The organism is Maribacter dokdonensis DSW-8 (genome assembly GCF_001447995.1).
GTDB classification, from domain to species: domain Bacteria; phylum Bacteroidota; class Bacteroidia; order Flavobacteriales; family Flavobacteriaceae; genus Maribacter; species Maribacter dokdonensis.
In genome coordinates, this window is sequence record NZ_LDPE01000009.1 from 1 (window position 1) to 57,671 (window position 57,671).

At 37.5% G+C, this 57,671-nt stretch carries 51 protein-coding genes and 1 tRNA gene (1 of these 52 running past the window's edge); 27 read left to right on the top strand and 25 right to left on the bottom strand.

Annotation, left to right across the window (positions count from 1 at the left end):
• Positions 1-212 precede the first annotated feature (212 nt).
• Positions 213-1,181, top strand: coding sequence for an IS110 family transposase (locus tag I600_RS18275; protein WP_058105098.1), 969 nt, complete (start codon positions 213-215; stop codon positions 1,179-1,181).
• A gap of 127 nt (positions 1,182-1,308) precedes the next feature.
• On the opposite strand, the gene I600_RS18280 is transcribed toward I600_RS18275, so the two are convergent.
• A complete protein-coding gene (locus I600_RS18280; RefSeq protein WP_058106017.1) occupies positions 1,309-1,917 on the bottom strand; it encodes a hypothetical protein in 609 nt (202 codons plus the stop codon).
• Positions 1,918-2,084: 167 nt separating this feature from the next.
• On the opposite strand from I600_RS18280, the gene I600_RS18285 reads away from it, so the two are divergent.
• Positions 2,085-2,447 (top strand): hypothetical protein, encoded by a 363-nt coding sequence (locus I600_RS18285; protein ID WP_058106018.1) that lies wholly within the window; start codon positions 2,085-2,087, stop codon positions 2,445-2,447.
• A gap of 616 nt (positions 2,448-3,063) precedes the next feature.
• Here I600_RS18285 and yihA read toward each other — a convergent pair.
• On the bottom strand, positions 3,064-3,681 hold the full coding sequence (yihA, locus tag I600_RS18290) for a ribosome biogenesis GTP-binding protein YihA/YsxC (RefSeq protein ID WP_058106019.1): 618 nt from the start codon (positions 3,679-3,681) through the stop codon (positions 3,064-3,066).
• Positions 3,682-3,692: 11 nt separating this feature from the next.
• The gene (locus I600_RS18295; protein WP_058106020.1) at positions 3,693-4,457 is read right to left on the bottom strand and encodes an alpha/beta fold hydrolase; all 765 of its coding nucleotides are present in this window, start codon (positions 4,455-4,457) and stop codon (positions 3,693-3,695) included.
• Between the two features lie 262 nt (positions 4,458-4,719).
• Here I600_RS18295 and I600_RS18300 point away from each other — a divergent pair, with 262 nt between their 5' ends.
• From I600_RS18300 to I600_RS18370, 15 genes are all read left to right on the top strand, one after another.
• Positions 4,720-5,193 carry a division/cell wall cluster transcriptional repressor MraZ gene (locus I600_RS18300; RefSeq protein ID WP_058106021.1) on the top strand — a complete coding sequence of 158 codons (474 nt, stop codon included), beginning with the start codon at positions 4,720-4,722 and terminating at the stop codon, positions 5,191-5,193.
• Complete coding sequence (gene rsmH, locus I600_RS18305) at positions 5,183-6,085, top strand: 16S rRNA (cytosine(1402)-N(4))-methyltransferase RsmH (RefSeq protein ID WP_058106022.1); 903 nt, start codon at positions 5,183-5,185, stop codon at positions 6,083-6,085. Before I600_RS18300 ends, rsmH begins: the two co-directional genes overlap by 11 nt.
• Positions 6,072-6,413: an FtsL-like putative cell division protein gene (locus I600_RS18310; protein ID WP_252736298.1), complete on the top strand. Its 342-nt coding sequence runs from the start codon at positions 6,072-6,074 to the stop codon at positions 6,411-6,413. Before rsmH ends, I600_RS18310 begins: the two co-directional genes overlap by 14 nt.
• The gene (locus I600_RS18315; RefSeq protein ID WP_058106023.1) at positions 6,413-8,419 is read left to right on the top strand and encodes a penicillin-binding protein; all 2,007 of its coding nucleotides are present in this window, start codon (positions 6,413-6,415) and stop codon (positions 8,417-8,419) included. Before I600_RS18310 ends, I600_RS18315 begins: the two co-directional genes overlap by 1 nt.
• Positions 8,416-9,879, top strand: a complete 1,464-nt coding sequence (locus I600_RS18320; protein WP_058106024.1) for a UDP-N-acetylmuramoyl-L-alanyl-D-glutamate--2,6-diaminopimelate ligase — start codon at positions 8,416-8,418, stop codon at positions 9,877-9,879. The genes I600_RS18315 and I600_RS18320 overlap by 4 nt, the downstream gene beginning before the upstream one ends.
• 30 nt (positions 9,880-9,909) lie before the next feature.
• Positions 9,910-11,130, top strand: a complete 1,221-nt coding sequence (mraY, locus tag I600_RS18325; protein ID WP_058106025.1) for a phospho-N-acetylmuramoyl-pentapeptide-transferase — start codon at positions 9,910-9,912, stop codon at positions 11,128-11,130.
• On the top strand, positions 11,130-12,464 hold the full coding sequence (gene murD / locus I600_RS18330; protein WP_058106026.1) for a UDP-N-acetylmuramoyl-L-alanine--D-glutamate ligase: 1,335 nt from the start codon (positions 11,130-11,132) through the stop codon (positions 12,462-12,464). Before mraY ends, murD begins: the two co-directional genes overlap by 1 nt.
• Position 12,465: 1 nt before the next feature.
• Positions 12,466-13,674: an FtsW/RodA/SpoVE family cell cycle protein gene (locus I600_RS18335; RefSeq protein ID WP_058106027.1), complete on the top strand. Its 1,209-nt coding sequence runs from the start codon at positions 12,466-12,468 to the stop codon at positions 13,672-13,674.
• Entirely contained in the window at positions 13,661-14,749 is a 1,089-nt protein-coding gene (gene murG, locus I600_RS18340; RefSeq protein WP_058106028.1) for an undecaprenyldiphospho-muramoylpentapeptide beta-N-acetylglucosaminyltransferase, read from the top strand. The genes I600_RS18335 and murG overlap by 14 nt, the downstream gene beginning before the upstream one ends.
• Position 14,750: 1 nt before the next feature.
• Entirely contained in the window at positions 14,751-16,106 is a 1,356-nt protein-coding gene (murC, locus tag I600_RS18345) for a UDP-N-acetylmuramate--L-alanine ligase (protein ID WP_058106029.1), read from the top strand.
• Positions 16,096-16,815, top strand: coding sequence for a cell division protein FtsQ/DivIB (locus tag I600_RS18350; RefSeq protein WP_058106030.1), 720 nt, complete (start codon positions 16,096-16,098; stop codon positions 16,813-16,815). The genes murC and I600_RS18350 overlap by 11 nt, the downstream gene beginning before the upstream one ends.
• 5 nt (positions 16,816-16,820) lie before the next feature.
• Complete coding sequence (gene ftsA / locus I600_RS18355) at positions 16,821-18,155, top strand: cell division protein FtsA (protein WP_058106031.1); 1,335 nt, start codon at positions 16,821-16,823, stop codon at positions 18,153-18,155.
• A gap of 41 nt (positions 18,156-18,196) precedes the next feature.
• Positions 18,197-20,110 carry a cell division protein FtsZ gene (gene ftsZ, locus I600_RS18360; RefSeq protein ID WP_058106032.1) on the top strand — a complete coding sequence of 638 codons (1,914 nt, stop codon included), beginning with the start codon at positions 18,197-18,199 and terminating at the stop codon, positions 20,108-20,110.
• Between the two features lie 89 nt (positions 20,111-20,199).
• Positions 20,200-20,643: a GatB/YqeY domain-containing protein gene (locus tag I600_RS18365; protein WP_058106033.1), complete on the top strand. Its 444-nt coding sequence runs from the start codon at positions 20,200-20,202 to the stop codon at positions 20,641-20,643.
• Between the two features lie 47 nt (positions 20,644-20,690).
• Positions 20,691-20,764 (top strand) — tRNA-Arg (locus I600_RS18370).
• A gap of 58 nt (positions 20,765-20,822) precedes the next feature.
• Here I600_RS18370 and I600_RS18375 read toward each other — a convergent pair.
• The 13 genes from I600_RS18375 to tamL all read right to left on the bottom strand — a co-directional run bounded on the left by I600_RS18375 (position 20,823) and on the right by tamL (position 38,029).
• Entirely contained in the window at positions 20,823-21,428 is a 606-nt protein-coding gene (locus I600_RS18375) for a hypothetical protein (protein ID WP_058106034.1), read from the bottom strand.
• Between the two features lie 90 nt (positions 21,429-21,518).
• A complete protein-coding gene (locus I600_RS18380; protein WP_058106035.1) occupies positions 21,519-22,496 on the bottom strand; it encodes a YpdA family putative bacillithiol disulfide reductase in 978 nt (325 codons plus the stop codon).
• A complete protein-coding gene (gene rpe / locus I600_RS18385; protein WP_058106036.1) occupies positions 22,493-23,143 on the bottom strand; it encodes a ribulose-phosphate 3-epimerase in 651 nt (216 codons plus the stop codon). The genes I600_RS18380 and rpe overlap by 4 nt, the downstream gene beginning before the upstream one ends.
• Before the next feature lie 82 nt (positions 23,144-23,225).
• Positions 23,226-26,342, bottom strand: coding sequence for a WD40/YVTN/BNR-like repeat-containing protein (locus I600_RS18390; protein WP_058106037.1), 3,117 nt, complete (start codon positions 26,340-26,342; stop codon positions 23,226-23,228).
• A gap of 246 nt (positions 26,343-26,588) precedes the next feature.
• Positions 26,589-27,041 carry a tRNA (cytidine(34)-2'-O)-methyltransferase gene (locus tag I600_RS18395; protein ID WP_058106038.1) on the bottom strand — a complete coding sequence of 151 codons (453 nt, stop codon included), beginning with the start codon at positions 27,039-27,041 and terminating at the stop codon, positions 26,589-26,591.
• Entirely contained in the window at positions 27,041-27,265 is a 225-nt protein-coding gene (locus I600_RS18400; RefSeq protein ID WP_058106039.1) for a VF530 family protein, read from the bottom strand. Before I600_RS18400 ends, I600_RS18395 begins: the two co-directional genes overlap by 1 nt.
• A 27-nt stretch (positions 27,266-27,292) precedes the next feature.
• Positions 27,293-29,275, bottom strand: a complete 1,983-nt coding sequence (gene pulA / locus I600_RS18405) for a type I pullulanase (protein WP_167342580.1) — start codon at positions 29,273-29,275, stop codon at positions 27,293-27,295.
• A gap of 251 nt (positions 29,276-29,526) precedes the next feature.
• Positions 29,527-30,390 carry a sigma-70 family RNA polymerase sigma factor gene (locus tag I600_RS18410; RefSeq protein WP_058106041.1) on the bottom strand — a complete coding sequence of 288 codons (864 nt, stop codon included), beginning with the start codon at positions 30,388-30,390 and terminating at the stop codon, positions 29,527-29,529.
• Between the two features lie 159 nt (positions 30,391-30,549).
• Entirely contained in the window at positions 30,550-32,766 is a 2,217-nt protein-coding gene (locus I600_RS18415) for a polyribonucleotide nucleotidyltransferase (RefSeq protein WP_058106042.1), read from the bottom strand.
• A 211-nt stretch (positions 32,767-32,977) separates the two neighbouring features.
• Positions 32,978-33,247: a 30S ribosomal protein S15 gene (rpsO, locus tag I600_RS18420; protein WP_058106043.1), complete on the bottom strand. Its 270-nt coding sequence runs from the start codon at positions 33,245-33,247 to the stop codon at positions 32,978-32,980.
• Between the two features lie 184 nt (positions 33,248-33,431).
• Positions 33,432-34,307, bottom strand: coding sequence for an acetyl-CoA carboxylase, carboxyltransferase subunit beta (gene accD, locus I600_RS18425; protein ID WP_058106076.1), 876 nt, complete (start codon positions 34,305-34,307; stop codon positions 33,432-33,434).
• A 29-nt stretch (positions 34,308-34,336) separates the two neighbouring features.
• Entirely contained in the window at positions 34,337-35,404 is a 1,068-nt protein-coding gene (gene fbaA / locus I600_RS18430) for a class II fructose-bisphosphate aldolase (protein WP_058106044.1), read from the bottom strand.
• Between the two features lie 60 nt (positions 35,405-35,464).
• The gene (gene tamL / locus I600_RS18435) at positions 35,465-38,029 is read right to left on the bottom strand and encodes a translocation and assembly module lipoprotein TamL (protein WP_232231306.1); all 2,565 of its coding nucleotides are present in this window, start codon (positions 38,027-38,029) and stop codon (positions 35,465-35,467) included.
• Positions 38,030-38,101: 72 nt separating this feature from the next.
• Here tamL and I600_RS18440 point away from each other — a divergent pair, with 72 nt between their 5' ends.
• Entirely contained in the window at positions 38,102-38,803 is a 702-nt protein-coding gene (locus I600_RS18440; RefSeq protein ID WP_317038739.1) for a TrmH family RNA methyltransferase, read from the top strand.
• 89 nt (positions 38,804-38,892) lie between these two features.
• On the opposite strand, the gene porT is transcribed toward I600_RS18440, so the two are convergent.
• Together porT and ubiE are read right to left on the bottom strand one after the other, a co-directional pair.
• Entirely contained in the window at positions 38,893-39,585 is a 693-nt protein-coding gene (porT, locus tag I600_RS18445; RefSeq protein ID WP_058106047.1) for a type IX secretion/gliding motility protein PorT/SprT, read from the bottom strand.
• Between the two features lie 54 nt (positions 39,586-39,639).
• Positions 39,640-40,377 carry a bifunctional demethylmenaquinone methyltransferase/2-methoxy-6-polyprenyl-1,4-benzoquinol methylase UbiE gene (gene ubiE, locus I600_RS18450; protein ID WP_058106048.1) on the bottom strand — a complete coding sequence of 246 codons (738 nt, stop codon included), beginning with the start codon at positions 40,375-40,377 and terminating at the stop codon, positions 39,640-39,642.
• Positions 40,378-40,605: 228 nt separating this feature from the next.
• On the opposite strand from ubiE, the gene trkA reads away from it, so the two are divergent.
• Both trkA and I600_RS18460 read left to right on the top strand, forming a co-directional pair.
• Positions 40,606-41,955 (top strand): Trk system potassium transporter TrkA, encoded by a 1,350-nt coding sequence (gene trkA, locus I600_RS18455; protein ID WP_058106049.1) that lies wholly within the window; start codon positions 40,606-40,608, stop codon positions 41,953-41,955.
• Between the two features lies 1 nt (position 41,956).
• Complete coding sequence (locus I600_RS18460) at positions 41,957-43,450, top strand: TrkH family potassium uptake protein (RefSeq protein WP_058106050.1); 1,494 nt, start codon at positions 41,957-41,959, stop codon at positions 43,448-43,450.
• A 68-nt stretch (positions 43,451-43,518) separates the two neighbouring features.
• Here the strand turns inward: I600_RS18460 and I600_RS18465 are convergent, their stop codons facing one another.
• Both I600_RS18465 and I600_RS18470 read right to left on the bottom strand, forming a co-directional pair.
• Positions 43,519-44,709 (bottom strand): pyridoxal phosphate-dependent aminotransferase, encoded by a 1,191-nt coding sequence (locus tag I600_RS18465; protein WP_058106051.1) that lies wholly within the window; start codon positions 44,707-44,709, stop codon positions 43,519-43,521.
• Between the two features lie 15 nt (positions 44,710-44,724).
• Positions 44,725-45,825 carry a fatty acid desaturase family protein gene (locus I600_RS18470; RefSeq protein ID WP_058106052.1) on the bottom strand — a complete coding sequence of 367 codons (1,101 nt, stop codon included), beginning with the start codon at positions 45,823-45,825 and terminating at the stop codon, positions 44,725-44,727.
• 120 nt (positions 45,826-45,945) lie between these two features.
• On the opposite strand from I600_RS18470, the gene rsmG reads away from it, so the two are divergent.
• Positions 45,946-46,581, top strand: coding sequence for a 16S rRNA (guanine(527)-N(7))-methyltransferase RsmG (rsmG, locus tag I600_RS18475; RefSeq protein WP_058106053.1), 636 nt, complete (start codon positions 45,946-45,948; stop codon positions 46,579-46,581).
• A 299-nt stretch (positions 46,582-46,880) separates the two neighbouring features.
• On the opposite strand, the gene I600_RS18480 is transcribed toward rsmG, so the two are convergent.
• From I600_RS18480 to I600_RS18500, 5 genes are all read right to left on the bottom strand, one after another.
• A complete protein-coding gene (locus I600_RS18480; RefSeq protein WP_058106054.1) occupies positions 46,881-47,390 on the bottom strand; it encodes a DinB family protein in 510 nt (169 codons plus the stop codon).
• Between the two features lie 114 nt (positions 47,391-47,504).
• Entirely contained in the window at positions 47,505-49,133 is a 1,629-nt protein-coding gene (gene pruA, locus I600_RS18485; protein WP_058106055.1) for an L-glutamate gamma-semialdehyde dehydrogenase, read from the bottom strand.
• An 81-nt stretch (positions 49,134-49,214) separates the two neighbouring features.
• The gene (apaG, locus tag I600_RS18490; protein WP_058106077.1) at positions 49,215-49,601 is read right to left on the bottom strand and encodes a Co2+/Mg2+ efflux protein ApaG; all 387 of its coding nucleotides are present in this window, start codon (positions 49,599-49,601) and stop codon (positions 49,215-49,217) included.
• A 5-nt stretch (positions 49,602-49,606) separates the two neighbouring features.
• On the bottom strand, positions 49,607-50,731 hold the full coding sequence (locus tag I600_RS18495; RefSeq protein ID WP_058106056.1) for a DUF3667 domain-containing protein: 1,125 nt from the start codon (positions 50,729-50,731) through the stop codon (positions 49,607-49,609).
• Between the two features lie 26 nt (positions 50,732-50,757).
• A complete protein-coding gene (locus I600_RS18500) occupies positions 50,758-51,999 on the bottom strand; it encodes a type IX secretion system plug protein (RefSeq protein WP_058106057.1) in 1,242 nt (413 codons plus the stop codon).
• Between the two features lie 153 nt (positions 52,000-52,152).
• On the opposite strand from I600_RS18500, the gene I600_RS18505 reads away from it, so the two are divergent.
• The 6 genes in view from I600_RS18505 to nqrF are tightly spaced (at most 20 nt apart) and all read left to right on the top strand, a layout consistent with a single transcriptional unit that may run on beyond the window.
• On the top strand, positions 52,153-53,502 hold the full coding sequence (locus I600_RS18505; protein WP_058106058.1) for a Na(+)-translocating NADH-quinone reductase subunit A: 1,350 nt from the start codon (positions 52,153-52,155) through the stop codon (positions 53,500-53,502).
• Positions 53,503-53,505: 3 nt separating this feature from the next.
• Positions 53,506-54,789, top strand: coding sequence for an NADH:ubiquinone reductase (Na(+)-transporting) subunit B (locus tag I600_RS18510; RefSeq protein WP_058106059.1), 1,284 nt, complete (start codon positions 53,506-53,508; stop codon positions 54,787-54,789).
• Between the two features lie 2 nt (positions 54,790-54,791).
• Entirely contained in the window at positions 54,792-55,544 is a 753-nt protein-coding gene (locus I600_RS18515) for a Na(+)-translocating NADH-quinone reductase subunit C (RefSeq protein WP_058106060.1), read from the top strand.
• Between the two features lies 1 nt (position 55,545).
• Positions 55,546-56,193: an NADH:ubiquinone reductase (Na(+)-transporting) subunit D gene (locus tag I600_RS18520; RefSeq protein ID WP_036156129.1), complete on the top strand. Its 648-nt coding sequence runs from the start codon at positions 55,546-55,548 to the stop codon at positions 56,191-56,193.
• A gap of 20 nt (positions 56,194-56,213) precedes the next feature.
• Positions 56,214-56,978, top strand: a complete 765-nt coding sequence (gene nqrE, locus I600_RS18525; protein ID WP_058106061.1) for an NADH:ubiquinone reductase (Na(+)-transporting) subunit E — start codon at positions 56,214-56,216, stop codon at positions 56,976-56,978.
• Positions 56,979-56,980: 2 nt separating this feature from the next.
• Positions 56,981-57,671: the 5' portion of an NADH:ubiquinone reductase (Na(+)-transporting) subunit F gene (gene nqrF, locus I600_RS18530; RefSeq protein ID WP_058106062.1), read on the top strand. Its footprint extends 617 nt past the window's final position; 691 of the gene's 1,308 nt are visible here — the first part of the coding sequence; its start codon is at positions 56,981-56,983; the stop codon falls past the right edge of the window.

Sequence of the window (57,671 nt, forward strand, 5' to 3'; positions counted from 1 at the left end):
CTTAAGTTTGATTCTCAGTAAATTGTTGATATAACTAGAAAGAACAAAAGAGAGAATTAAGGTTACTATATACGGTGAAGCTTTAGACTTCGACAACATTGATAATCCTCTCTCTTTTACTACTTAGATCACGTTCAGTTCTGTGAGACCTTAGATCTCGTTTTCAAGTTGTTGTGAGCAGAAGTAGCCGGTTCTTTCGTAAAACATATCTTATGAATAAATATAAAGAAACTTTTGGAGTCGACATCAGTAAAGATGTCTTTGATGTACATGGTAGTAACAAAGGTCACGACCAGTATAAGAACGATGAAACTGGATTTAAGAAATTCCTTAAGGAACTGCCCAAATGTTCATTGGTCGTTATGGAAGCTACCGGTTATTATCATTATAGACTTGCCCAGTTTCTTTACAAAAATGGGGTAATAGTTTCAGTAGTAAACCCATTATCCGTAAAACGTTTCATTCAAATGAAACTGGCTAAAGTAAAAACGGATAAGAGCGATGCCAAGGCTATATGTGAATATGCACTGGTCAACGAGGTACCTATTTACAATGCCTTGACGGATATCCAGAGCGAATGCTTACAGTTGTTCCGGTTATTGGATATCTATTTAAAACAACGTACCGCGACCAAGAACAAGATACACGGAGAAGCTGTTCTGGGCATACCTTCAAAGTTTGTTTATCGTTCCTTGATACGTAATAAGAAACTGCTCAATAAAGAGGTAGCCGCTATCGAATCAAAGATTCTGTCATTGGTAAAAGAGGACCAACAGGAGCAATTGACTTTATTGATGTCAATACCCGGTATAGGTCAAAAGACTGCATTGTTCCTAATAGTGGTCACCGATGGGTTCAATAAGTTCGAAAATGCGGCACAGCTTTGTAGCTATGTAGGTATAACCCCAACGATACGGGAATCGGGGAGCAGTGTGAGAGGTCGTGCGCGAATAAGTAAGGTCGGCAATAGAAAACTTCGCAACCTATTATTTCTATGTTCTTTTAACGCTTGTAAGCACAATAGGGCATGCAGAGAGGTTTATGAGCGGATCGTGAACAGGGGAAAGAGCAAGAAACTGGCACTGATAGCCGTTGCCAACAAACTTTTAAAGCAGTCTTTTGCCATTGCAAAATCTGGCAGGCCATATGATGAAACTTACGTTTCAATATTGCCTAGATAAATAGAAGCTAGATCGAATAAAAAAAGCTCAAAGAATCAAGTTATTGAATCTATGAGCCTGAAATAATATTGTCTCGGATTAAAGAAGAATTTGTTTGTTTTTTATCTCAGTTCTTTGTTGTAGCCAGTTATTTTATATATTTTTCTATCATTTTTTTATTCGACAAATTTATTAGTTCAGAACGATTCCAGTCCATCATTACTAAATTCCATTTTTCTCCAATTTCCGAAAAAACTTTGATTACGTTTTCGTTATTCAGTCCAGAAAGGTTGGTAATCCATATGTTATTTACTAATTCATTATCAAAGTCAAAGTAAACTGCTGAATAGTCTTTCCCATATCCGATAGTATTTTCACTTTTTACTCTGTAGTCACTTCCGTATCCAGTTGTTATTTCAGTATGTTTTTCAGTTCCAAGTTTCGCTAATAAATTTTCAAGTTCAGATTTGTCTATTTGTTTAGTCTTTAAACTGACTTTGTTTTCTTCTCTGACATAAATATCTGAATATCCATTTTCGGCTGTAAAGTCATTTATATTATCCGCTTGTTTTAATAAATCCGATAAATTTTCTTTTGGCACAATTTCTATTTGGCAGAAATCATCTTCGTGATAGAAAATTGTTCCTTCAGCACGATATTCTTTTTTGGTCAATTCGCTTTTCGGGTTTTCAGTATTCCTTTTTGAAAAGTAAAGAAAAGCAAAAAGTGCCAAAATTATTCCTATTGTAATTACCATTCGGATTTTCATTTTTCTAATTGGCTACAACTATTGTATATGTGTAATTGCACTCCTAATATACCACTAAAGAATAGACGTACAATTTAGAATTCATTCTCCATTACCGAAAAACATAGCTGTGTAATTATGATGTATGGTTTGGGTATTTTTACGACCAAATGATCATGTCAAAGAAAATTTTGTTTATCTATAATGCCAATAGTGATACCGGTAGTAAAATGTTGGACTTTGCCCATAAAATCGTTAGTCCCACAACCTATAACTGTAACCTGTACTCACTGACCCACGGGAATTTAACCGAGAAAAAGCAATGGAAAACGTTTAGGGAAGGTTTATTGGCAGAAGGCTACGAACTAGAGTTCTTTCATAAAGATGAATTCCAAGAAAGCTATAAAAGCAAATTTGGACATGCATTTACCTATCCTATTATATTAGTAGAGACAGCACATGATCTAGAGGTGCTCGTCACAACAGAACAACTAAATGCTTTTGAGGGAGTGGAAGAGTTGATCGCTTCTCTTGGTTAATGGTTGTTCGTTGTTGGTTGTTGGTCTCACTCGGTCGAAGAGCGTAGCCGAAGTGATATTGCAATTACTTAAGAAGATAGGGTCAGTTGGTACTGAAGTATTTTAGTTGATAAATACCACTGTCAGTTCGAGTGGATTTAGAGGTACGAGGAATTTGTATCGAGAACAGGTTTGGAACACGCTATGGTTCTCGATACAATTTTCTTACTTCCGCTTTACTTCAGTAAAAAAATCACTCGAACTGACATTTCGTTTTTTAGGTCACTGAGCGTAGCCGAAGTGACATGTCGGTTGCGAGATGGTTGCCGTGTTCCAAACAAACAGATAGCCGCGCTTTGCTCGCTATGACGTTAATAAAGTAGTACTTAGTATTAAGTCGTAAGTAATAAGTATTAGGTAAAAAGTACAAAGTATTAAGTAGTGCGTGTGAACTCTTGTATATTAAATATGAAGCAAACAGCCCAGAGTACGAAGTACTAAAAAATAGCACGAAGAGCTAAATACTTAATACAAAAAACGCGCAGCGTTAAGAAAACTGCCAACTGAATACTAGAATAAGTACTTAATACAAAAAAAACGCGCAGCGTTAAAAAAACGAACAACCAACAACGAACAACTACTTCCTCGTTGCCTCAAAAAACTTGTCGTTAATGTCGTCTATAAAAGCTAATAATTCATCGCGGCCGCTGCGGTGGCTAGAGCTGGTGATAAAGTGCGGTGGAGCTTCTTCCCACATATCTGTGGTGAGTTTGTTTAAATACAGGTTTACTTGTCGCTCAATGGCTTTTGGCTTTAATTTATCAGCCTTTGTGAAAATGATGGCAAAAGGTACTCCGTTTTCACCCATCCATTGCATGAATTCCATATCTATGGGTTGTGGATCATGGCGAATGTCTACAAGCACAAATGAGCATACCAGTTGCTCTCGTTGTAAAAAGTAATTGGTAATATATTTTTGAAAGGTATTTTTATCTTTTTTGGAAACACGTGCATAACCATACCCCGGTAAATCTACCAGAAACCAATTCTCATTGATCTTAAAGTGGTTAATAAGTTGGGTTTTACCTGGTCTGCCAGATGTTTTTGCCAAGCTTTTACGCTCGGTCAACATATTGATCAAAGAAGACTTACCTACATTGGAACGTCCTATAAAGGCATATTCGGGCAAAGGCTCCTTGGGGCACTTGGTAACATCGGAGTTGCTCATTACAAAGTCGGCCGACTTTATTTTCATCCGTAGGGTATTTAAAAATTATTTTTTGTCAACCAGTCATCCAAAATGGTGTTGAACTGGTCCGGGTGCTCCATCATAGGTGCATGGCCACATTTATCCAACCAGAATAAATCGGAATTCGGTAAAAGCTCATCAAACAGTTCTGCAACATCTGGCGGAGTAACCGTATCGTCCTTTCCCCAAATAATACAAGTAGGGGTTTGCATGCTGGGTAGATCCTGTGCCATATTATGACGAATGGCACTTTTGGCGATCGCCAAGGTCTTCACCAATTTCACACGATCGTTCACGGTGGCAAAAACTTCATCTACGATCTCTTTGGTAGCAACCTCAGGGTCATAGAAAACATCTTGGGCTTTCTTTTTAATAAACTCATAGTCACCACGTTTAGGGTAACCATCTCCCATGGCGCTTTCGTAAAGTCCAGAGCTGCCGGTTATCACCAGTGCTTTTACTTTTGAGGGATATAATTTGGTATGTAAAAGACCAATATGGCCACCTAAAGAGTTCCCTAAAAGAATAACATCTTCTAGCTCTTTATGGTCTATAAATTTTTTAAGGTATTTGGCGAAATTCTTTACCGTGGTCTTCAACATTGGCATAGAATATAGCGGAAGTTCAGGTATAAGCACTTTATATCCTTTAGGAGGAAAATAAGAAGTTACCCCTTCAAAATTACTGAGTCCGCCCATAAGTCCGTGAAGAATAATTATGGGTTTTCCTTCACCTTTTTCTATATACTTAAAGCCACCTTCGTTAATCAATTCGTTTTCCATGCGCACTACTCATCATAATTGCCCAAATATAGGTAATTACAGAGAATAGCAAACAACTCTTTTCGATAAGGTGCTTTTGCGATCCAGTCAACTTTCAATTTTCCCCAAAATAAAGGTCGAGTGGTAAAATTGTTCCAAAAAAATCCGATGAGTGGCAAAAATGGTTCACAAAAGTGGTAATTTATTAACAAAGTGGTTTTTAGTGGTAAAATGTGGTAATAATATTTATATATTTGAGTTATATAAATAAAACCTATCCATTTTGGACATTTATTTCTTTGGGACATTTAACTGCAAGGCCGATGCCAAGGGACGTATCATGCTTCCTGTTGCGCTGCGCAATCAAATGACTCCGATCTTAAATGAAGGTTTTTTTATCAAGAAGTCGTATTACAATGAATGCCTTGAATTATATCCTGCACAAGAATGGTATAAAATCATGGCGGAAATGGACCAGAATAACAGATTTGATGAAGAAAGCCAACTTTTTCAAAGAATTTTCATGGATGGTCTAAGACCGGTAGAAGTAGATGGTACCGGAAGACTTTTGTTGGCAAAAGACGTGATTTCCTTAGCGGGAATTACAAAAGAGGTGAAGATAGTGCCTATGCGAAAGCATTTGGAGATCTGGGATGTTAAGGAGTACGAGGCTACCATATCTATATCTAAGGAAGAGAAGAAGAATTTGGTAAAGCGCGTAATGCTGAGTAAAAAAGACGATAAAGATGTATCATAATCCAGTTTTGCTGAAAGAGACAGTAGATGGGTTGGACATCAAGGAGGACGGTATATATGTAGACGTGACATTTGGTGGTGGCGGTCACTCTAAAGAAATATTGAAAAGATTGGGGCCAGAAGGCAAGTTATATGCCTTTGATCAAGACGAAGATGCGCAGGCAAACGCGTTAGGTGATCCAAGATTTACGCTGATTGCGGAAAATTTTAGATACATCACCCAGTTTTTAAAGTTCTATGGCATTAGAAAGGTAGATGGAATCTTGGCAGATTTTGGCGTTTCATCGCATCAGTTCGATCAAGCGGAACGTGGTTTTTCAACCCGTTTTGATGCAGATCTGGATATGCGAATGAGCAAGCGCAATACATTGTCTGCTTTTGATGTGGTCAACAAATATTCTTATGACGACTTAAGAAAAGTGTTATTTGAATATGGTGATATCAGAAATGCGAACGCCATGGCAAAAGTAATTGTTGCCAATAGGGAAGAAGAGCAGATCCAAACTACCGATGCTTTGAAAGTGGCATTAAAACAGTTTTTGCCGGAGCACAGGCAGCATAAAATTTTGGCACAGATCTATCAGGCCATTCGCATAGAGGTGAATCAAGAGATAGCGGTGATCAAGGAGTTTTTGGAGCAGGTGCCGGGGTTGTTGAAAGAGAAAGGAAGGTTAAGTGTGATTAGTTACCACTCATTAGAAGATAGATTGGTAAAAAGATTCATAAGGGCCGGACAGTTTGAGGGGGAGCCCGAAAAAGATTTTTACGGGAATATAGATGTACCGTTAAAAAAGGTTGGTGGATTGATAGTGCCAACGAGAGAAGAGATAAAAGAGAATAACAGGGCACGTAGTGCTAAATTGAGAATAGCGGAACGCAATGGCGAAAAGTAAAGTGAAAACGGGTGTATTTGACCTTTTGAAGGGAAAATTTTTGGTGAGCGGCGACGCCCCTAAAAATTGGCTGTTCATTATTTTCATTTCTTTTTTGGCAACGGTAATGATCAGTAGCTCCCATAGCGCCGATCAAAAAGTACACCGTATTGCATTGTTGAACGAAGAGGTGAAAGAATTGCGTAACGAATTTGTGGATATGCGATCAGATGTACAGCAGTTGAAGCTAGAATCGAACATTACCGGTAAAATATCGGAAAAAGGATTATTTCCTTCAGAAACTCCCCCACAGAAAATTAAAGTGAAATCTTTAAATGAAGAGGAGTAATGGCGGTAACGGATAAAAGCATATTAAAAAGGCTCTACATAGTGGCGGGCTGCATGGTGCTCTTTGCGGGCGCTGTGTTATTTAAGTTGGTCTCCATACAAATTGTGGACGGTGAAAAATACCAGGCCCTTGCCGATACGCGTACCGAGCGTATGTTCACGATCGAGCCCAATAGGGGAAATCTATATTCAGATGACGGTAGTCTTTTGGCAACTTCGGTTTCTAAATACACCATCCGTTTTGATGCCGTAACCGTAAGCAACGAAGATTTTAAGGAAAACGTAAAACCTTTGGCCGATGCCTTGGCAAAGCAGTTTGGTAAAACATCTTCTCACTACCAGCAAATTTTAAGAAAGGCAAGGGAGAATAAAAATAGGTATGCGTTGATCGTACGCAACTTGGATTATTCAGATTACATGGCGGTTAAAAAAATGCCGCTATTCAATAAGGGTGCTTATAAGGGCGGATTGATCATTGAGCAGAAAACCAAAAGAGAGCATCCGTTGGGTAAAATTGCCGAGCGTAGTGTTGGGTATGAGCGTGTAGATGAAAATGGATATTATACCCGTGTGGGTATGGAGGGTGCTTTTGGTGAATACCTAAGGGGTATTTCTGGCAAGCGCTTAAAGCAGAAAATTGCAAAAGGCCAATGGAAGCCTATTGGTAATGATAACATCGTAGAGCCAAAAGATGGTTATGATGTGTACTCTACCATTGATATCAATATACAGGATATAGCGCACCATGCATTATTGGGGCAGTTGGAGAAATACCAGGCAGATCATGGAACGGTAATCGTAATGGAGGTAAAGACCGGTGAGGTAAAGGCAATTTCAAACTTGGGACAGACTTCAGAGGGTAAATACTACGAGCGTTTAAATTATGCGATAGGTGAATCTCACGAGCCGGGTTCAACCTTTAAGTTGGTGAATTTGGTAGCGGCCTTGGAAGATAAAATTATTGATACCAGTACGGTAATCGATACCGAAAAGGGGCGTTGGAAAATTTATAGACACTGGGTAAAAGATACCAAGCGTGGCGGTCATGGTAAAATAACCATGTCCAAGGCATTTGAGGTTTCTTCTAATGTAGCGTTTGCCAAAATGATCAATGACGGGTATAAAAGCGATCCGGAAAAATATGTAAACAGGCTAATGGCCATGGGTGTGCATAAAGAACTGGGCTTGCCGGTAGTAGGTGAGGGTAAACCGGTGTTGCGTTACCCTGGGGATAAAGGTTGGTCTGGACTGTCATTGGCGCAAATGGCTTATGGCTACGAGGTTTCTATGACTCCCTTACAGACTTTGGCGTTTTACAACGCTATTGCCAATGATGGTGAAATGGTGAAGCCAAGGCTGCTAAAAGAGGTGAAGGAGTGGGACAAGACTATTGAGAAGTTCGATAAAAAAGTATTGAACCCTGCTATATGTTCAAAAGAAACCGTAAAAAAGGTACAGCAGATTCTAAAGAATGTAGTAGAAAAAGAACATGGAACGGGTCACGGTATGTATTCCAAGAATTTTTCCATGGCTGGGAAAACAGGTACTACGCAAACCAACTATGTCTCTAAAGACCGATCAAAGTACGAGTATATCTCATCTTTTGCAGGTTATTTTCCGGCAGACGAACCAAAATATTCATGTATAGTGGTAATTCATAAGCCAGATAAAAGTGTAGGGTATTATGGTGCAGATGTATCTGGACCGGTATTTAAGTCCGTAGCACAGAAAGTCTATGCAACATCGCCATTAACCAGTGAGGTGGATGTCAAAGATGTGTTGGTGGCGGATAATGAGGATTCTCACAATGGCTATTACAAGAAGGCACAGCAGAAATATGCTGAGGTGCCCAATGTAAAGGGAATGTGTGGAATGGATGCCGTTGCCATTTTGGAGAATTTGGGAATTGTAGTAGAGGTGAAAGGGAACGGAAAGGTAAAGCGCCAATCGATCTCTAAGGGAACAGACTTGAAATCAGTGAAAAAAATAGTGTTGGAGTTGATATGATGCAATTGAAAGACATATTATATGGAGTGCGTATTACTGCTGTTAGCGGTACTACCACTTGTGATATAGCTTCGGTGCAGTTCGATTCCCGTGAAGTGCAAAAATCCGATGCCTTTGTTGCTATAAAAGGTACCATTACCGATGGACATAAATATATAGATGCCGTAGTAAAAGCTGGCGCAAGAGCGATCATATGCGAAGAGTTGCCCGCAGCTATGGTAGATGATGTGACGTATGTGCAGGTAGAAAGCGGAAATCAAGCATTGGCATTGATGGCTTCTAACTATTACGGTACGCCATCAAAAAATTTAAAATTGGTAGGTGTTACGGGTACCAATGGTAAAACAACGGTATCTAGTTTGTTGTATCAATTGTTTAAAAAGGCAGGGTATAAAGTGGGGCTGTTGTCCACTATAAAAATTATGGTAGATGATACCGAGTTTCCTACAAAACATACCACGCCAGATGCATTGGTAATCAATAAGCATTTAAAATTAATGAACGATGCCGGTGTGGAATATTGCTTTATGGAAGTGAGTTCACATGGTATTCATCAAAAAAGAACGGAAGGTTTGGCTTTTGCGGGAGCAATTTTCACCAATCTTTCCCATGATCACCTAGACTATCATAAGACCTTCGCAGAATATCGTGATACCAAGAAAATATTGTTCGATCAGTTGCCAAAGACGGCTTTTGCGTTGACCAATTTAGATGATAAGAACGGCTTGGTCATGTTGCAGAATACCAAAGCTAGAAAAGCAACGTACGCGCTAAAGAACTATGCCGATTATAGGGCACAGATTTTAGAGAACCAGTTTGATGGTCAGTTGTTGAAAATCAATGACAACGAGCTGTGGTCAAAATTAATAGGTCATTTCAATGCTTATAATATGCTGGCAATTTATGCAACGGCAGATTTATTGGGCATGGATCAATTGGAAACCCTTCGCTTAATAAGTGAGTTGGAGAATGTAGACGGAAGGTTTCAATATTATATATCAAAAAATAGAATTACGGCAATAGTTGATTATGCCCATACGCCGGACGCCCTAAAAAATGTGCTTGAGACAATCAACACGTTGAGAACTGGAAATGAAAACGTCATCACCGTTGTGGGGTGTGGTGGCGATAGAGACAGATCAAAGCGTCCGGTAATGGGTAATATCGCAACGGAAATGAGCAATAAGGTCATTTTTACATCGGACAACCCTAGAACGGAATCGCCCACGGAAATCATCACCGAAATGGAAGCTGGGGTAGAGCCACAAAATGTAAAAAAGATGCTTTCCATTGAAAATAGGGAGCAGGCCATAAAGACAGCGTGTCAATTGGCGGCTGATAACGATATTATTTTGGTTGCGGGAAAAGGGCATGAAACCTACCAAGAAACCAACGGTGTTCGTGTTGAATTCGATGATTTTAAAATAGTAAAAGAGCTGTTGAGCAGCCTAGATAAATAACCAAAGCTTAAAAGCAAGAATAAAGATTTTATGTTAACCTACCTGTTTGAATATTTAGAAAAACAATACCAGTTGCCCGGGGCTACGCTGTTTCAGTTTAGTACGTTTCGTGCCGCAATGGCTATTCTTTTTTCGTTGACGATCGCAACAGTGTACGGTAAGCGTGTAATTCTGTTCTTGCAGAAACAACAAGTTGGTGAAACTATCCGTGATCTAGGTCTTGATGGGCAAAAGCAAAAAGCGGGTACACCAACTATGGGGGGTGTGATCATTATTATGTCTACCCTGATCCCGGTGTTGTTGTTCGCAAGGTTGGAGAACATTTACATTATACTATTGACCTTTACCATGTTGTGGATGGGTGCAATTGGCTTTTTGGATGATTACATCAAAGTATTTAAAAAGAATAAAGAAGGTTTAAAAGGCAGGTTTAAGGTTTTGGGTCAGGTAACATTGGGGCTTATAGTTGGTGCAGTATTATACTTTCACCCAGAAGTGACCATGCGTGATCATGATAAGACCATAATTACACAAGAGTACACCGTAGAGCAGGTAAAGGGAGAGGAAATTAAATCTACCATGACCACGGTGCCGTTCTTTAAGAATAACGAATTTGACTATAGCAATTTAATTTCATGGGCTGGAGAAGGGGCAAAAGAATATGCTTGGTTGCTGTTCGTCCCTATCATCATATTGATCGTAACCGCAGTATCCAACGGTGCTAATTTAACCGATGGTATAGATGGTCTTGCCGCAGGTACATCGGCAATTATAGTATTTACGTTGGGCATTTTTGCCCTGGTATCAGGTAATATTATTTTCTCTGATTATTTGGATATCATGTACATACCAAGAGTAGGTGAGTTGTTGATATTCATTACCGCTTTTGTAGGAGCGCTGATCGGGTTTTTGTGGTATAACGCGTTTCCGGCACAAGTGTTTATGGGAGATACGGGAAGTTTGACCATAGGTGGGGTTATTGCCGTGATCGCAATTATTGTGCGAAAAGAATTGTTGATTCCCGTTTTGTGCGGAATCTTCTTTGCAGAGTCGCTCTCAGTTATGATGCAGGTAGGGTATTTCAAGTACACAAAAAAGAAATTTGGCGAGGGTAGACGTATATTTTTAATGTCGCCCTTACATCATCACTATCAGAAAAAAGGGTATCACGAGAGTAAGATCGTAACCCGTTTTTGGATCGTGGGCATTTTATTGGCAATTGTAACTATAGTGACCTTAAAAATTAGATAATGGCACTTTTAGTAGTACTAGGCGGAGGGGAAAGTGGAGTAGGAACAGCCATTTTAGCATTGAAAAAAGGGTACAATGTATTTGTATCCGATAAAGGAAAAATAAAAGAAAAGTATAAAAACGTTCTTGAACATTTTGAGATTGATTGGGAAGAAGAACAGCATTCTGAAGACCGCATACTAAAAGCCGATTTGGTCATGAAGAGTCCGGGTATTCCGGATAAAGTACCCTTGGTAAAGCAGTTGGTGGGCAAAGGTGTTCCTGTAATATCAGAAATAGAATTTGCATCAAAATATACAGATGCCAAAATCATTGGTATAACGGGAAGCAACGGTAAAACCACCACAACCATGTTAACCAACCATATTCTGGCAAATGCCGGATTACATGTAGGTATGGCGGGTAACATTGGTGATAGTTATGCAAAAATGGTTGCGGAAAATGATTTTGAGTACTACGTACTTGAGATCAGTAGTTTTCAATTGGACGGCATTATAGATTTTAAACCACACATTGCCGTGATTACGAATATTACACCGGATCATTTAGATCGGTATGAGTATGAGTTTGAAAATTACATCGCATCAAAATTCAGAATAGCGGAAAACCAGGACGAAAACGATTATTTGATTTATGACGCAGATGATACGGTTTTGGTGGATTGGCTGAACAAGCACCCGGTTAAATCAAAATTAATGCCCTTTTCATTGAATAACGTAGTTGAACAAGGTGCATTTATAGAACAAAACGAGATAATAATAAAAACAACAACAGACACTATTAGCATGACGAAGAACACTTTGGCCTTAGAAGGTCAGCACAATGTAAAGAACACTATGGCAGCGGCAACAATTGCAAAATTGGTCGGCATTCGTAAAGAGACCATAAGAGCCTGTGTTTCTAATTTTCAAGGGGCTCCCCACCGTTTGGAAAAGGTGTTGAAAATACATCATGTGGAGTATATAAACGACTCAAAGGCAACTAATGTAAACGCTGCCTATTACGCATTGGATAGTATGAAAACACCTACTGTGTGGATCGTAGGTGGGGTAGACAAAGGAAATGAGTATATGGAGCTAATGCCATTGGTACGTGAAAAGGTAAAGGCGATTATTTGCTTGGGTGAGAATAATGAAAAGATCAAGCACGTATTCGGTAAGGCTGTTGACCTTTTAGTGGAAACCTATGCTATGGAAGAAGCGGTAAAGGTTGCCTATAAAATTGCGGAACGTGGAGATACCGTATTGTTATCACCTGCGTGTGCAAGTTTTGATCTATTTAAAAATTATGAAGATCGCGGAGATCAATTTAAGAACTGTGTAAAAAACCTATAAGGTGTTGAATATATTCCAAAATATAAAAGGAGATAAAGCCATTTGGGCCATTGCGGCACTCTTGGCCTTGTTTTCATTTTTGCCGGTATATAGTGCCAGTAGTAATTTGGTATATGTAGTGGGCAATGGTACGCCGGTTGGTCACTTGGTAAAACATGCCATACTGTTGTTTTTAGGTTTTGGAATTATTTATGGGGTACATAAAATACCCACGCATTTCTTCAAGGGGCTTTCTATGATAGCACTGCCCATTGTATTGGTGTTGCTCATATTTGTTTTGGCTCAAGGCACATCCAGTGGTGGTACCAATGATAGTCGTTGGATCCGTTTGCCTTTGGTAGGCTTTGGTTTTCAGCCTTCGAATTTAGCGGCGGTAGTATTGATGATCTATGTAGCGCGCTATTTTTCAAAGGTGAGGGATATTAAAATAACCTTTAAAGAAAGTATACTGCCATTGTGGTTACCGGTTTTCTTAGTGGTGGCATTAATATTGCCCGCTAACTTTTCAACGGCGGCCATTGTATTCTCTATGGTGATGGTATTGTGTTTTTTAGGAGGATACCCAATGAAATATTTATTGGGGATCGTGGGTACGGGAATACTGTTTTTATCCATTTTCATATTAACGGCGAAAGCTTTTCCGGATCTATTCCCGAATAGGGTTGACACATGGATGAGCCGTATAGATAGTTTCTCCAATCCGGATGATACTGAAGGCACTTATCAAATAGAACGTGCAAAGATTGCGATAGCAACCGGTGGTATTGTAGGTAAAGGAGCAGGTAAAAGTGTACAAAAGAACTTTTTGCCACAGAGTTCATCGGATTTTATTTACGCGATAATCGTAGAGGAATATGGTCTAGTAGGCGGATTCATTTTAATGCTTTTTTACATGTTCTTGTTGTTTAGGATAGTGGTAGTGGCAAATGGCTGTGCAACCATATTCAGCAAATTGTTGGTGTTGGGTGTTGGGTTGCCTATAGTGTTTCAGGCATTGATAAATATGGCGGTAGCGGTAGAGCTGTTTCCGGTAACGGGGCAAAATTTACCATTGATCAGTAGTGGTGGTACTTCTAGTTGGATGACCTGTTTGGCAATAGGCATCATATTGAGTGCAAGTAATAAAAGTATAGCCCAGGAGAGTGCTTCTGGCAATGATGTTGATATAGACGAGACTAACCCTTTAGAGATTTTAAGTGGGCAGTTATAAGTTTATTTTGTCGGGCGGAGGTACCGGCGGACATATTTATCCGGCGATAGCCATAGCGAACGAGTTGAAAAGGCGGTATCCAGATGCTGAATTTTTGTTCGTTGGTGCGAAGGATAGAATGGAGATGGAAAAAGTACCGCAAGCGGGGTACAAAATAGAGGGATTGTGGATTACGGGAATTCAGCGAAAACTGACCCTAAAAAATCTACTATTTCCAATAAAATTGATAAGTAGTTTAATGAGAGCAAATAGCATCGTATCGAAGTTTAAGCCCCATGCCGTAATTGGTACAGGTGGTTTTGCTAGTGGTCCGTTGTTAAAAATGGCGACGACGAAGGGTATTCCTTGTGTTTTGCAAGAGCAGAATTCCTTTGCGGGTATTACCAATAAACTATTAAAGGATAAAGTGGAGAAAATCTGTGTGGCCTATGAGGGTATGGAGAAGTTTTTTCCAAAAGACAAAATAGTATTGACAGGTAACCCTGTTAGATCAGATTTGGTGGAATTGAAAGCTACCAAAGAAGAAGCTTTAGATTATTTTGAATTGACCACCAATAAGAAAGTGTTGTTGGTGTTGGGTGGCAGTTTAGGGGCTAGGCGCATAAATCAATTAGTAGCGGATCATTTAGCATACTTTGAAGATTTGGGATTACAGGTAATCTGGCAATGTGGTAAAGGGTACTATAAAACCTATAGAACCCATCAGTCGGCTAATATAAAAGTACATGCCTTTTTGAATTCTATGGATAAAGCATATGTAGCGGCAGATTTCATTATTTCAAGGGCAGGTGCAGGTGCGGTGTCAGAACTGTGTTTGGTAGGAAAGCCTACATTTTTTATTCCGTCACCGGTGGTGGCAGAAGATCATCAGACCATGAATGCATTGGCATTGGTAAAACAGCATGCGGCAGTAATGATCAGGGAAAAAGAGCTTGATGAGCAATTTAAGATGCAGTTTGAATCGGTCTTTAATACATCGGAAAAGCAAGAGGAATTAGCAAGGAATATCAAGGCAATGGCATTACCGAATGCTACGGCTGATATTTGTGATGAAATAGAAAAATTAATACAATAAAATGAACGTAGCGCAAATACATAGAGTGTATTTTATTGGCATAGGAGGCATTGGTATGTCTGCTTTGGCGCGTTATTTTGCGTTCATAGATAAAACGGTTTCCGGATACGATAAGACCGAGAGTCCGTTGACCCATGAACTGGCAGCTTCTGGTATGGATATTCACTATAAGGACAGTATTGACCTAGTGGAAGAAGTGTATAAGAATGACCCGGAACATACCTTGGTAGTGTATACGCCCGCGGTACCATCAAACCATACGGAATATCAGTTCTTTTTACAGAATGGATTTACCATTAAAAAACGATCAGAAGTATTGGGTCTAATTACCAAAGATTCTTTTTGTTTGGCAGTTGCAGGAACACATGGTAAAACGACCACCTCTAGTATTCTGGCGCATTTGTTAAAAGAAACAGGTGTAAAAATGACCGCTTTCTTAGGTGGCATATCAGAAGATTTCAATAGTAATTTCTTGTTGGAAGGAACGGAATATTCTGTTGTTGAGGCAGATGAATTTGATCGTTCATTTATGCAATTAACACCAAATGTAGCCTGTGTTACCTCTATGGATGCAGATCATTTAGATATTTATGGAGATGCCCAAGAGCTGGAAAAAACATTTAAGGATTTTACCAAGCGGTTAAAGCCGGGCGGCACCTTATTTGTGCGTAACGGGTTGCCTTTAAAAGGGTTGACCTATGGTATAGAAGACGATTCGGATTATTGCATCCGGAACATAAAAATAGAACATGGCACCTACATATTCGATTTGGAGACCCCCGACCTCAAACTAGAAGGGGTTGAATTTAACAAGCCAGGAAGGCATAATCTGCTCAATGGTTTAGTGGCTTTTGCGATGGCGATGCAAGCAGGTCCCCCGCCGCATCGCCTTGCACAGGCACTGTCTACCTTTAAGGGAGTGCAAAGAAGATTTTCATATCAGATAAAAAATGATGATTTCATTTATATCGACGATTATGCGCATCATCCTACTGAGATCAATGCGGTTTATGAAGCCGTCTCGGAAATGCATCCCAATAAAAAAGTGTTGGCAATTTTTCAACCGCACCTGTTTTCAAGAACACGTGATTTTGCGAACGAGTTTGCACAAAGCTTGTCACGCTTTGAAAATGTGCTGTTGTTAGATATATACCCGGCTAGGGAAGAGCCTATTACAGGGGTAGATTCAGAATGGTTGTTAGGTAAAATGACAAACGGTAATAGAAAATTAATTTCAAAGGAACAAATGCTTTCTGAGGTAAAAAATCAAAATCCAGAAGTATTGATAACAATGGGAGCCGGAGATATAGGCTTGGAAGTAGTGAAAATAAAAAAAGAAATGTCTTATGCGGGTTAATTTGGGCTTTATAAAATTAGCGGCGTTGATACTTGTAATCACTGGGCTGTACGCTTTTTCTAACGAAAGAAATAGTGCAAAACAGGTGGCCGGTATGAAGGTAGAATTCATTGGTGACCAAAATTTATACCTCACTGAAGGGACGGTTAATAAATTGTTAATACAAAATTGCGGAGGGCTCAAAAATGTGCCTAAAGAAAATATAGTTTTGAATACTGTAGAAAAGGCCCTTGAGGCCAATGAAATGGTGAAAAGTGCCCAGGTCTATCTTACAATAGATGGCGAGCTTACGTCGAAAATAGTTCAACGGAAACCAATCGGACGCATAGAAGGGGATAAAAAGTTCTATTTAGATGATGAAGGAAAGAGAATGCCGCTTTCCAATAATCATTCAGCTAGAGTTCCCATTATAACAGGCAATATCAGTGGTAAAAGCCTTGAGGATGTCTATGTCATATTGGAACATATAAATAAGGACGATTTTTTTCGAAAATCGGTAATAGGTATTCACGTTCAAGGTGATAGTGAATATCAATTACGGTTAAGGCTTAATAATTTTGTTGTAAACATAGGCGGTATTGAAGACTTAGAGGCCAAGTTCAGCAATTTTAAGGCATTTTATGCCAAAGCGAACAAGGATGAAACCTTGGAGGATTATGCGGTAGTAAGTTTAGAATTCAATAACCAGGTGGTGTGCACTAAAATATAATTAAAATGGAACAAACTAAATATTCAGTCGGGTTAGACATAGGTACAACGAAAATCGTTGCCATAATCGGTAAGCAAAACGAATATGGTAAAATTGAGATTTTGGGTATAGGTAAGTCCAAAAGTTTAGGTGTGCACAGAGGTGTGGTTAATAATATAACACAGACCATAAAATCTATACAGCAAGCGGTTGAGGAAGCAGAGGCAAACTCAGGGCTTAAGATCGGTTCTGTAGTCGTTGGTATTGCCGGGCAACATATAAGAAGTCTGCAACATAGCGATTATATCACGAGAAAAGATTCTGAGGAAGTCATAGGTGAAGATGATGTGGATATGTTATGTGGTCAAGTGCACAAGTTGATCATGCTTCCTGGTGAGGAGATTATTCATGTATTGCCACAGGAATACAAAGTTGATGGACAAGCGGAAATCCGTGAGCCTATTGGTATGTACGGTGGTAGGTTAGAAGCTAATTTCCATGTAGTAGTTGGTCAAGTGGTTTCTATAAAGAATGTTGGGCGTTGCATTAAGAGTGCAGGTTTAGATCTAGGTAACATTACGTTAGAGCCTTTAGCTTCATCTGATGCCGTTCTAAGTCAAGAAGAAAAAGAGGCAGGTGTAGCATTGATCGATATAGGAGGTGGTACAACTGATCTGGCTATTTTCAAAGATGGTATTATTAGGCATACCGCAGTAATACCTTTTGGTGGTGGAGTTATTACCGAAGATATTAAAGAAGGTTGTTCAATTATTGAAAAACAGGCAGAATTATTAAAAACAAGATTTGGTTCTGCATGGCCGGGTGAAAATAGGGATAATGAAATTGTATCTATACCAGGATTACGTGGTAGAGAGCCAAAAGAGATTTCTTTAAAGAACCTTTCTAAGATCATACATGCACGAGTTGTTGAAATTATTGAACAAGTGTATGTAGAGATCAAAAACTACGGTCACGAAGAGCAAAAGAAAAAACTGATTGCCGGTATTGTGCTTACAGGTGGTGGAAGCCAATTAAAGCATTTAAAGCAATTGGTAGAGTATATTACAGGAATGGATACTCGAATTGGGTACCCTAACGAGCATTTGGCGGGCGATTCTGATGAAGAAGTTGCTAGTCCGTTGTACGCAACCGCTGTTGGTCTTTTAATGAATGCCATTAAGAACCAAGAGAAGTTGAAATTAACACAGGAAGAAATTATACAAGAGCAGGAAGAAGAAGAATTGGTGTATGCAGAGCATAAAACGGAGACCGTAAAACGCCCTGATATACATAAGGAAAGAAAATCTGTTTTTGATAAATGGACTGAAAAGTTAAAAGAATTTTTAGATAACGCAGAGTAATAAGCATAGCATAAGAATACATAACCAGTAATAATTAGAATATGAGTAAGAACAGCGAATTTGATAATATCTCCTTTGATCTGCCAAAGAATCAAAGCAACGTCATAAAAGTCATCGGTGTAGGTGGCGGTGGTAGTAATGCCATAAACCACATGTTCCAGGCGGGTATCAACGGAGTTGATTTTGTAATCTGTAATACTGATTCACAGGCCTTGGATAATAGTCCGGTGCCTAACAAAATACAGTTAGGTGTATCATTGACAGAAGGTTTGGGTGCTGGTGCCAATCCTGAAGTGGGTGAGCAAGCGGCCATGGAAAGTATGGAAGACATAAAAGGTATGTTGGATACGACTACCAAAATGATTTTTATTACTGCTGGTATGGGCGGGGGAACAGGAACTGGTGCTGCTCCCGTAATTGCCAAGTTTGCAAAGGAAATGGATGTTCTTACTGTAGGTATCGTTACAATGCCGTTTCAATTCGAAGGTAAAATGCGAGTTGAACAGGCACAATTGGGTATTGAAAAATTACGTAAAAATGTAGATTCGCTAATCGTAATTAACAATAACAAATTAAGGGAAGTGTATGGTAACCTAGGTTTTAAGGCCGGGTTCTCAAAAGCGGACGAAGTATTGGCAACTGCAGCTAGAGGTATAGCAGAGGTTATTACACATCACTACACTCAAAACATAGATTTACGTGATGCTAAAACGGTGTTGTCCAATAGTGGTACCGCTATCATGGGATCGGCAATTTCATCTGGTTCTGCAAGAGCTAATGAGGCTATTATGAAAGCATTGGATTCACCGTTATTGAACGATAATAAGATTCAAGGAGCTAAGAATGTATTATTATTGATCGTTTCCGGTGCACAGGAAATTACTATTGATGAGATTGGTGAAATCAACGATCATATTCAAATAGAAGCTGGCTACGGTGCAAACATTATTATGGGTGTAGGTGAAGATGAAAGCTTGGGAGAAGCTATAGCCGTAACCGTAATTGCAACGGGGTTTAACATTGAACAGCAAGATGATATTGTAAATACCGAATCAAAGAAAATTATTCATACGTTAGAAGACGGCCAACGTGCAGAGGCAATGTTGTTATCTAACCAAAAAACAGTTCATACTTTAGAGATGGACGACGAGGAAGAGGAGGTAAAAGAAGTCAAACCCGTAAAAAAGTATGAGTTCGTTGAGGAAGATGATTTTGATTTGATTCCTACAACGAACTACATCAGGAATTTTAATGTTTTTTATGAGGAAGTATTAGCGGAGAATGTCTCTGAAGAAGACTTTGTTATAGTAGACGCTCCAACTTCATTGAGAGATATAGAAGTTGTAGACCCACAGGAATTAAAGGTTGAAGATGAAGATGATAGATTTGCCACCAACTTTCAATATTCTAAGAGAGAGGAAGAGGAGAAGGAAAACGTAATCATGTTTGACCTTCATGATGAAGTTAAGGATATTGATGTTAATGATAGCATTGAAATTGTTCCTGTATTGGAGTATAATAAAAACGGGGAAAAAAGATATAGTTTAGATGACTATATGAAATTGGAAAGTAAGCTTACCGGGGCAAAATCCAAAGCTGAGGAATTTGAGCCAAAAGTTGTGGAAGATGAGCTTCTTTTTGAAAAGAAGACCGTAGCTCCAAGAAGAGAGGTGCAACCGGAAGAGGAGTTGGATCCTTTAGATACCCCTATTGAAGAATTATTGAGGGAAAGAGCTGATGAACGTAGACGTAAGTTGAAGGATTTCAATTATAAGTTCAAGAACAACGCGCCAACAAGTTATGATGAGAAGAAACCTGCTTATCAAAGACAAGGTGTTAATTTAGAGGATAGTCCGCGCGAAAAAAAAATCTCTAGAACCTCGTTAAGTGGAGATAGCAATGATGATATTCAATTAAGATCGAATAACTCTTTTTTACATGATAATGTAGACTAACACTGCATTTATAGTAATGTATTAAACCCGAAAACTAAGTCAGTTTTCGGGTTTTATTTTTTATCTTCGCAGACCAAAATATAGAAGAAATGGGTTTACAGCAAAGAGTAATGGAGCAGTTGAAATTAGCTATGAAAGCAAAGGATTCAGTAGCGCTAGAATCGCTTAGAGCTATTAAATCTGCGTTATTGGTAGCGAGTACTAGTGGCGGATCAGAAGTAACTGAAGAAGATGAAATACAGATTGTTCAGAAACTGGTAAAGCAGAGAAAAGACAGTGCTGCAATTTTTATAGAGCAGGGTAGACAAGACCTTGCTGATCCTGAGTTGGCACAGATTGCTGTAATCGAGCAATTTTTACCAGAACAACTTTCTGAAGAAGAAGTTGAGAAAGTAGTTGTACAGACTATTGATGCTATTGGCGCTTCTGGAATGAAGGATATGGGTAAAGTAATGGGCATAGTGTCTAAAGAACTTGCCGGCCAAGCAGATGGTAAATTAATTTCTACGATTGTAAAGAAGAAATTGGCATAACATAAAATTAGCAGAATTTTAGTTTTGCTAATTGCTAAATATATATTGGCCTCGTGGCGCAACTGAATAGCGCATCAGATTTCGGCTCTGAGGGTTGGGGGTTTGAATCCCTCCGGGGTCACAAGTAAAAAGCCACATCTGAAAAGATGTGGCTTTTAAATGATATATATTTAATAGATTTAATCTCTATTAATATCGAAAACAATGCCTTCTTTGTGCATTTGAATCATTTCACTTTTAGAATATCCATAAGTGATTTCAGAATAATTTTCGTCCTTATCAATTTTATAGATTCTGGACTTTTTTGATATTTCAAAATCGTTCAAGGATAGAAATAAACTATCTGTTGTTACTTTTTCAAGTCGCATGGTAGAATAACTGCCGTTATTTGCTTTATACTCATAAATATCACCAACAGCGGGCTGTGTTAGGTGTAATTGTGTATCCTCTTTATTCTTGCCGCTAGAGTAAATAGTAAATACTATTAACAGAGCAAAAATCAATAGACCCGAGAACTGCCAAATTGGACCTTTAGCCTCTCCTTTGATATTTTTATACTGCATTTTAAGAGCTTCGGGCATCTGCTTAGGACTTAAAGTCTCTTTGCAATGTGCGCAGTAAGTACTACCACTTTTACCCAATGGAAAAACAGGGATCCAAAAAACATGTGCGTGCCTTCTGTAAATATTAATGTAAATAGTATCTTGATTATTGCAATGTTGACAAGTAATGTTTCTTGTTTTTACCGAATCAAGACTAGCTGATCCAGTGCCAAAAAATATCATAATGGAAGGTTTAGTAGTTAAGTACTCTACATAACGTCCATATATATTACCTATTGTTTATAATGATTATTGTCTGTTAAAGTCAGTGGATTACGTAGTCACAGAGCTTAGAACAATATTTTTTACAATCATTTTAGCATGTATTCTTGAGTTTTCAATAAACCATTTATGAGTTTCCATACCACCACATATAACCCCGGCCAAGTATAACCCAGACACGTTGGTTTCCATCGTTTCTGGATTGTATTCGGGGAGTTTTTTATCATCTTCACTAATGTTTACGCCTAATTTTTCTAAGAAACTAAAATTGGGTCTATATCCGGTAAGTGCTAAAACAAAATCATTTTCAATTTCCTCCTCGCCCGTACCAGTGTTCAAAAGGATACTGTCATTGGTAATGGCTTTAACCGTTGTGTTGAAATAGGCTTTAATACTTCCTTCCTCTATACGGTTGATGATATCCGGTCTTACCCAATATTTTACACGTTGACCAACTTCTGGACCTCTAATGATCAGTGTAACTTCTGCACCTTTTCTGTAACATTCCAAGGCAGCATCAATTGCAGAATTGCTTGCCCCTATAACTGCAACTTTTTGTCCGGCATAGTAATGTGGATTATCGTAATAGTGAACAACTTTTTTTAAGTCTTCTCCCGGTACGTTCAGTAAGTTGGGTAAGTCATAGAAACCGGTTGCTACCACAATTTGCTTTGAGGTGTATGTATTTTTGTTGGATGTGACAGTGAATGTTTCTCCCTTTTTTTGAACGTTCTCAACCTTTTCAAACAAATTTATATGCAACTTATTTGAAGTAACTATTCGTCTGTAATATTCTAATGCCTCGTCTCTTTTAGGTTTCGCTTCTTTACTGATAAATGGTATTTCGTCTATCTCCAATTTTTCCGATGAAGAGAAAAATTGCATATTACTAGGATAGTGGAAAAGGGAATTTACAATAGGTCCTTTTTCAATGATCAGATAAGAAAGTCCGTTTTTTTTAGCCTCTAATCCGCATGCTATACCAATTGGTCCTCCGCCAACGATGACAATATCAAATTCAGTTTTCATCCCTTTAAATCTTTAATAGTTGTTGTTGGGTCTTCGCTTTTAAAAACAAAACTACCGGCAACCAAAACATCTGCGCCGGCATCAACTAATTTTTGAGAGTTGTTCGTAGTAACACCACCATCAATTTCAATCAAAGCGGACGAATTTTTTCTGGCGATCATCGCCTTTGCAGCTTTTATTTTATCATAAGTGTTTTCAATGAAAGATTGTCCACCAAAGCCGGGGTTAACGCTCATGATCAAAACCACATCAATATCTTGAATAATATCTTCTAAAAGAGATACGTTGGTATGCGGATTTAACGCTACACCTGCTTTCATGCCCAAAGCTTTAATGGCTTGTATGGTTCTATGTAAATGAGTGCAGGCTTCATAATGAACGGTTAGAATATGTGCTCCAAGTTTGGCAAATTCTTCCAAATACCTATCTGGGTCAACAATCATTAAATGCACATCTAAAGGAATTGTAGCATGTTTTTGAATAGCTTTAACTACGGGCATACCATAAGATATGTTTGGAACAAAAACGCCGTCCATGACATCTATATGGTGATACGTTGCTTCACTGGCGTTCACCATTTCTACATCGCGTTGTAAATTACCAAAATCTGCAGCTAAAAGAGATGGCGCTATGCTTGCCTTTTTCATTTTATAAAACCTTTATTGTTCAGTACAAAAATACGGATTTGTAATTCGTTCTACAGTTGTTTTAGATTTGCTTTAACTACGATCAATCAATTGACGTGCCGCCACTTTTTATGAGAATAGGATTTATCTTTGACTTGTATTTGTCAAAAATCCCGTTCAATTTGTTCAATTCTATAGTGAGTTCTGCCGATAATTCTTCATACACTTTGTAGGCACCGTTTGTTGGTTTTGCTTCTCCAGATTCTACACTTCGGCGTAAAGATGCCAATCTGTTGTTGAGTTTAATTGGGAAGTTCAAAGGATCTTGACCTGATTGATTTTTAACTTGGTAAAGAGCTTCTTCCACTTCAGTGATCTCACCTAGAAATGGCGTTACGATCGTTTCATAATCAGTAGCTTCAATATCTTCTTTAGCATCGTGAAGTTGCTTTTTGATATCACGTATTTTGATTACCGTTTCATTTGCAGTAGAAGTTTTTTCCATAATTTTATTGGAAAGCTCAAATTGTTCATCCAAATCTTCTTTTGTAATGCCTTTTAGATTTGGGTCCATTTCTATATTGAACGAATAGGTTTGCTCATAGTTTCCGGACTTCATTTTAACCTTGTAAGTACCTATGGGGGCTTTTGGACCTCTGGCAGGTCTTGCGCTCCAAATAATCATTCCGTCGAATGTTGTAGCTCCTGTGTATCTCATATCCCAGGTGAACGTGTTTATCCCTTTTGCGGTGGTTGGCTTTGTAGAGCCTCCTTTAAGCCAATAGGGTAAATTAGGGTCTACTTCGTATTTTGGTTTGCTACCGGTAAAGGTGTTGATCAATTTGTCATTTGCGTCAAAAATTTCAAAGGTGATGGTATCTTTTTCTTCTTTAAGATAATACTGAATAGAAGCATCGGTGACACCTCTAATAGCGTTGGTAGGTTTAAAAAGAATAGCTTCTTGTTTAACCATTTCTGGGGAATACTGTCTTAGGGGTTGAATATCATCTAAAATCCAGAAGCCTCTTCCGTGAGTACCAAGAACGACATCATTGTCTTTAACTACCAAATCTCTTACCGGTGTATCTGGTAATTTAAGTTGAAGGCTTTGCCAAAGTTCGCCATCGTTCATAGAGAAATATACGCCATGTTCCGTTGCTAAAAATAAAAGTCCCTCCCTTACTGGATCTTCACGAACAGCTCTTGCAAAATGCCCGTCTGCAATACCATTAATAATTTTAGTCCAAGTTTTACCATAATCATGGGTTTTAAATACATAGGGTTGCCTGTCGTCTACTTGGTATCTATTGGCGGCTACGTAAAGCGTACCAGGATTGTGAAGAGATTCGTCAATAATACTTACCCTTGAAAATTTAGGTAATTCTTTTGGTGTAATATCTGACCAATTTTTACCACCGTCTCTTGTAATATGTATTTTACCATCATCTGATCCTGCCCATATGGTATTAATGTCATGATTAGATGGGGCAAGCGCAAATACGGTTGCGTAAATTTCAGGACCGTTCATATCCATGGTAATAATACCTCCGGTCTTTCCTAAAGTAGATGGGTCTGCATAGGTAAGATCAGGACTTATTTTTTCCCAAGATTGACCATCATCGGTAGTTTTCCAAACATGTTGGGAGCAGGTATACATTACGTTTTCATCTTGTGGTGCAAACATAATAGGGAAGGTCCATTGCCAACGTTCCGGCAAAGCGCTTGCCGGTTCACCAGAGAAAAACCGTGGATACACCTGTATATCCCTAGATTGGCCGTTACTACGATCATACCTGGTTAAGAGTGCGCCTTGGCTACCTGCATAAAATATATCCAAGTTGGTAGGGTGTTGGGTGATCCACCCGCTTTCGCCGCCACCTACAGCATATGCCCAACCATCCCCTTGACCTCTTGCCTGCATATGGCCCCAGCCATCACTTGGTACGGCAATGGTACTATTATCTTGTTGGGCACCAGCCACATGGTAAGGTACATCGTTTGTGGTCATTACATGATATAACTGTGTTGTGGTGTAATCTTCCTCTGTCCATGATTTACCACCGTTAATACTTACCACGCCACCGCCATCGTTTGATGAGATCATTCTATTAGGATCGTTAGGGTCTATCCAAAGATCATGATTATCACCATGTGGAACTTTAATTTCAGTATCAAAAGTTACCCCACCATCCGTAGACTTCCAAAAATCAACATTTAGTCCGTATACGGTTTCTTTATCAACAGGGTCGGCGTAAATTCTAGAATAGTAAAATGCGCGTTGTCTTAGTTTTCTTTCGTCATTGGTTTTGGTCCATGTTTTACCGGCATCGTCCGATCTAAAAACACCACCTTCATTAGCTTCTACAATGGCCCATACACGGTTAGAATCTGCAGGGGATACCGTTACACCAATTTTACCTAACGGTCCTGCGGGCATACCTGGGTTATTAGATAGATCACTCCAGGTTTCTCCGCCATCGGTAGATTTCCATAGTTTACAATCCGGACCACCGCCCCACATTTTCCAAGCTTTACGTTGAACTTGCCAAGTGCTGGCGTATAAAACATTTGGGTTGTTACGGTCTATAATTAAATCTACAGCACCCGCCTTATCGCTAACATATAAAGTTTTCTTCCATGTTTTTCCACCATCCATACTTTTAAAAACGCCCCTTTCTTCATTGTCGCCATACGGGTGACCCAATGCGGCGACGTATACAATATCAGGATTTGTGGGATGAATTCTAATTCTTGAAACAGCTTGGGTTTCTTCAAGACCTAAGTGTTCCCAAGTTTTACCGGCATCAGTAGATTTGTAAACACCATCACCTTGAGTAATACTTCCGCGCAATTGAACTTCCCCCATGCCTATATAAACTATATCTGGGTTGGTTTCGGCAACTGCAACCGCACCAACGGAAGAGCTGGTTATTTGCCCGTCTGTAACAGGTTCCCATTCATTACCACCATCAGTGGTCTTCCATAATCCACCGCCCGTTGCTCCAAAATAATATTCATTAGGTCTGCTAGGGCTGCCCGTAGAACCAAGCGATCGACCTCCACGTACGGGGCCAATATTTCGCCATTCCAAATTTTCATAGAAAGCTTTGTCGATTACAACATCTTGAGTATTATTTTTTGCTTTATTTTTCTGCGCAAATACAGTAGAGGTAAAGGAAAAAAATAGAAGGACAACAATTGTCGAAAATTTCGAGTTCATAAGAGTTGTTGTTTGGTGGATAATTTAAATAATTGGTTGCTTGAAAATAAGCATTTAATCTGCGAATAATTGGGTAAAGGAAAATTTTAACGACTTGTGAATCCTATTAATGCGATAAGCGATTTTTACGCCGTTTTGCTTTAGAATATTCTAAAAATGAAGTGCTTATTTTATCAAATGTATATGCAAGGAATATGATGTAGTTTTTTATAAAAAACAGCTCTGAAAAGTAAAGTCGAGCGGGCTTTAGCTGATTTGTCTTAAACCTTCATAAATGGAAATAGCAACAGCATTTGCCAAATTAAGACTTCTAATATGTGTACTGTATAATGGTATCTTAACCGCGTTTTCTTGATGTTTGTTTAATAAGGTCTTAGGTAGCCCAACAGATTCTTTTCCAAAAACTAAGAACATGTCATCTTCAAAATCAATTTCCCAATGATTTTTGTTTGCGGTAGCAGAGAAGAAAATCATTTTTTTGTCATCATGTTCTTTAAAAAATGCATCTACGTTTTCATGAATGACCACATTAAGATGTTGCCAATAATCTAGCCCTGCTCTTTTTAATCGTTTATCGCTTAGCTCAAAACCAAAAGGTTTAACCAAATGTAAGGTAGAACCGGTGCCAAGTGCCAATCTGCCAATGTTACCAGTGTTGTTAGGAATTTCAGGTTCTATAAGTACAATATGAAAGCCCATTATTTTTTAAAGGATTGTAAGTATAAATGTTCTACTTTTTCTCTGGCCCATGGAGTTCTACGTAAAAACTTTAAACTTGATTTTATAGAAGGGTTACTTTTAAAACAATTGATATTTACTTGTCTCGCTAAATCTTCCCAAGAGTATTTCTCTGTAAGTTCTTCTAAAATGGTCACGAGCTTTACACCGTGAAGTGGGTTATTGGGCTGAGAATCTGAACTCATATGATTGGATTATATTATAAATAATACTCATTTTTGAAAGGCAACGTACATGGAAAGTGCAGGAACCTGAATGGTATCTTTTACTAATTGTAAACCTTCAAAGTCAAAGGTACTACCTGAAACGGCTTTATGCCAAACGCCTTCAATTTTATAATCTATTTTTTTGTTTGATGCGTTATAAATGACCAGTATTTTCTGCCAATTGTCATTATTTGCATTGTGATCAATAATGAAAGAAACAAGGCTATCATTGGTCTGTTGGAATTTTACTTTTTCGCGAACTTCTTTTGCATTGGCAATATGAAATGCAGGATGCTCTTTTCGTAAGCGAATTAAATTTTTGTAGTATTTGAACACTTCCTGATACTCAATTTTCCAATTCCAGTTTATTTGATTAATGCTATCTGGCAGGTTATATGAATTATGTTCCTCATTTTTAGTACGTAGCATTTCTGCACCGGCATGTAGAAAAGGAGTGCCTTGTGAGGTCAGTACAATGGCATTCGCTAATTTATCCATTGTTATTAACGTTTCTACGTCAGCATCTGGTCTTGAAATTTTCAGTTTATCAAAAAGTGTGTGGTTGTCATGGCAAGAGACATAATTTATAGATTGCCAAGGTTCATTGGTCCAAGGGGTATTTGAATAATTAATACTGTTGTAGTTAACATCAGGATGCTGAATAGCTCCTACAATTCCAAATTTTATGGATTCTTGTTTATTCTTGGCACCACTTACGAAACCTAAACTCTGGTCATCAAAAACAGACCCTTTTAGTCCATCACGTAAATCGTCATTAAAAGCTGCAATTTTTGGTAATTGTTGCATGTGTTTTTTAAGAGCACGCTTTTCTTCCGGTAAAGGGGAATCTCCTGCGGTCCACCCTTCACCGTAAAGTAATGCATCAGGGTTTAATTTTAGAACGGCATCAGCAACATTATTCATGGTCTCAATGTCATGAATGCCCATTAAATCGAACCTAAAACCATCAATATGATATTCTTTGGTCCAATAGGTGACAGATTCTATCATGAATTTGCGCATCATACTACGTTCAGAAGCAGTTTCATTACCGCAGGCAGCGGCATCTGAATAAGATCCGTCTTGCCAATGTCTGTAATAATAACCGGGAACTTCAAGATTAAAATTAGAAGTATCGGTTCTGCCCGTATGGTTGTAAACAACGTCCATAATTACACCTATGCCATTGTCATGAAAAGCTTTGATCATTTGTTTAAATTCCCTAATACGTACTTCCGCATTAAATGGATCTGTTGAAAATGAGCCTTCTGGAACGTTATAATTGTTAGGGTCGTACCCCCAATTAAATTGAGGTGTATTTAAATTGGTCTCGTCAATAGCGTAGTGATCAAAAGTGGGTAAAAGATGCACATGTGTAATACCCAGTTCCTTTAAATGGTCAATTCCTGTGGATACATTATTATTTCCAGTGGTACCTTTTTCGGTTATCCCTAAATATTTACCCGGATAGAATGAACCAGATTGTGGGTGTATGGTCATATCACGCACATGTAGCTCATAAATAATGGCTTCATTTGGTTGTTTTAACAGAGGGGAACGATCATTGTGCCACCCAATAGGATTAGTGGATTCCATATTTGTCACCATGGCTCTATTGCCGTTAACACCTACTGCTTTCGCATATATACCGGGAGTTTCATTTAACCATTTATTGTTGTGCTTTACTTGGTAAGTGTAGTATGTTCCATTCAAATCTCCTTGAACTGCTATGTGCCATACGCCAGTGGTTGACTTTTTAAGGGGATATATCTCAAAAGCTTCAACATCATTACCTTTTTTAAATAATCTTAATATTACTTCTTCTGCATTTGGAGACCATAGTTTAAATGAAGTGGAATTTTTACCATAGGTAATCCAGAGATTTTCATCAACAGGCGTAGGGTAGCTGTTAAATTCTTTGGTGTTATCAGATATTTTACACGAATTAAACAATAGTAGAATTATTAGAATTAGTGATATGTACCTCATTAGCATGGTGGTAAGCTCCTAAGATAGGCAAAGATCGTTAAGAATTTAACAAGGGGTACTTTTTAGAAGACGAATTATAGTAACCTTTATAAATGAAAAAACTCCGGTAATCAGCCGGAGTTTATTCATCAATCAAAAAACGAACAGTCATGATAAACTGTTGTTATCGTTAAAATTACAACTAATATGCCAATATTGCCAATTTAAGGAAAGATTAACGTGTAATTTTATAACTTTATCACATTGAATTCTTAACCCAAATACGTTTTCAATATTTTACTTCTAGAAGTATGCTTTAATCTTCTTATCGCTTTTTCTTTAATTTGACGAACTCTTTCTCTTGTAAGATCAAAAGTTTCACCAATTTCTTCCAATGTCATAGAATGCTGACCTGCAAGACCAAAGTATAAACGGATAACATCTGCCTCACGAGGAGTCAAAGTTTCTAAAGCACGCTCAATTTCTGTACGTAAAGACTCATGTAACAATTCTCTATCTGGGTTTGGCGACTCACCACTACGAAGTACATCATAAAGGTTAGAATCTTCACCATCGATAAGAGGAGCATCCATAGATACGTGTCTACCTGAGTTTTTCAATGATTGTTTTACATCATCAACGGTCATATCCAACTCTTTCGCAATTTCTTCTGGAGAAGGCATTCTTTCATGCGCTTGCTCTAAAAAGGCAAAAGTTTTGTTGATTTTATTGATAGAACCAATTTTGTTCAATGGCAAACGAACGATACGAGATTGTTCTGCCAAAGCTTGTAATATAGATTGACGGATCCACCATACGGCGTATGAGATAAATTTAAAACCTCGCGTTTCGTCAAAACGCTGTGCAGCTTTGATAAGACCAAGGTTTCCCTCGTTAATCAAATCCGGTAAAGTAAGTCCTTGGTTTTGGTACTGCTTGGCAACTGACACCACGAATCTGAGGTTGGCTTTGGTAAGTTTTTCAAGAGCGATCTGGTCGCCTGCCTTGATGCGTTGTGCCAACTCTACTTCTTCATCAGCGGTAATCAAGTCCACTTTTCCAATTTCTTGTAAGTACTTGTCCAAAGATGCGGTCTCTCTATTGGTGACCTGTTTTGTAATCTTAAGCTGTCTCATTAAAATAAATTAAGTTCAATTTGCATAGACTGCATATACTTATACGTAAAAATCTTCCGAATGTTACAATTCAATAAAAAAAAGTTCATTTTTCCGTTGAACGGCACAAAAAAAGCCTCAACTGATTAGTCGAGGCTTTAAGAATAAACTTACAAAGAGTTAATCTCTTCTAGGTTTTCTATCGCGATTACGATCGTTTCCACGACGATCATCTCTACGTTTATCATCACGTGGTGGTCTTTCAACAAAGCCTTCTGGTTTTGGTAAAAGTGCTTTACGAGATACTTTCTCTTTACGGGTACGTTTGTCTATACCAAAGTACTTCACGTCGAATACGTCTCCCATGTTCACAACATCGGTTACATTTTCTGTACGTTCCCATGCCAATTCAGATACATGCAACAATACTTCATTACCTGGAGCATCTGTATATTCTACAACAGCACCAAAGTCCAACATTTTAATAACCTTTACTTCGTAAACGCTACCAACTTCTGGCTTAAATAATAAAGAATCTATTTTTGCCATAACAGCATCAATACCTTTGCTACCTACACCTAGTACTTCAACAATACCTTCTTCGGTAACAGGGTCTTCGTTAATAACGATAGTAGTCTCGGTTTCTTTTTGTAATTCTTGAATTACTTTTCCACCAGGACCGATCAATGCTCCAATAAACTCATTAGGTATACGTCTAGTAACCATTGTAGGTGCGTGATCCTTAACCTCTGCATTTGGTGTTTCAATAGTTTCGGTTATTTTACCTAAAATGTGTAAACGACCGTCACGAGCTTGTTTTAAAGCATTTACAAGAATTTCATAAGACAATCCTTTTACTTTAATATCCATTTGGCAAGCGGTAATACCATCGGCAGTACCGGTTACTTTAAAGTCCATATCACCTAAGTGATCTTCATCACCTAAAATATCGGAAAGAACAGCATATTTTCCAGATTCAGTATCTGTAATCAATCCCATTGCAATACCTGAAACTGGTTTTTTCAATTGAACACCGGCATCCATCATTGCCATAGTACCAGCACAAACAGTAGCCATAGAAGAAGAACCGTTAGATTCTAAAATCTCAGATACTACACGTACTGTGTAAGGACAATCTTCAGGAACCATTCCTTTTAATGCACGTTGAGCCAAGTTACCGTGACCAACTTCTCTACGAGATGTTCCACGAATAGGTCTTGCTTCACCTGTTGAAAAAGGAGGGAAGTTATAGTGTAAATAGAAACGCTCTTCACCTTCGTAAGATGGCATGTCTATTTGGTTTGCTTCTCTACTTGTACCTAAGGTAACCGTAGCTAAAGCTTGAGTTTCTCCACGTGTGAAAATAGATGATCCATGAGTAGAAGGTAAATAGTTTACCTCACACCAAATAGGTCTAATCTCATCTGTCTTACGACCATCTAAACGCAAACCTTCATTCAATGTCAAATCTCTAACAGCGGCTTTTTCAGCTTTGCTGTAGTATTTAGAAATTAATCCGCCGAAATCTGCTTGCTCTTCTTCAGAAAAAGTAGCGATAATTTCTTCCTTGATTTCACCAAATGCAGCACTACGTTCATGTTTGGCAGAACCTGCTTGTGCAACAGCATATACTTTATCATATGCCATGTCGTGAATTTTCTGAGCTAAATCAGCATCTTCTCTTTCTGGCTCGTACTCACGTGTTTCTTTTTTACCAAAAGCTTCTGCTAATTTAACTTGAGCAGCACACTGTACTTTAATGGCTTCATGAGCAAACTTAATTGCTTCGGTCATTTCTTCTTCAGAAATCTCATCCATTTCACCTTCAACCATCATAACAGAATCTGCAGATGCTCCAATCATCATATCGATGTCAGACTCCTCTAATTGTGCTCTAGTTGGGTTAATGATGAATTCTCCGTTTACACGACCAACTCTAGCTTCAGAAATTGGGCATTCAAAAGGGAAATCTGATAATTGAATAGCTGCAGAAGCTGCTAAACCTGCCATAGCATCTGGCATAACGTCTTCGTCATGAGACATTAATTGAATCATCACCTGAGTTTCAGAGTGATAATCTTTTGGGAATAATGGACGTAAAACACGATCCACTAAACGCATGGTCAATACTTCACCGTCACTTGGTCTTGCTTCTCTTTTAAAGAAACCACCTGGGTAGCGACCCGCAGCAGCAAATTTTTCACGGTAATCTACCGTTAGTGGAAGAAAGTCCACATCACTTTGTTTGTAGTTGGAAACAACTGTACATAATAACATACATTTTCCTGATTGTACAACAACAGAACCGTGTGCCTGTTTTGCCAATTTTCCGGTTTCGATAGAAATTTCTCTACCATCCCCAAGGTCAATGACCTCTTTAAATACTTTTGGAATCATAAAATTCGATTAAAACCTGCTCATGCAGATTTGTTAAACAATGGTCTTTCCGACTGAAATTTTCTCTGGTCGGAGTTGTTGTGTTGTTGTGTTGACCAATGAAAAACCGTGTGTAGCTTTTTGTTCGCCCTTACCAAAATACTTGGCTTTAACTCCTAAGGCATGGAGTACTTAAAAAAAAGGGGATAGTTAACTATCCCCTTTTTAAAAATTATTTTCTAATACCTAGTTCTTTAATAAGCTCTCTGTATTTTACAATGTCATTTTTAATCATGTAATCTAAAAGACTTCTTCTTTTACCCACCAATTTTACAAGTGAACGCTCAGTGTTGTAATCTTTGTGATTCTTTTTCAAGTGACCGGTCAAGTGGTTGATTCTGTGTGTGAACAAAGCAATTTGTCCTTCTGTAGAGCCAGTGTTTTCTGCACTACCGCCGTATTTTTTAAAAATTTCGGCTTTTACTTCTTTTGATAAATACATTCCAATATTGTTTTAAATGATTTTTATGTATGTGATTGTTTTTCAATCAGGGCGCAAATATACAATTATTATTGAAATGTGCAGTATATTTTATAATCAAAAATGCTCGCCGAATCAATTGATAGGGCGAGCACTTTAAGATGGACCGTAATATCTTTAATGAAGATGTTCTATCATTAAAATATTAAGCAGAAGTTTTTTCTGCTCTTACCGGGTTATTTTGAATTAAATCTATGTAAAGATTAACTTTTTTCTTTAAATCTCTTCTATGTGAAATGAAATCTAAGAAGCCGTGTTCCAATAAAAATTCTGAAGATTGAAAACCTTCAGGTAAATCTTTACCTGTAGTATCCTTTACAATTCTTGGACCTGCAAAACCAATAAGTGCACCTGGCTCTGCAATATTGATATCACCTAGCATAGCGTACGATGCAGTTGTACCACCCGTTGTTGGATCTGTACATAAAGAAATGTACGGCAAACCAGCTTCGGATAATTGAGCCAATTTAGCAGATGTCTTTGCCAATTGCATTAGTGACAAAGCAGCTTCCATCATACGAGCACCACCAGATTTAGAAATCATCATAAAAGGCACTTTTTTCTTAATGGCGTGATCTATACCGCGGGCAATTTTTTCACCTACAACACTACCCATTGAGCCTCCTATAAATTTAAAATCCATACAGCAAATAACGATGTCTTTACCATAAGACTTACCAAAGCCTGTTCTAACAGCATCTTTCAACCCTGTTTTTTTCTGAGCTGCTTTTAAACGCTCACTATATTTTTTGGTGTCTTCGAATTTTAAAGGGTCTTTAGAAGAAAGCTTCTCATCAAGTTCAGTGAACTTATTGTCATCGAAAAGAATTTCAAAGTATTCTTTACTTCCTATCCTTACGTGATAATCATCTTCTGGGCTTACATAAAAGTTTTTTGCTAGATCGTCTGACTCAACAATTTTGCCTGTGGGAGATTTGTACCACAAGCCTTTAGGTGTGTCTTTCTTTTCTTCGGTAGAGGTTTGTATACCTTTTTCTTTTCTTTTAAACCAAGCCGTCATATCATCCATTTTATGGTTATCCTAAGTTGTTATAACGTATTTACGTTATTTAAATCTTCAAATGCTTTTTTCAATCTTTCAATAAAAGATATTTCTCCTTTTCTTAACCAAACTCTTGGGTCATAGAATTTTTTGTTTGGTTCATCTGCTCCCTTAGGGTTACCTATTTGAGATTGTAAATAATCTTTATTGTCCTGAACATAATCACGAACACCTGCTAAGAACGCATATTGTAAATCGGTATCAATGTTCATCTTAATTACTCCGTAGCTAATACCTTCTCTAATTTCTTCAACAGTAGAGCCTGACCCACCGTGGAATACGAAATCAATATGATTGTTTTTTACACCATATTTTTTAGAAATATACTCTTGAGAGTTCAAAAGGATTTTTGGGGTCAATTTTACGTTACCAGGTTTGTATACCCCGTGAACATTACCAAAAGCAGCGGCAATTGTAAATCTAGGGCTTACTTTAGAAAGTTCTTCATAAGCATACGCTACTTCTTCTGGTTGAGTGTATAGTTTAGAATCATCTACATCAGAATTATCTACACCGTCTTCTTCACCACCTGTAATACCTAATTCGATCTCTAAGGTCATGTTCATTTTGCTCATGCGCTCTAAATAACCTTTACATATTTCAATGTTCTCTTCTAAAGGCTCTTCAGAAAGATCGATCATATGAGAGCTGAACAAAGATTTACCGGTTTCTGCAAAATGTTTTTCACTTGCATCTAAAAGTCCGTCTATCCAAGGTAATAATTTTTTAGCACAATGGTCTGTATGCAAAATTACCGTAGCACCATAAGCTTCTGCTAATTGGTGTACATGTTTAGCACCTGCAACTGCACCTAAGATAGCAGCTTGCTGTCCATCATTTGAAAGGCCCTTACCGGCATTGAACTGAGCTCCGCCATTAGAGAATTGTATAATTACAGGAGCATTTAAGCTAGCTGCAGTTTCTAAAACGCCATTAATAGTGTCAGAGCCTATTACGTTTACTGCAGGTAGTGCAAATCCTTTTTCTTTTGCGTAGTTGAAGATTTCTTGAACCTCATCTCCGGTTGCAACTCCCGGTTTTATGTTGTGAGCCATAATTATGTTGTTGTTTGTTTCTTAAAAAAATGAAAAACAAAAGTAATAAAACAATTATATTTAAAAGGGATAGTTGATACCAATTTGCAAAACAGCATTGGCAAAATTATAATCTCTAAACCATCTTTTAGACTGAATTTCAGCTGGGTTATAAGTTTTAAAGCCTAAATCTAATCGAAATAGGAAATAGGTGAAGTCGTATCTAAGACCCATGCCAGTACCAAGGGCAATATCTTTTAAAGATGCTAAACCGTCAAAAGTGGCATCTGGATCTTCAACATTATCTAGCACGTTCCAAATATTACCGGCATCAGCGAAGATCGCCCCGTTAATATCTCCTGCAATAGGAAATCTATATTCAAGATTTAAAGCTAATTTTAGGTTGGCTTCGTTGAAATCGTTGATAGCAGAAGTGCTTCCGGGTCCTAATGAATATGGGAACCAAGCTCTGTTGTCATTAGATCCACCACCAAAATAACTACGAACAAAAGGTATGTTGTCAGAGTTGCCGTAAGGAATAGCGATGCCAAAAAATGCTCTTGCGGCCAAAACGTTAGACCGTTTTAAATCCCAATATTTTACATATTCAAATTCATTTTTTATGTATTGCGAGAAGGGAACACCAAAAACCAAAAGTTGATCATCGTCATTTTTATTGAACGGGATAAAAGTGGAGAATGCAGACAGTACGTTGCCGGCACCTTCAATTTTCCAACGAAATTGATAAAAAGTGTTATCTAGAACACCAGTTCTATTCGTTTTATTAAAAGTGTAGTTAGATGCAAATATTAAATTGTTTTCTGTTAGTCTTATTCTTCTTTCTTCAATAGTATTTACATCTTCAAAATCATCTGTTGTAGCACTTACTGTGCCGTCTAGTATAGCATTGGTGAATCCGCTTGTGCCACTAGGTATGATCAAATTTAAATCATCATCACTATCATCTGTTTCAAAATATTCTGCCAGTTCTGGGTATAGCGCAGCGTCTTCATAAGAATCTGCAATTTCATCTAATAGTTCGTAGGTATTTGTATAAACATTGTAAAACCTATTACTGTTCACATTTCTTACAAATTGAATATTTAAAAGCTCAACATCGTGGTTTACAAAATCACTTGGTGTCCAGCTGTATCCTAAAACGGTATTGAAGGTTTGTTTGTCCAGACCAATATTGTTTTGAAAATTGGTACCAATAGCAATTCTGGTTTTTGGTAATGTATAATTAGGTATAATTCTAGACGTATTAATGAAAGGAAACCATATTCTAGGGAAATCTAAAGAAATGTCTCCGCCAAATTCGGAAAAATAATTTGCCTCAAAGGTGTTGCTGCTTAATAAACCATAAGAGCCATTTGCCGAGATACTCAAATTTTCCGCCCCTTTAAAGATGTTTCTAATGAGTAGGGTGGTGCCCAAACCAACACCAAGTCTTCTTAAATTAGATCTGCTCACTTCAAAGTTGGTTCCCAATGCGTATTTTGTTTTAGGAGCCAAGTAGATGTTGGTGTTTACTTTGTTGCCAAGGCTGTCTGCTTCAAATATTATGTTTGGGTACTTAAAAACGTTTAGTGCGTTTAATTGCCTTGACGTTCTAATTTTATCGACATCTCTATAAATACTATCCTTTTTGAAAAAAATGGCATTGGCCAAGGTTTTAGGTTTGATGTCAAAATTTTTAGAATAGTGAATGGTATAGTCTTGGTAGTCTATAGTGTAAATGGAATCTTGATTGTTTGTTGAGAGGTAGTCTGTATAGATATTTATTTTATCGATTTTCTCAACTTTATAAGCAGAAGTGGTCACCTCATTTTCACCTCTTGTTTTTAGGTCACCTATATTAAGGGTGATGTTCATCTTTTGATCGTCTGCAGCTCTAGCGGTATCTCTTAAAATATCAAAAGTTATAGAGCTTTCTTGAAAATTTCTAATACCATTATTTCTGAAAATGCCTGTTAGTCTTTCACGTTCTCCGTTAAAATTTGAAAGATCAAATTGTTGCCCTTCTTTAATCAGTGAATTTGCGGCGTTTAAAAAATATAATGAATCTATTGCTCTAGATGAGATGTTGTTACCTAAAGAATCTATCATATAGGGATCACCCAATTCAATATGGTAATTTACCTTGGCCTTTTTATACCTTGCGCTATCAATTACATACGTGGTATTGTTGGTAAAATAGCCTTTGCTCTGATAGTAGGCGCTTAATTTTTCTAGACTTAATCTTGTTTTGGTAGTATCTAAAACAGTGGGTTCTTCACCAATATCCTTTAGCCAATTACTTAGTCCCTTGACCAGAAAAGATTCGCCTAATCTTTCCACTTGCTTTTCTGAAAGCAGTTTATCCAGTCTTTTTTTTCTGTTCTCTTTTCTGTATAACCAAGCGTTGTAAGAAGAATCAGGGTTTTCTTTGGCAAGGTTGTATAAATTTAACCTTAAAGGGTATCCTAGAACAGTAGAATTCGGTTTTTGATAGACGAGACTTTCTAATTCTTCGTTGTTAACTTTTATAGAATCAGCATAAATGGTGTTTTTAATCACCAAGAGTTCATCATCCTCAACCTTCTTTAGCGAGTTACAGGATAACAAGACTATTGCCAGTAGGGATAATAAGCTTAATTTAGCCATGATGTTTTTGGAGCAAAGTGCCATCCTCATAGAAATCAAAAATACATTATTTGAATGGTTGTCAAAAGTGAATTGAAACTTATCAAAAGCCTACAGCAAAAAAAGTGCCGAATTGAGCACGGACTATTTGTAATAGAGGGGAAAAAAACCTTGGAAGAAGTTGTGAAATCTCAAATGAGACTATACAAATTGTTCGCCGTTGACCCAAGTGATTTGGATATTGGCGGTCATGAGGTAACGCAAGTGACTGCAAGGGAGCTAAGTCAAATGAGTAGCTTAAAGAACCCAAATGGGTATCTTGGTGTATTTTATATTCCTGAAAAAGTAGAAAAAATAGCCTCTGATTGGGTTTTGGTGCTCGATGGTGTTCAGGATCCAGGAAATTTGGGTACGATTATAAGGCTTTGCGATTGGTTTGGTATCAACGATATTGTTTGTTCAAATGAAACGGTGGATTGTTATAATCCAAAAGTGTTGCAGGCAACCATGGGGTCTATAACAAGGGTTAATATTCAATATAGGTCGTTAAGTACATTTTTAGGGTCAACAGAATTACCCATTTATGGAACATTTATGGACGGTGATAATGTAAATACTATCACTTTACCTAAAAAAGGAATCATGATTATGGGTAATGAAGGAAAAGGAGTGTCAAATACCGTTGCTGAATTATGTTCAGATAGATTGGCAATACCTCAATTTGGCGAAAAAACCACAGAGAGCTTAAATGTGGCTTCTGCAACGGCAATTCTATTACACGAGATAAGAAAATAGCCCGGTTTTTTAATTCGAAATATTTAACTTTTGCTAATTGCTAATTGCTAATTGCTAATTGCTAATTGCTAATTGCTAATTGTTAAATGTTATTCAAAAGTGAAGTTGATGAAAATGCCTCGGGTTTTCAGAGATTCAATATTTCCGGTCCAAGGGCTGTTAGGGTCTTGATCGGGCACTAGTTCATCCGTAAGAGCAAAAACACCTCGTATAGATGGAGTGAACTTAAAGTATTCTAGGTAAAAATCAATTCCAAATCCAAGTTCGTAGTTGTACACCCATTTTTTCATTCTAAATGTTCCGGAACTGTTATCATCCAAACTTTCTTCGTTGCTACCTAGGTTTAAACTACGAGATCCGCCTGCCAATAAAAAAGGTTTAAAGTTGCCAAACCTGCGTGTACTTGCTTTAATAAGTACAGGAAAATTGATATAGGTAGATTTTATTTCCCTAATGGCATCTCTTTCATCATCAAATCCAGGAAACCCCATTAGTCTGGTTCCGTAATGCAGTCCTGGTTCAAAACGAACATCAAAAAATTCATTAAGTCTTAATTCGCCTATTAGTCCAACGTTGAATCCAAAGCTTTTGCTAACCAATATGTCTTTGGCATTTTCTTTATATTCAATTTTAAAATCATACTGATTTAAACCTAAGAAGTAACCCCAGTTTAAGAGTTTTTTATCCTCGTTCTGTTTATTCAATATAGGGCTCTCATTAAATTGAGCGCTCATTAAATTCGTTATCAACAACGTTAAGGGTATTAAAAACCACTTCTTCATAAATGCTGGTTTACGATTGTAAAACGTCAAATAAATATTGAAAGACAGCTAATATTATAGATTAGCTTTTTTTGCAACATAAATTGAAGCAACCCCAAATGTTTGAGGTTTATTCGTTACATCTATAAACCCAATTTCGCGCAAAATATTGTTGAAGTTTTCTCCATGTGGAAAAACGGAAGCAGATTCGCTTAAATAGCCATATGCCGAATCGTCTTTTGAGAAGATTTTTCCAATTAATGGAAGAATATTTTTTGTGTAGAAATTGTAACCTTGTTTGTAAGGGGTCTTGGTGGGTACAGATGTTTCCAGGACCACTAACGTGCCGTTAGGTTTTAAAACTCTAAGAATTTCAGCCATACCCGTTTCAAGGGTTTCAAAGTTACGTACTCCAAAAGACACGGTTACGGCATCAAAAGAATTAGCGTCGAAAACAAGATTTTCACTGTCACCAACTACCATTTCAATGGTATTGTCCAAATTTTTATCGGTTACTTTTTCTTTACCAACCGCCAACATTCCCGGAGAAATATCTAGGCCCACAATTTTTTTTGCACCTGTTTTTGTAAGTGCTATGGCTAAGTCGCCAGTACCTGTTGCAATATCTAATATAGAATTAGGTTGTTCCTTTTTTAAAATTTCAACAACTTTTTTACGCCATTTAATGTCAATGCCAAAAGAAATTACTCTGTTTAAACCGTCGTAATTTTTAGAAATGGTATCGAACATTTTGGTCACCTGTTCCTTTTTACCTAAGTCAGAATCTTTGTATGGCGTAACTTTTTGGGGCATTATATTGTTATTTTTTTGGCAAATATACAATATAGTAGGAGCTTAACTCCTTTTTAACCACCAAGGTTGGTCATTGATAGGTTAAAGAATTGAAAATAAAGAATAAACTAATTTAATTATGTAATTTTGCCCCATAATAATTGCTACGGTTTTCAAGACTACTTTTAAGTATTTATAGTGTTTAAGAGAGAAATTTTATGCTTGATAATTAGCGGTCTAATAAGATAAATGAAGATTATAATTGCTGGTGCTGGGGAAGTAGGCTTTCATTTGGCCAAATTACTATCCTATGAATCACAGGATATTACTTTAATCGATTCTAAAAAAGAGAGTCTGGCTTATGCCGATAACCATTTAGATATTCGTGTTTTAAAAGGTGATGCTACTTCTATTGCGGTGTTGAACGATGCCCAAGTGCAAAATTCTGACTTGGTTATTGCGGTTACCTCTTCTGAAACAACGAACTTAACACTTTGTATGTTGGCCAAACAGCTTGGTTGTAAACGAACTATTGCCAGAATATCTAATACCGAATTTATAAAGAATAAGGATCTTTTAAGGTTTTCTGACCTGGGGATAGATGAATTGATTTCACCCGAAGCATTGGCGGCGACTGAAATTCAAATGTTGTTGAATAAATCTGCATTCAACGATACCTATGAATTCGAGGAGGGCGAACTGATTATGGTAGGGGTTTCTTTACTGAAATCTGCGCCGTTTGTAGGTAAAATGGTAAAAGAGGCTGCCAAAATTTTCCCTGAATTACATTTCATGCCCATAGCCTTGCAACGTACAGGAACGCAATATACGGTTATACCGCGTGGTGATACCGTTTTTAAAGAAGGTGACCAAGTATACTTTATTACGGTAAAGGAAGGTGTAGATGAGTTGTATAAATTAACTGGAAAGAAAAAAGCTGAAATCAAGAATGTAATGATTCTTGGTGGTAGTAAAGTAGGTTATAAGACAGCAAGAGATCTGTGTGCCAACAAGTTCAATGTAAAGTTGATAGAAAAGAATAAGGAGAAAGCCTTTGATCTTGCTGACGAATTGCCAAATGCACTGGTAATTAATGGTGATGGTAGAAATGTTGAGCTGTTAGATGAAGAAAGTTTAGAGTCCATGGATGCCTTTATTGCAGTAACCGGCAATTCAGAGACCAATATTATGTCTTGCTTGGTGGCAAAATCAAAGTATATTAAAAAGACCATAGCTTTGGTGGAGAACATGGATTATTTTCAGCTCTCACATTCTATAGGTATAGATACTTTGATCAATAAAAAGCTTTTAGCTGCAAACAATATTTTTAGGCACATTCGAAAAGGTGAAGTTGTAGCATTAATGCGATTAAACAACTTAAACGCCGAAATTTTAGAATTCATCGTAAAAAGAAATTCTAAAGTGACCGGTGCTACTATTAGAGAGTTAGATTTTCCTAAGGCGGCTACTATTGGTGGTGTTGTTAGGGATGGGGTAGGCCACATTGCACTTGGTGGTTTTAATATACAGGAAGGAGATAGGGTAGTAGTTTGTTGTCTACCATCTGAAATTCCTAAAATAGAACGAATGTTCCTTTAAGATGCGACTTAATTTAAGAATTATATTTCATATCATGGGGCTTCTGTTACTTTGTAATGGGGGGTTTATGCTTTTGGCTGCAGTTGTTAGTGGTCTTTATAAAGATGGGGCTACCTTGAGTATTGCACTTGCTTCTATCTGTACTATGTTCGTTGGTGTTTTTATGATGTACTATACCAGGGGGCATAAAAAAGAGGTAAAACAAAAAGAAGGATACATCATTGTAACATTTGGGTGGATCGTAATGTCCATTTCCGGGATGTTGCCATATCTGTTTTCTGGAGCGTTACCCACGATAACCAATGCTTTTTTTGAAACTATTTCAGGTTATACCACAACCGGGGCATCAATCATGGATGATATTGAAGCCATGCCCGAAGGAATTCTTTTTTGGCGTAGTTTAACCCATTGGATCGGTGGTATGGGAATCATTGTTTTGGCAATTGCCATTCTGCCTTTGTTGGGTATTGGTGGTATGCAGTTATTCTCTGCAGAGGCACCAGGACCTACTGGGGATAAGTTGCACCCTAGAATTACTGATACGGCAAAACGACTTTGGCTTATTTATTTTGGATACACTGTGGCAGAGACCATATTATTGCAGTTAGCTGGTATGTCCTTTTTTGATGCTATCAATCATGCAATGGCGACGTTATCTACAGGTGGATTTTCAACTAAAAATGCAAGTGTAGCTTATTGGAACGATCAGCCTTTAATTCAATATATCATCATATTCTTTATGTTTTTAGCGGGTAGTAATTTCGTATTAAGCTACTTCGCCTTTAAGGGTAAAGTACAAAAAGTAATAAAGGATGAGGAGTTTAGGTATTACGCAGGCTTTGTCATCGTGTTTACAATAATCGTTGCTTTGGTAGTATATTTCAAAGCAAATATTACAGAGCTTACTCCCGGTTATCCTATGGTGTTAGGAAAGGCGGAAAGTGCTTTAAGACATTCACTGTTTCAGATCATCTCTGTGATAACCACTACTGGTTTTGTTAGTGCTGATTTTACGCAATGGACACCCTTTTTAACCGTGTTTTTCTTTGGACTATTCTTTTTGGGTGGCTCTGCGGGTTCTACTGCCGGTGGTATAAAGGTTATGAGGCATTTATTGATAATTAAAAACGGAGTATTGGAATTTAAGCGTACGTTGCATACGAATGCCATAATTCCTGTACGATACAATGATAAAACGGTAAAGGAAAAAATTGTCTATAATATTATTGGTTTCTTTGTGCTGTACATGTTACTGTTTATTATTGGTGCTTTGGTGTTAGGTTTCTTGGGGTTGGATTTTGAATCTGCCATCGGAGGGGCGGCATCTTCTTTAGGTAATGTAGGTCCTGCTTTGGGGAGTCTAAATCCGGTCAGTAATTTTAACAGCTTGCCCGATCTTGCAAAATGGTGGTGCGGATTTTTAATGCTTGCCGGTAGGTTGGAGTTATTTACCGTACTGATTTTATTGACTCCTTATTTTTGGAAAAGCACTTAAGGTAAAGAATAGTAGAAATAAAAAAGTCCCTTTTCTAAAGGGACTTTTTTATGAATATATGCTGAGGTTTACTTTAGCGCTTCTTTAATTCTTGATATTGCTTCTTTAATTTCTTTTACTGACGCCGCATAAGAAATACGAATACAGTTTCCATTACCAAAAGCATCTCCCGTAACGGTAGCTACATTTGCTTCTTCTAATATGTACATAGAAAAATCAGATGCATTATTAATTTGCTTGCCTCTCAAGGTTTTTCCAAAGTAAGCGGTAACATCTGGGTACACATAAAATGCACCCTCTGGCTCATTACATTTAAAACCTTCAATTTCATTCAATAGGCTTAAAATAAGTTTACGTCTTTCTTTAAACTCATCAACCATATACTTTATTCGTTCTGGTGATTCTTCTAAAGCTGTAATAACTGCGCGTTGTGCTATACAGTTTGCACCACTGGTTACTTGACCTTGTAATTTGTTGGTAGCACGTGCAATATATGCAGGAGCACCAATATATCCAATTCTCCATCCGGTCATTGCAAATGCTTTGGCAACACCGTTTACCGTAACGGTACGGTCATACATATCTTCAAATTCGGCCATGGAGGCGTGTGCCGTAACACCATAGTTAATGTGCTCATAGATTTCATCGCTGACCACTATAATTTGAGGATGTTTTTGAAGTACGTCCGCTAGTGCACGTAATTCTTCTTTACTATAGATAGACCCACTTGGGTTACAAGGAGAACTATACCATAACATTCTGGTTTTTGGTGTAATAGCGGCTTCCAGCTGCTCAGCTGTCATTTTAAAATCATTCTCCAAAGTGGTTGGCACTTCTACCGGTACACCATCTGCTAATTTTACGATATCGCTGTAACTTACCCAGTAAGGACAAGGTAAAATTACTTCGTCACCTGCGTTCAATATAACTTGGGCAACATTGTATAAGGATTGTTTAGCTCCTGTTGAAACAACTATTTGAGCAGGCTCATAATTTAAATTGTTATCTCTTTTAAATTTGGTTATGATAGCTTTTTTAAGTTCTACATATCCATCAACTGGAGTATAGGAATTATAATCTTCGTTCACTGCTTTAATTGCAGCTTCTTTAATGTAATCTGGAGTATTGAAATCTGGCTCGCCTAAGCTAAGACCAATAATATCTTTACCTTCAGCCCTTAGTTCACGGGCTTTAGCAGCCATTTCTAAAGTAGCTGACGGTGTAACACTGTTGATTCTGTCCGAAAGTTGATTGCTCATGGGTACTCTTAATTTCTAGTATTGTAAAGTAGGCTCTTTGCCCAACTCTTTTAAATGTTTAAAGTGCGAAATTATAGCTTTTCTGGTAGTTTTATACTCGTGATAAGGTAAATTAAATTCCTGTGCCGTCTGTTTCACAATTTTTGAAATTTTTGTGTAATGTACATGGCTTATGTTAGGGAATATATGGTGTTCAACTTGATGGTTCAATCCGCCGGTAAACCAATTTACTATTCTGTTTTTGGTTCCGAAATTTACAGTGGTAAACAGTTGGTGAATGGCCCAAGTGTTTTTCATGGTGCCAGATTCATCGGGTAAAGGGGTATCCGCATCATCAACGATATGAGCTAGTTGAAAAACAACGCTGAGAATTACACCTGCAACGTAGTGCATTAAAAAGAATCCTATTAATATTTTCCACCAAGCAATATCTAATATAAGCATAGGTAGTACGATCCAAATGGTAATGTACAATATTTTGGTAATGATAAGTGTACTCCAATTCATGGTAGCACTAGGTAGTTTTCCATAAGATAATTTACGCTTCATATAGCGGTACATCTGTTGGAAATCCGTGGTTATCGCCCAGTTGAAAGTCAAAAGACCATAAAGAAATACAGAATAAAAATGTTGAAACTTGTGGTGTTTCTTCCATTCGGCATGTTTGGAAAAACGTAAAATTCTACCAGCCTCCATGTCCTCATCATGTTCATGAATGTTCGTATACGTATGGTGAAGTACATTATGTTGTACTTGCCAATTATATACATTTCCAGCTAAGATGTAAATACTGCTTCCCATTAATTTATTCACCCATTTTTTGTTAGAATAAGCTCCATGGTTACCGTCATGCATTACGTTCATGCCAACACCGGCCATGCCTATACCCATAACTATGGTCAAAAGTACATTGGCCCAGTTAGGTAGACCTAAGGTCAAAATCAAAAAATAGGGAGCAAGAAACAAAGCGAACATGATTACTGTTTTTAGGTGTAATCGCCAATTACCTGTCTTTTTAAGTTTATTTGTTTTAAAATATTCGTTAACTCTGCTGTTCAAAGTTTTGAAGAACTTGGCAGAATCAGTTCTAGGGAAACGAATGGTATTTTGTTCCATAATTCGGTAATCTTTTACTTAATATAATGTAATTGAATCTATAATAGTTTGATAGCTTAATTAAAAGCCAAATCTTTGCACGAGTGAATATACTAATTAAATCTATTTACAAATATACGGATGACTGCTGAAATCATATTTGAAAATTTTCCCAATTTATCTGAAGATCAGAAAAGAAGGTTTGAGAAACTAGAGGAACTATATAAAGACTGGAACCAAAAAATTAATGTGGTATCCAGAAAAGATATAGATGAACTTTATTTAAGACATGTTTTGCATTCTTTGGGAATTGCAAAATTTATTCAGTTTAAAGAAGGTTCATCTGTTTTAGATGTGGGTACAGGTGGTGGTTTTCCCGGTATACCATTAGCTATCTTTTTTCCAGAAGTTGAGTTTACTTTGGTAGATTCAATAGGAAAAAAGATAAAGGTAGTAAATGAGGTAGTTGAAGGATTACAGCTAACCAACGTAAAGACCATTAATGCAAGGGTAGAGGAAATACCTGACCGATTTGATTTTATCGTAAGTAGAGCAGTAGCGGCTATGCCTACTTTTGTTCACTGGGTAAAGGGTAAAATCAAAAAAGAATCAAAACACGATATTAGAAACGGAATTCTCTATTTAAAGGGCGGGGATCTGCAAGATGAATTAAAGGAGTATAGAAATGCAGAAATCTTTGAGTTGACCAATTACTTCAAAGAAGATTTTTTTGAAACTAAGAAAATGGTCTATCTGCCTTTAAAGTATAAAGGGTAGTTAAAAGTGTTACAACAAAAAAGAGCTATAATATGCCTTTTTGTATTTACGTGCAAATTCCTTTAAGTTGTTCCAAATATGTATTTGAATACATGTGATATGTAATTTTAAATTGTCAATAATCATAAGCAATTGATTTTAAATGAGGTACAAAGTTCGGTAAATCACATTGAGTTTACAATTAATTAACGTTAAATTTACATTGATATTGTGTTAGTGAGGTGTTAATTTAGTTGAATAAATAAAAAAAGGTCCATCAAATTCATTTGATGGACCTTTTTTATGCTTTGTGAAATTATTTATTTACTCCATGGTGGTACCACGCCATTAGTTCTTGCATAAGCTATTAATTGCCCTTTGTGCTCGCCATTGTGTTCCATAATTGCCAATAGGCCGCCAAGTTTGTTTGACTTCATAAATCCGAAATCAACTTCTTCGTCTAAAGTGCCATCTTCTACTTTCGTAATGTTTTTAAGTACAAATTCATTAGATTTTTTTAGGGCGGCTATAATATTTTCTTTTCCTGTAATTTTACTTAATCCCATGATGTCTATATCCTCTGGCGGGGCAAAGCCTAGTTTTGAGGCAAGGAAATAATTGGCACCTGCTACGTGCAAAAGCGCTTCTCCTACAGAACTTATACCTTCTGCCGGTCTCCAATCATATTTTTCTTCAGGGAAAGCTTCGGCAAGTTGAACAACCTGTAATTGATTGCCGGTTAAAACTGCTTGAATGCTGCTTTGTGTTAGTCCGTCTTGGGCAAAAGAGATGCAGCTAGTTAGAAGTAAGGTGAATAGTAACTTTTTCATAATAAGTGTGTTAAGGTTGATGTTAAGAATGTATAATCTATGTAATTTACTTTAAAGGTAAGGTAAATACAAAAAAAAAGGCTGAAATTAATTTCAGCCTTTTTAGTTGTTTTTTTATCCTAAAAAAGGATATCTGTAATCTACAGGAGTAACGAAGGTTTCTTTAATTAATCGAGGTGAGACCCAACGTAATAAGTTTTGAGCTGATCCGGCTTTATCATTTGTTCCAGAAGCTCTGGCTCCTCCAAACGGTTGTTGTCCTACAACGGCACCAGTTGGCTTGTCATTGATGTAGAAATTACCTGCACAATTTTGTAATGCTTTGGTAGCTTCATCAATAGCGTATCTATCTTGAGAAAGAACAGCACCTGTTAATGCATATTCAGAAGTTTGATCGATTAATTGAAGGGTTTCGCTCCAATCTTTGTCATCATAAACATAAACGGTTACTACAGGACCAAATAACTCGGTTTCCATGGTGGTGTATTTTGGATCTGTCGTTAAGATTACCGTTGGCTCTATGAAATAGCCTTTAGATTTATCAAAACCACCACCTGCGTAAATTTCCGCATTTTCATCTTCCTTGGCTTGGTTGATGTATTTCACCAATTTATCAAAAGAACCTTCGTGTATTACCGCAGTAATAAAGTTGCTCATATCTTCTGGTGACCCAGGTTTGTTAAATGATTCTATATCTGCCTTTACGTATTCTAAAATCTCTTTTGAAGTGGATTTTGGTAAGTACACTCTTGACGCTGCGCTACATTTTTGACCTTGAAATTCAAATGCACCTCTGGAGATAGCGGTTGCTACTTGTTTGGTGTTGGCTGTTGGGTGTGCCAGAATAAAATCTTTACCACCAGTTTCTCCAACTATTTTAGGGTATGTTTTATAGGTGTGGATATTGTTACCTATTTGTTTCCATAGTTCTTTGAAAACATGCGTAGAACCTGTAAAGTGTAACCCTGCAAAATCTGGGCTGGACAAAACAGTGTCGGTTATCATAACTGGGTCACCGTAAACTACATTGATCACTCCGTCAGGTAATCCAGCTTCTTTAAATATGTCTACAATAACTTTTGCCGAGAAAATTTGGCTGTCACTTGGTTTCCAAACAACCACATTACCCATCATAGCTGCACTAGCCGGTAGGTTACCCGCAATAGCAGTAAAATTAAATGGGGTAATGGCGTATATGAAACCTTCTAATGGTCTGTATTCTACTCTGTTCCAAATACCTTCGGCAGAATCTGGCTGCTCTTCATAAATTTGAGACATGTACTCAACATTGAAACGCAAAAAGTCAATTAATTCACACGCCGCATCAATTTCTGCTTGATGAATGTTCTTTGATTGTGCGATCATTGTAGCCGCATTAATTTTTGCGCGGTACGGTCCTGCAATGAGTTCAGCAGCTTTCAAGAATATGGCAGCTCTTTGTTCCCAAGTTAGGTTGGCCCAAGCGTTCCTTGATTCAAGACAGTTATCTATAGCATCCTGTATGTTCTTTTTATCTGCAGTATGGTAAGTGCCAACTATATGTTTATGGTCGTGCGGAGGGGACATCGGTTTGGTGTTACCTGTACGTACTTCTTCTGAGCCAATGTACATAGGTACATCAACTTGACCGTTAAAATATGTTTTGTATTGTTCTAAAACCGCTTCTCTTTCTGGTGATTCAGGAGCGTAGCTTTTAATAGGTTCATTAATAGCTGTAGGAACTTGAAAAAATCCTTTACCCATTGTCAAATTTTTTAAATTAAAAAGTTGACCAAAGGTACTAAAAGGGGATAGGACTAAAAACTAATAAAAGATTAAAAGGGTTTAATTGAGAGCAAAAGGAGCACTAAATTTAAAAGTAGGTATGTAAACCCTAAATTTTTGGGCGTTGCTCATAATTACCATATTGTAATGGCCTTTCATGGCGCCAATAGGTGAGGTCAGTAAACATCCAGAATTGTAAGTATGCGATTCTCCTGGTTGAATAACAGGTTTTTTGCCGATAACACCTTCGCCGTCCAAAGTTTCCATATCATTTAAGGAATCATATATTTTCCAATGACGAGAAGTTAACTGTACGGCATCTTTACTTTGGTTTTCAATAGTAATGGTGTACCCAAAAGCATAATGCATTTTGTAGTTTTTAAAGAACGTGCCTTCAAAAGTTGTTTGTACCGATATCTTTATGCCTTTAGTAACTTGTGTTATCATCATATTTAATATGTAAATACGCTTTGTGCTATTAATATGGTTATAGCTATTATGCCTAAGATAAAAAATATCGTGTTTAGGAAAAAATACTTTATAACCGTTTTAACTCTTCCTTGCTGATAGAAATTGCGCATTGCTTTGTAAAGGTAGAAAGCGAAAATTAAAATAAATAATCCTTCACTACTAAAATTGAACACTGCATTGAGCAAATTGCTAACAATGAGCAAGATAAATAATAATGACTGATTGTGAAAGCTAAAGATTAAATGATCGGTATAAGTGTATTTTTTTCTGATATAGACCAACCAAATGAAGAAAGAGAAGAACGGAAGAAAGAAAAATGTTGTAAATGGAAGTTTGGAAAATAAGGTATTTAAAAATGTTCCTGGCCGTTTTTCTATTTCCACCAAACTATTGGCAAGGTTAAAGGCCATTTTGTTTTCCCTAGTGCTGGGTATATCAAACTTTTCTGTACTCTCATCAAAATAGTAAATGGTGTCATGTTTGATCGTTGTATTGAAAAAATCAATTTTTTTAAAAAATCTATCCGTTAAACCGTTGGTGTCTATTTGATTAAAATAAAATTTCGGATTTGCTAGAACCATAGAGTCTTTTTGGTCTATGGTGTTTTTTAAGTACTTGTTTAGTTTTAATGAATCTATTTGTGCCAGTGCAATTTTTCTCTCCGCTTCATTTTCGAATTCCAAATTGTTGAATTCCGTATTTAAATCTATAAAGGGGCGTTTGTTGGCAGAACCGAATTTATTGAAGGATTCAAATTCACTATTAATGCTTAATATTAAAAAGTAGATGATAGACAGGCTTAGTAAAAACCTAAAAGGGTTTGTGTAAGACAATCGCCTTCCTGAAATATATTCTTTAGTGATTTTGCCAGGTCTTAATAAAAGGGCTGCCAAGGTTCGCCATAACTTAGAGTCGTACGATACGTAATTGGCTAGAAATTCTTCGAAGAAATCTAATATGGTTAGCTTTTTAGTGCTGTTGGCCTGCGAACAATTTGGGCAATACTTGTCACTTAACTCTAAAGGGTGTCCGCAATTTAGGCAGTCAACACCTCTGTATTTTAATTCGTATCTGCCTTTTGGTTGGGTGGTTGGTTTGTTTTCCATAAATGATGAAAAACGTAAATATACAGTTAGTTCGTGATATTTCTAGAATTGGCAGAGCCTATACCTATAATACTATCGTACATATCTCCGAAATTTCTATAATATACCAATACCAAATAGGTGTTCTCGGTAAAATGAAAATTACCGCCAACTTCGTTTAGTTTTGTTTTATTGTCACTCTTTATAGCGTACTTGTAGTTGTAAAAACCTTGTTTCATCTTTAAAGTGGCCTCTAGCATTCCGTTCTTTTCATTGTAGACCATTTTATTTTCTTCTGTTAGGGCGTAGTTATTGAATTTCCCAAAAACATAAACGTCGTCTAAGGCAATGAATTCTGTATAGGGTAGACTAAAATGGACGTTTGTGTATTCAGCTTCTCTAGAGGCATTATCACCTTGTAATGTTCTAACAACAAAATCTCCATTGATATCCGGAAAGTAAGTGTAAGGTTTGTCATTTCTAAAATCGTCGGAGAAAAGATAGTGGTTGTACAAATCGGTAAGGTCAATACTTGAGATCTGGGAACTTGGAGCTCTAAGGTCGCTAGTATCAAAAAGTAAAAATTCATTGCCGCCATAAAAAGCTGTTTCTTGATCGTATTTGTATACTAGCTCGCTTCCTAAGGTGTATTGTGGGGCTATGTTGGTGATCATAGTGGGCCAATAGTGATTCTGTAATATGGCTACTTTCACTTCTTTTTTGGGGTTGATCAATCTGGTAGATCCAGAATTTATACTGAATTGAACTACTTGTTTTTCGTTGATAAAGTTGAAGTCCCGTGATCGTTTTATTTCGGTACCAACGGTTACCACATCTTTATAGACGACAAACCTTCTTGAAAACTGTATTTCGTTATAACTGTTATATACTTCTAAAAGATAGTTGCCGCTAACCTTTAAGCGTACATTGTCATTGGGTATGGTTAATTGGTAGTTGGAGTATGATTGTAAGGTACTATAGCTATTCTCGTAATCTGTGATGCGCTGATTGTCAACTCCGTCTAAGAATTGAGACTTAAGAAGGGAAGAGGGTGTCCAATCGTAATCGCAGTGTACTATTTTGTAATAATAATCTTGTTCGTTTGCAAGGATGTCATCAAATTCCAAATAGAGTGGTTCTCCAATTTTAATAACAGGAAATTGATCTTCAGTGGGACCTTTGAAAACTATTGATTTAATATTTTCGGGCGGATTTACCTCTACTTGAACTTGGGCGATCAAATTCTGTAAAAATAAAAGACAAATAAAGTGTTGGAAGAAAATGCGCATTGTACCCCGTTTTTTTTGAGTAAAGGTAAACAAAAAGGATGCCTAAAAAATATAGCTCGTTCTATTGTCTAATTTATGGGACAATAATTATGAAAACGAACTTTTTGTACTTAAATTTGCTCAAATTTTGATAACCTAAAGGTCTACACGCACATGTCAAAAGACATTCGAATTAAGAAAGGGCTCAACATTAATCTGGTGGGCGCCGCAGAACAGACTACTTCAAAAGCTGTTTTAAGTAATGTTTACGCAATACAGTTAAGTGATTTTCACGGAATTATTCCTAAGATGATGGTAAAACAAGGTGCCGAAGTAAAAGCGGGCGAGCCTTTGTTCTATAACAAAAACATAGAGAGTATGGTTTTTGTTTCGCCGGTAAGTGGTGAGCTCATCGAAATTGAAAGAGGGGATAGAAGACGTATTTTGACCTTAAAGATATTGGCAGATAAAACACAAGAGGTACTTTCAGGTGCTGCTATAGATGTTGAAAATACATCTAAAGAAGAGCTGAAAGCAACGTTGTTGAAAAGTGGCTGCTGGCCATTTATCAAACAAAGACCTTATGATGTAATCGCAAATCCGGATACTACGCCTAAGGCTATTTTTATTTCCGGTTATTCAAGTGCTCCGTTACAGGCAGATTTGAATTATGTGTTACAGGGTAAGGAGAAAGAATTGCAAACTGCCATAACTGCACTTGGTAAGTTAACGCCAGGTAAAGTTCATGTTTCGGTAGGTTCAAGTGCTTCACCACTATCATCTATGAAGGGTGTTGAATTGCATAATGTATCTGGTCCCCATCCTGCAGGGTTGGTGGGTACTCAGATCAATAAAGTTGATCCTATCAATAAAGGAGAGTTGGTTTGGACCGTATCTCCACAAGATCTTATTATTATAGGTGAATACTTGCTTACGGGAATATACAATCCGGAGCGTGTTGTAGCCCTTGTTGGGTCTTCTGTGAAAGCACCAAAATATTATTCAACAAAGATAGGCTCTGAAATCTCTACATTTCTTTATGCAAGTGGTGTAAATGAAGAAAACTTTAGGGTAATCAATGGAGATGTGCTTACAGGTTCTAAAAGTAAACCAGATGGCTTTTTGGGATACTATAATAATACGGTATCGGTTATTCCGGAAGGGGATGATTATGAGTTTTTTGGATGGAACAAGCCGGTTTTTGATAAAGTTTCAGCAACTAGGGCTTTGACGTTCTCTTGGATGCAGCCTAACAAGAAATATGATTTAAATACCAATACCAACGGGGAACATAGGGCTTTCGTGGTAACGGGGCAATATGAAAAAGTATTTCCAATGGATATTTTTCCAATGCAGCTTTTAAAAGCATGTATGGTGAAAGATTTGGATGAAATGGAGCAATTAGGTTTGTACGAAGTGGCTCCTGAAGATTTTTCGTTAACTGAGTTTATATGTATTTCTAAACAACCGCACCAGAAAATTATTCGTGAGGGGTTAGATTTATTGCAAAAAGAAATAGGATAAGAAATGAGTTTAAAAAGCAAATTACACGAACTTAAACTGAAGTATCAGGGTAAGAAAATGGCTCCTGCCTTTAATGCCATTCATACTTTTTTGTTTTCGCCAGATGAGACTACCCATGCAGGTGGTACACATGTTAAGGCGGTAGATGATTTAAAGCGTACCATGAACACGGTAATTATGGCGCTGGTACCGGTGTTGATATTTTCAATGTTCAATGCGGGTTATCAATATTATTCTGCTATCAATGGTTTTCCTGAGGAATTTTCGTTGATGAACGATTTCCTTACTTGGGATAATTTTTGGATCGGTATTATTAAGGTTTTGCCATTAGTTGTGGTTTCTTATGCTGTAGGTCTAATAGTGGAATTCATTTTTGCTGTTATCAAAGGTCATGAGGTAGAAGAAGGTTATTTGGTTACCGGTATGTTGGTGCCATTAATTGTTCCTGTAGATACACCGCTTTGGATGTTGGCGGTAGCCGTAGTTTTCGGTGTTGTGATCGGTAAAGAGGTTTTTGGTGGAACAGGAATGAATATTCTTAATCCTGCCTTAACAATTAGAGCATTTTTATTCTTCGCTTATCCAACTTGGATGAGTGGTGATAAAGTTTGGGTTTACGGCGCTAGAGAGCGTTCAGAAGAGATTCTGGCAGGTGCTACAAATGTAGATGCTTACTCTGGGGAGACCATATTAGGATTTTTAGCGCAAAACAAAGGTGCGGAGATGTCCTATTCTGTTTCGGATATGTTCTTCGGATTTATTCCAGGTTCTGTTGGTGAAACATCTGCTTTCCTGATTTTGCTAGGAGGTTTGTTTTTGATATTCACAAAAATCGCTAGCTGGAGAATAATGCTAAGTGCTGTAATCGGTTCATTGGTTATGGGCTTAATATTCAATCAAGTTGTTGAATTTGGTTGGGTTGCGGAATCTAGTAAGTTCTACGGTTTAATGAGTTTTGATTTCTGGAAACATTTAATTGTGGGTGGTCTTGCCTTTGGTATTGTTTACATGGCAACTGATCCTGTAACTGGTTCTCAGACAAATAAGGGTAAATGGTACTATGGGTTCTTTATCGGGTTTATTTCTGTAATGATCCGTGTATTCAACCCAGCATACCCAGAAGGTGTGTTCTTAGCTATCCTATTAATGAACGTATTTGCACCTACAATTGATCATTATGTGGTTAGGGGCAATATCAAGAATAGAATGAAAAGATTAAAAGATGCTACTATCTATCCAAAAGATTCAGATGGTAAGGCAGAAGAACTTAAAGCTGAAACAGTTTAATTATGGCTAATAAAACAGATAGTAACGTTTATACAGTAGTTTTTGCTGCTGTTATGGTTGTGGTAGTTGGTTCAATACTTGCATTCTTGGCATCGGCATTGCGACCAAATATCAAAGAGAATGAGCGTTTTGAAAAACAACAGAACATTCTGTATGCAATGGGTGTTAACGAAAATGGTGATGATGCCGGTAGCGTTAACTTTATTCCAACAGATGTGGTTGAAGACGAGTTTGCTAATTATATCAAGGAGCAATTGGTAATTCAAGGTGATAAAATCACTGAGGACAATGAAGCTTATTTAATTGATTTAAAAAAGCAATTGGCGAACATTAAAAAGGGAGAACCTTATAAGTTGCCAGTTTTTATCGGTGAGAAAGACGGGAAGAAATTCTACATCATTCCTATGTACGGTAAAGGGCTTTGGGATGCCATTTGGGGCTTTATCGCTTTAGATGATACTATGACGGTTCAGGGTGTTTATTTTGATCATAAAGGTGAAACGCCAGGTTTAGGTGCCAACATTAAAATGCGTTATTTCATGGACGATTTTAAAGGTGAGACCATACTTAATGGAACTCAATACGCTGGTATATCCGTAGCAAAGGGTAATAATGATCCATTGAATAAAACAAAAGATGATAATGAAGTAGATGCCTTGGCGGGCGCTACTATTACCGGTAACGGTGTTTCTGCTATGATCAGCGAAACTGTTAAATTATATAAACCTTATTTAGAAACAATTAGAGCAAAGTAATATGGCACTACTATCAAAAAAAGATACAAATCTTATTACAGATCCGTTAGCGGATAACAACCCTATTACCATTCAGGTGTTAGGTATCTGTTCAGCATTGGCAATTACGGCGGAACTAAAAGCATCTTTGGTGATGGCAATTTCTGTAATGTTCGTATTGGGTGCGGGTAATGTTGTAATCTCCTTGATGAGAAACATTATACCTTCAAAAATTAGAATTATTGTTCAACTTATTGTAGTTGCTACTTTGGTAATTATAGTGGATCAAGTGCTAAAGGCATTTGCATACGAGTTAAGTAAAACCTTAGCGGTTTTCGTAGGGCTTATTATTACCAATTGTATTATTATGGGACGTTTTGAGGCATTTGCATTGGCAAACGGTCCTTGGCGTTCATTTTTAGATGGTATTGGTAACTCTTTAGGTTACGGTGTTATTCTAATCATCGTAGGGTTCTTTAGAGAACTTTTAGGTTCGGGAACGTTGTTCGGTATTCCGGTTTTAGGTGATCCAATTGAAAAAACAGGATTGTACGCTACAGGTTATGAGAATAATGGTTTTATGATTATACCACCGGCAGCGTTAATAGTTGTTGGTATTATCATTTGGGTACAACGTTCAAGAAACCCTGCGCTTGTAGAAGAAAATTAAACGACATTTAAGTAGAAATTATGTTAGAACATGTAGAATTATTTTTTAAGTCCATCTTTATAGATAACATGGTATTTGCCGTGTTCTTGGGGATGTGTTCTTATTTGGCGGTATCAAAAAAAGTTGCTACTGCTGTTGGTTTAGGTGCTGCTGTAATATTCGTATTGGCGGTTACCGTACCAATGAACTGGTTATTGGATAAGTATTTACTACAGGATGGTGCCTTGGTTTGGTTGGGACCTGAGTATGCGGATTACAATCTTAGCTTTTTATCGTTTATCTTATTTATCGCAACCATTGCAACAATGGTGCAATTGGTGGAGATTGTAGTTGAGAAATTCTCACCTTCCTTATATAACTCATTGGGTATATTTTTACCGTTGATTGCTGTAAACTGTGCAATTTTGGGTGGATCGTTATTCATGCAGGCAAGAGAGATAGAAACTTTTGGTTTGGCATTTAATTACGGAGTGAGTTCTGGAATTGGATGGTTCTTGGCTATTTTGGCAATTGCTGCCATTCGTGAGAAAATTAGATATAGTAATGTTCCTGCACCTTTAAGAGGTTTAGGTATTACATTTATCATTACTGGTTTAATGGGAATTGGTTTTCAAAGTTTCGGTGGTATGTTGACCGGTGGCGGTGATGATGCTGAAGAGGCAACGGAACAAGTAAATCAAGTAACTCAGCCAGAAGTGGTTGCACCAATTGAAGAAGAGGTAGTAGTAGATAAGAACGAAGAAATTGACGAAAAAGTGATTTCTTATAACGACGTAAACAAATAATTATGATTTTAGCTGCAAGTACTGGCGGAACAATACTAATAACTGTTGTCGCATTTCTAATACTGTTGATGGTGTTAGTGGCATTGCTTCTGTTTACCAAACAAAAACTTTCTCCATCAGGTCCTGTGACCATTACTATAAATGGAGAGAAGAAAATTGAAGTTGCATCAGGTGGGTCATTATTATCTACCTTAGGTAACCAAAAAGTATTTTTACCATCTGCCTGTGGTGGTGGTGGAACATGTATTCAATGTGAATGTCACGTTCTTTCTGGTGGGGGTGAGGCCTTACCTACTGAAACTCCTCACTTTTCTAAGAAAGAATTAAACCATGGTGCACGTTTGGCCTGTCAGGTTAAGGTAAAGCAAGACATGGAAATTACCATCCCAGAAGAGGTGTTCGGTATTAAGAAATGGCCTGCGAAAGTAGTTCGTAATTATAACGTTGCTTCTTTTATTAAGGAATTTGTAGTTGAGATTCCAGAAGATATGGGCTATAAAGCTGGTGGTTATATTCAAATTGAGATTCCTGAGTGTGAGGTTAAGTATGCTGATATAGATATTACTGCTCACCCAGAAGAGCATGAAACTCCAGATAAGTTCCAAGCTGAGTGGGATAAGTTCAACCTTTGGCCTTTGGTGATGAAGAATCCGGAAACGGTTGAGAGAGCTTATTCAATGGCTTCTTTCCCAG

Bases quoted from the DNA above. Each gene is read 5' to 3' on its own strand.
- I600_RS18400 (WP_058106039.1), bottom strand. From the start codon at position 27,265: ATGAGTTCAGATTCTCAGCCCAATAACCCACTTCACGGTGTAAAGCTC.
- rsmG (WP_058106053.1), top strand. From the start codon at position 45,946: ATGACTGCTGAAATCATATTTGAAAATTTTCCCAATTTATCTGAAGAT.
- I600_RS18315 (WP_058106023.1), top strand. From the start codon at position 6,413: ATGGCGGTAACGGATAAAAGCATATTAAAAAGGCTCTACATAGTGGCG.
- I600_RS18465 (WP_058106051.1), bottom strand. From the start codon at position 44,709: ATGAGCAATCAACTTTCGGACAGAATCAACAGTGTTACACCGTCAGCT.
- trkA (WP_058106049.1), top strand. From the start codon at position 40,606: ATGAAGATTATAATTGCTGGTGCTGGGGAAGTAGGCTTTCATTTGGCC.
- rsmH (WP_058106022.1), top strand. From the start codon at position 5,183: ATGTATCATAATCCAGTTTTGCTGAAAGAGACAGTAGATGGGTTGGAC.
- I600_RS18515 (WP_058106060.1), top strand. From the start codon at position 54,792: ATGGCTAATAAAACAGATAGTAACGTTTATACAGTAGTTTTTGCTGCT.
- ubiE (WP_058106048.1), bottom strand. From the start codon at position 40,377: ATGCCCCAAAAAGTTACGCCATACAAAGATTCTGACTTAGGTAAAAAG.
- I600_RS18460 (WP_058106050.1), top strand. From the start codon at position 41,957: ATGCGACTTAATTTAAGAATTATATTTCATATCATGGGGCTTCTGTTA.
- I600_RS18380 (WP_058106035.1), bottom strand. From the start codon at position 22,496: ATGAAAACTGAATTTGATATTGTCATCGTTGGCGGAGGACCAATTGGT.
- I600_RS18500 (WP_058106057.1), bottom strand. From the start codon at position 51,999: ATGCGCATTTTCTTCCAACACTTTATTTGTCTTTTATTTTTACAGAAT.
- accD (WP_058106076.1), bottom strand. From the start codon at position 34,307: ATGACGGCTTGGTTTAAAAGAAAAGAAAAAGGTATACAAACCTCTACC.
- I600_RS18390 (WP_058106037.1), bottom strand. From the start codon at position 26,342: ATGAACTCGAAATTTTCGACAATTGTTGTCCTTCTATTTTTTTCCTTT.
- apaG (WP_058106077.1), bottom strand. From the start codon at position 49,601: ATGATAACACAAGTTACTAAAGGCATAAAGATATCGGTACAAACAACT.
- I600_RS18280 (WP_058106017.1), bottom strand. From the start codon at position 1,917: ATGGTAATTACAATAGGAATAATTTTGGCACTTTTTGCTTTTCTTTAC.
- I600_RS18470 (WP_058106052.1), bottom strand. From the start codon at position 45,825: ATGGAACAAAATACCATTCGTTTCCCTAGAACTGATTCTGCCAAGTTC.
- I600_RS18395 (WP_058106038.1), bottom strand. From the start codon at position 27,041: ATGGGCTTTCATATTGTACTTATAGAACCTGAAATTCCTAACAACACT.
- I600_RS18310 (WP_252736298.1), top strand. From the start codon at position 6,072: ATGGCGAAAAGTAAAGTGAAAACGGGTGTATTTGACCTTTTGAAGGGA.
- I600_RS18375 (WP_058106034.1), bottom strand. From the start codon at position 21,428: ATGATATTTTTTGGCACTGGATCAGCTAGTCTTGATTCGGTAAAAACA.
- rpsO (WP_058106043.1), bottom strand. From the start codon at position 33,247: ATGTATTTATCAAAAGAAGTAAAAGCCGAAATTTTTAAAAAATACGGC.
- I600_RS18410 (WP_058106041.1), bottom strand. From the start codon at position 30,390: ATGAGACAGCTTAAGATTACAAAACAGGTCACCAATAGAGAGACCGCA.
- porT (WP_058106047.1), bottom strand. From the start codon at position 39,585: ATGAAGAAGTGGTTTTTAATACCCTTAACGTTGTTGATAACGAATTTA.
- I600_RS18350 (WP_058106030.1), top strand. From the start codon at position 16,096: ATGCGGGTTAATTTGGGCTTTATAAAATTAGCGGCGTTGATACTTGTA.
- murC (WP_058106029.1), top strand. From the start codon at position 14,751: ATGAACGTAGCGCAAATACATAGAGTGTATTTTATTGGCATAGGAGGC.
- tamL (WP_232231306.1), bottom strand. From the start codon at position 38,029: ATGGCTAAATTAAGCTTATTATCCCTACTGGCAATAGTCTTGTTATCC.
- I600_RS18520 (WP_036156129.1), top strand. From the start codon at position 55,546: ATGGCACTACTATCAAAAAAAGATACAAATCTTATTACAGATCCGTTA.
- nqrE (WP_058106061.1), top strand. From the start codon at position 56,214: ATGTTAGAACATGTAGAATTATTTTTTAAGTCCATCTTTATAGATAAC.
- yihA (WP_058106019.1), bottom strand. From the start codon at position 3,681: ATGAAAATAAAGTCGGCCGACTTTGTAATGAGCAACTCCGATGTTACC.
- mraY (WP_058106025.1), top strand. From the start codon at position 9,910: ATGTTAACCTACCTGTTTGAATATTTAGAAAAACAATACCAGTTGCCC.
- I600_RS18510 (WP_058106059.1), top strand. From the start codon at position 53,506: ATGAGTTTAAAAAGCAAATTACACGAACTTAAACTGAAGTATCAGGGT.
- I600_RS18480 (WP_058106054.1), bottom strand. From the start codon at position 47,390: ATGAAAAAGTTACTATTCACCTTACTTCTAACTAGCTGCATCTCTTTT.
- I600_RS18505 (WP_058106058.1), top strand. From the start codon at position 52,153: ATGTCAAAAGACATTCGAATTAAGAAAGGGCTCAACATTAATCTGGTG.
- I600_RS18415 (WP_058106042.1), bottom strand. From the start codon at position 32,766: ATGATTCCAAAAGTATTTAAAGAGGTCATTGACCTTGGGGATGGTAGA.
- murD (WP_058106026.1), top strand. From the start codon at position 11,130: ATGGCACTTTTAGTAGTACTAGGCGGAGGGGAAAGTGGAGTAGGAACA.
- I600_RS18285 (WP_058106018.1), top strand. From the start codon at position 2,085: ATGTCAAAGAAAATTTTGTTTATCTATAATGCCAATAGTGATACCGGT.
- I600_RS18365 (WP_058106033.1), top strand. From the start codon at position 20,200: ATGGGTTTACAGCAAAGAGTAATGGAGCAGTTGAAATTAGCTATGAAA.
- pulA (WP_167342580.1), bottom strand. From the start codon at position 29,275: ATGAGGTACATATCACTAATTCTAATAATTCTACTATTGTTTAATTCG.
- I600_RS18320 (WP_058106024.1), top strand. From the start codon at position 8,416: ATGATGCAATTGAAAGACATATTATATGGAGTGCGTATTACTGCTGTT.
- I600_RS18275 (WP_058105098.1), top strand. From the start codon at position 213: ATGAATAAATATAAAGAAACTTTTGGAGTCGACATCAGTAAAGATGTC.
- ftsA (WP_058106031.1), top strand. From the start codon at position 16,821: ATGGAACAAACTAAATATTCAGTCGGGTTAGACATAGGTACAACGAAA.
- pruA (WP_058106055.1), bottom strand. From the start codon at position 49,133: ATGGGTAAAGGATTTTTTCAAGTTCCTACAGCTATTAATGAACCTATT.
- I600_RS18295 (WP_058106020.1), bottom strand. From the start codon at position 4,457: ATGGAAAACGAATTGATTAACGAAGGTGGCTTTAAGTATATAGAAAAA.
- rpe (WP_058106036.1), bottom strand. From the start codon at position 23,143: ATGAAAAAGGCAAGCATAGCGCCATCTCTTTTAGCTGCAGATTTTGGT.
- ftsZ (WP_058106032.1), top strand. From the start codon at position 18,197: ATGAGTAAGAACAGCGAATTTGATAATATCTCCTTTGATCTGCCAAAG.
- I600_RS18495 (WP_058106056.1), bottom strand. From the start codon at position 50,731: ATGGAAAACAAACCAACCACCCAACCAAAAGGCAGATACGAATTAAAA.
- fbaA (WP_058106044.1), bottom strand. From the start codon at position 35,404: ATGGCTCACAACATAAAACCGGGAGTTGCAACCGGAGATGAGGTTCAA.